The organism is Streptomyces sp. NPDC003691 (assembly GCF_053981115.1).
This window is the reverse complement of record NZ_JBSFNQ010000030.1, coordinates 1-57,671: the sequence shown is the minus strand read 5'-3', so window position 1 is coordinate 57,671 and position 57,671 is coordinate 1. Positions and strand designations below refer to the sequence as shown.

The following is a 57,671-nucleotide window of genomic DNA, read 5'->3' as shown; positions in this document are numbered from 1 at the left end:
ATCGTCGTACTCGCCCTCCGGATCGCCGTTGCGGCCCCGCACCCCAGCCCGGGCCAGCACCGCGCCCACCAGGCCGCGGTCCAGCTCCAGCGCCCGGTCCAGGGCCTCCCGGGCCTCCGCGTCCCGGTCCATCGCGGCCAGCACGCAGCCGCGGACGCCATGGGCTCCGGCATGGTCCGGTTCGCAGGCGACGGCGGCGTCGCAGTCGGCGAGCGCCTCCTCGTCCCGGTTGTGGTGGAAGAGGGCCTCGGCCCGGCAGACCAGGGGCGCGGCGAGGCCGGGGCGGAGCGTCACCCGGAGCCCGAGGTCGGCGAGTTCGGCGGCGGCGTCGCCGCGCTGCCGGTGGATCTCGGCGCGCCGGAGCAGCGCCCAGGAGTAGTCGGGGTCCAGTTCCAGGGCGCGGCCGAGGTCGGCGAGGGCCTCGTCGGTCCGGCCGAGGGACTGGAGGGCCATCGCCCGGCTGCCGAACGCCCAGGTGTAGCCGGGGTCCAGGGCGATCGCCCGGTCGTAGCGGAGGATCGCCTCCTCGAACCGTTCCTCGTGGCGGAGCTGCTCGGCGTGGGCGCCCACGACCCACGCGTTGTCCGGCTCGATATCGGCGGCCGCCAGGACGTCCGCGAGGGCGCCCTCGTCGTCGCCGTCGGACCGCCGGACCTCCGAGCGCATCACCAGCGCCCAGAGATAGCGGGGGTGCGCGTCGATGACCCGGTCGAATCCGGCGAGGGCCTCCTCGCTGCGGCCGAGGCGGTGGTGGGCGTGGGCGGCGCTGGCGATGGTGACGATATTGTCCGGCTCCCGCTCCAGCACCCGGTCGTAGGCGGCGAGGGCCTCCTCGTAGCGGCGGCTCTGGCGGTAGGTCTCGCCGAGGGCGTGATGGGCCCGCACGGTGTCCTCGCCGAGGGCGATCGCCAGCCGGCAGTCGGCCAGGGCCTCGTCGTACGCGCCCAGCTTCCGCCGGAGCCGGGCCCGGACCAGCAGGGCGTCGCGGCGGGTGGCGTCACCGGTCTCGGCGCGGCCGAGGATCAGGCCCAGCAGGGGTACGGCGAGCGCGGCGTCGTCCTCGACGGCGGTCAGGCACTGCGCGCCCAGTCTGCGGAGCGCGGCGTCGTCGGTGTCGGCGCCCGCGTCGGCGACGGACCGCGCCCAGTGGCGGGCGGCCGCCACGGACTGGTCGGCGGCGGCGACCCCGTCGCCCAGGGCGGCGGCCAGGGCGGTCCGCGGCCGGGCGCAGAGCCGGTGGTACGTCTCCTCGGTCCGGGCCGACCGCCAGGAGTCGACGGCCCAGAGGCCGGTCTCGTCGGTGTCGCCGTCGGACTCCTCGGCGGCCCAGGACGCGAAGGCGTCGGCGAGCCGGGTGTGGGCGGCGCGCCAGCGCCGCGGGGAGCGGTGGCGCTGGAGCCGGAGCATGGGATCGCGTACGACGTCGTGGTAGCGGGCCCGGCCGGAGCGGTCGCTGACGAAGGGGAGGCGGCTCAGCCAGTCGAAGAGCCCGTCGGGGACGGGGGCCGCGGTGTCGCCGTCGGGCCCGTCGGCGCCGTTCTCGATGGCGGCCAGCAGGATGTCCTCGTTCAGGCTGCGGGGCAGGGCGCCGCGCAGAGCCGCGGTGTGGCGCACGGGGTCGGTCTCCCATTTGAGGAAGCGCTCCACCGCGGTGGCGCTGGGGTCCGCCATACCGTCGGGGCGGGTCGCGTTCTCGGCGAGCATGGAGACCAGCACGGGCAGTCTGCCGGAGAGCCGGAGCACATCCCGTACGACGTCCTCGTCGGTGATGTGTTTGGCGGTGAGGAGCTGCCGGGCCTCGGCGTCGGTGAACGGGGCGAGGGGGAGTTCGGTGAGCAGGTCCGGATGGTCGGCCCAGACGGCGGGGTCCGGGCGGCGCTGACCGGAGACGGTGACGGTGAGCGCGGCGGGCGGGGTGCCGTAGCGGTGCTCGGCCAGCAACTGCCGCAGCCACGGGTCGAGAAACGGGCCGGTGCGTTCGTAGGTGTCGAAGAAGAGGGCGATCCGCCGACCGCGGCCGGCCAGCCGGTCCAGCTCGGCGACGAGCACCGGGCTGAGCACCTGAGCCGGGTTGAGGACGAGCTGGACGTCCTCCGGTTTGCCGAAGCGGCGGCTGAGGGCCGACCGGAGGCCGTCCGCCTGCTCGGCGAGGCGTACGGGGTCGAGGATGCCGGCGACGGGCAGCACCGTGCCGAGACCGACCACACCGAACTGGGCCGCGGCGAGCAGACCGGCCGGCGGGGGCGGGGGCTGCCCGGGGCCGCCGCCGTATCCGTACGTCCCGCCCGCGGGACCGGCGGCCGCGGCGGCCTCCGGGGCGGGCAGCGCGGACTCCGCCTCGTAGCGGCGCTGCTGGTAGGTGGCGAGCAGCTTCTCCAGCGGCTTCAGCGGAACGCCCTGCGCGGCGAACTGCTCGCAGATCCCGGAGAGCGCCTCGGGGACACCGGTGACGGACTCGTCGAGTACGGCGGTGAGCGCCTCCCGCTCCCGCGCGGCCGCCGCGAACCGCCGCAGCAGTGACGATTTGCCGACGCCCGCGACACCGTGGAGATGGAGCAGCGGCCGGCGCGCGGTGTCGCGGGGGCCGTCCGCGCCGCGGGGGTCGTGGGGTGCGGAGGGGGCACCTGGACCTCCGGGGCTGCTGGGACCAGCGGGGCCGTTGGGGGCGGTGGGGGCACCGGGTGTGGTGGGGCTGCCGGGGGTGCCTGGACCGTCGGTGCCGCGGAGGACGCCCGGACCGCCGGTGCTGCCGGGGGCACCGGATGCGGCGTCGAGCCGGTCCTCGTAGAGCCGGATCTCCCGCTCGCGCCCCACCAGTTCCACGCCCGCGCGCTCCCTCATACCCCGCTGCCTCCCCCTCGCCGGTCCTCCAGTCTCCCAGCCGCCCCCGGCCGCCGACAGGTCCGTGCCCCCATGCGCCCCACCCGCCCCGGGGGTGGCGAGGTGCCGGGGCGGGGCGGGGTGGTGGGAAGCGCCGGGTGAGGCCCCGGGCCCGCCAGGCCTGGCGGCGACGGCGTACCCCCGAACCCGGGTGCGCCGGGGTACGCCCCCGGCTGGGTGCCGGGTTCCCGGGACCGGATTCCGTGCCCGGGCGCCGGCCGTTGGCCCCGCCGTACGGCCAGCGCCTGCTCCAGGGGTGGGAGATGTGCCTGTGGCGGCCGGGGGCGGGCGCCCCGAGTGCCCGAGCGGGGCCGGGCGGGTACGCCGGGAGCGCCGCATGGGCCGCGGCCCCGCGGGACACCGACCCCGCTGCCGTGGGCGGGCCTCGGGGAGAGAAGCCCGCCGCACGGGCGGCCCGTTGCCCCGGGAGGCAAGGGGCCGGGCCCGCGCTCCGCGGGTCCGGGACGTGGGAGGCCGTCCCGGGGCCTGCGGCCCTGCCGGGCGGGACCCGGGCAGCTCCGAGGCCCGGGCGGGTACGCCGGGAGCGCCGCGTGAGCCGCGGCCCCGCGGGACACCGACCCTGCCGGGCGGGACCCGGGCAGCTCCGCCGGACGGTCACCGGCCGGGTGCTCCGGGGGCTACCGTCCGGGACGGCCCGTGGCCCCGGGGCAAGGGCCCGGCCCGCGCAACCCGGCGGGGCCGTGGCCCCCGCCGGGCCGGTGTCAGTCCGTCAGCGGCAGCAGCTTCGGCAGATGGCCGTCCGAGGCCTCCGCCGCGCGGACGCGTTCCTCCGGGACCTCCCCGTAGAGCGTGGTCCGCGGCTTCGCCGGGCGGCCCGCCAGCTCCGCTATGGACACCAGGTCCTTGATGGAGCGGTACGAGCCGTAACGCGAGCCCGCCATCCGGGAGATGGTCTCCTCCATCAGCGTCCCGCCCAGGTCGTTCGCCCCGGACCTGAGCATCTCCGCGGCACCCTCCGCCCCCAGCTTCACCCAGCTCGTCTGGATATTGGTGATATGGGGATGGAGCAGCAGCCGGGCCATCGCCGTCACCGCGCGGTTGTCCCGGACCGTGGGACCCGGGCGGGCGATGCCCGCCAGATACACCGGCGCGTTGGTGTGGATGAACGGCAGCGTCACGAACTCGGTGAAGCCGCCGGTCTCCTGCTGGATCCGGGCCAGCGTCCGCAGATGGCCCAGCCAGTGCCGCGGCTGGTCGACATGGCCGTACATCATCGTCGACGACGAACGCAGCCCCACCCGGTGCGCCGTGGAGATCACGTCGATCCACTCGGCCGCGGGCAGCTTGCCCTTGGTGAGGATCCAGCGCACCTCGTCGTCCAGGATCTCCGCCGCCGTGCCGGGGACGGAGTCCAGGCCCGCCTCCTTCGCCGCGGTCAGCCAGTCCTCGACGGACAGCCCGGTGCGGGACGCCCCGTTGACCACCTCCATGGGGGAGAAGGCGTGCACATGCATCCCGGGGACGCGCTCCTTCACCGCGCGGGCGATGTCGAAGTACGCCGTGCCGGGCAGGTCCGGATGGATACCGCCCTGCATGCAGACCTCCACCGCGCCCACGTCCCACGCCTGGGCCGCGCGGTCGGCGACCTGGTCGAGGGAGAGGGTGTAGGCGTCCGCGTCGGTCCGGCGCTGGGCGAAGGCGCAGAACCGGCAGCCGGTGTAGCAGACATTGGTGAAGTTGATGTTCCGGGTGACGACATAGGTGACCTCGTCGCCGACGACGGACCTGCGCAGCTCGTCCGCGATCCGGGTGAGCGCGTCCAGCGCGGGCCCGTCCGCGTGGAGCAGGGCGAGGGCCTCGGCGTCGGTGAGCCGGGTCGGGTCGTCGGCGGCGGTACGGAGCGCCGCCATCACGTCCGTGTCGATGCGCTCGGGCACCATGCCGGGCACGGCCGCCTCACGCAGCGCCTCCCAGTCCCCGTACACCACGTCGAAGTCGTCGCGGCGGTCGGCGGTGCGGCCCTCGGTGTCGATCGTGCGGTGCAGATCGGTACGGCCGCTGCCGAAGGCCGTGAACGCCTCGTCGGGCTCCTGCCAGGGCAGCCCCTCCGGGCGGACACCGGGCCGGGCGAGGCCGGTCTCCGGGTCGGCGAGCGCGGCGACGTGCGGCATCAGCCGGGGGTCCAGCCACGGTTCGCCGCGCAGCACGAACTCGGGGTAGACGCAGAGCCGCTCCTCCAGCCGGAAGCCGGCCGCCGCGGAGTGCTCGGCAAGAGTGTCGATCCGGGGCCACGGGCGCTCCGGATTGACATGGTCGATGGTCAGCGGGGAGACCCCGCCCCAGTCGTCGATACCGGCCGCGATCAGCCGGGCGAACTCGCCGTCCACCAGGTTCGGCGGGGCCTGGAGGCAGGCCGACGGGCCCATGATGTGCCGGGCGACGGCGACCGTCGCGACCAGCTCGTCCAGCTCGGCGTCGGGCATACCGCGCATCGCGGTGTCCGGCTTGGCCCGGAAGTTCTGGAGGATCAGCTCCTGGATACCGTGGTACGCCCGGGAGATCCGGCGCAGCGCGAACAGCGAATCGGCCCGCTCCTCGTAGGTCTCGCCGATGCCGATCAGCAGCCCGCTGGTGAACGGGACGGAGCTGCGCCCCGCGTCCTCCAGCACCCGCAGCCGCACGGCGGGCTCCTTGTCGGGCGAGCCGTGGTGCGGACCGCCGGGCTCGCTCCACAGCCGGACCGCCGTGGTCTCCAGCATCATGCCCATGGACGGCGCGACGGGCTTGAGCTTCTGGAAGTCGGTCCAGCTCAGCACCCCGGGGTTGAGATGGGGCAGCAGGCCCGTCTCCTCCAGGATCCGCACCGACATCGCCCGTACGTAGTCGACGGTGGAGCCGTAACCCTCGGCCTCCAGCCACTCCCGCGCCTCGGGCCAGCGGTCCTCCGGCTTGTCGCCGAGGGTGATCAGCGCCTCCTTGACGCCCAGCTCGGCGCCCCGGCGGGCCACCGCCAGCACCTCGTCCGGCGACATGAACATCCCGTGCCCGTCCCGGCGGAGCTTCCCGGGGACGGTCACGAAGGTGCAGTAGTGGCACTTGTCCCGGCAGAGCCGGGTCAGCGGGATGAACACGCTCTTCGAGTACGTGATGACCCCGGGGCGGCCGGCGGCCTCCAGCCCGGCGTCCCGCACCCGCGCCGCCGACGCGCAGAGGTCCGTCAGATCGTCACCGCGCGCCTGGAGCAGCACGGCCGCCTCGGCGGCATCGAGCGCGACGCCGTCCCTGGCGCGCCTGAGCGCACGCCGCATGGCGTTGGCGGTGGGGCGTCCGACCTGGTCATCTGTCATGGTTCGAGCATACGAGCGCGGGAACGGCTTTCCGGAGGCCGGTCGTGAAGAGGGCATGTAGTCGACAACATGCGTGCCCGGTGTTTAATCCCGACCCGGCCGGTGATTCCCCGAGGTCGGCCGGTAATCCCCCTTGGGGTGAGGGGAATCCGGGCCTTGCGGGGGAGTCCGGTCCGGCCGGGAGGGCGCGGGAGCGGGAGCGGGAGCGGAAGCGGGAGCGTGCCACGGGGAGTCGTGCGGCCGGGTGGAGCCCGCCGGGACCGGCTCAGCCCGCCGGAGTTCGGCCCGGTGCTCCCCGCCACCACGGCCCGCCCCGCAGGCCGAGCAGCCCCGGCAGGAACGTCAGCACCAGACAGCCCGCCCCGATCCACATTGCCGTCCGGATGCCCGCGTACTGGCCGACGGCGCCCGCCAGGGCGGACCCCAGCGCCATCGCCCCGAACAGCAGGAACCGGAACGTCGCGTTCATTCGGCCGAGGAGTCCGGGCGGCGTCAGGCTCTGCCGCAGCGTCACCGCCAGCACGTTGAACGCCCCCAGCCGTGCGGTGTCCATCAGCAGCCCCACGGCCGCCAGTGCCAGCCACCAGCCCCCGCCGACCAGCGGGACCAGCAGCGCCCCGGGGGAGAGGAGCAGCGCGGTGGCCGTGATCGTACGCCCGTATCCGTACCGCTCCCCCCAACGCCGGGCGAACCGGGCACCCAGGAAGATCCCGATCCCGGCCGTCGACCAGAACACCCCCAGCCACGCCGCCGAAAGCCCCGGCTCCCGGGTGAACAGCACCGGCATCAGGGTCATCGTGAAGGTTCCGCCCAGATTGGTCAGTACGCCGACGGACACCAGCGCCCGCAGTTCACGGGAGCCGAGGACATGCCGCAGCCCCTCCGCGATCTCCCCGGCCAGCCCGGGCCCCGTGCCGGACTTCCTGTCCCGCCCGGGTCCGCCGGAGGGCATGCGTACGGCGGAGAGCCGCAGCGCCGAACCGAGGAACATCACCCCCGTCGCCACTGCCGCCAGCGGTGCCGACAGCGCCTGCACCGCCAGCCCGCCCGCGCCCCGCCCCGCGACCTGTCCGGCCGCCTGGAGGCTGACCACCGCCGTATTGGCCCGCACCAGCTGCGCCGGGCCGACGAGCGTCGGCAGCGTGCTCTGGGTCCCCACGTCGAAGAAGACCATCGCGCAGCCGGTCAGCAGCGTCACCGCGTACAACTGCCAGAGCGTGAGCACGTCCAGTGCCCAGGCCGCGGGCAGCGAGAGGAAGAGGACGCCCCGGACCACCTCGGCGCAGATCATCACCCGCCGGTGGTCCAGCCGGTCCAGCCAGGCCCCGGCGGGCAGCCCGATCAGCAGGAACGACACCGTGCCGAGCGTCGCCAGCAGCCCGACCTGCCCGGGGCCCGCGTCCAGCGCGAGGACCGCGATCAGCGGCAGGGCGACGAGATTGACATTGGTGGCGAGCTGGCTGAGGACGACGGCGGAGAAGAACGTCCGGAAGACCCGGTCCCGCCAGAGGCTCCCGGCACCGTCCCCGCCCGGACCGGCGGAGACGGCGGGTTTGGCGGGTTCGGTGGAGACGGTGGACTCGGTGGAGACGGGTGCGGTCGCGGGCGCGGGGGGTATTCGGGGTGCGCCGTGTACGCGGCCGGGGTTGCCGGGGTCCGGGGAGGCGGCACCGGGCCTGTCGCGCGCTCCGGCGGCCGTGGCGGCCCGGGCGGGGGCTGTGGTGTCGGCGGGGGCTGTGGAGTCGGCGGGGTCGGCGGGGTCGGGAGTACGGGCGGCTCTGGCGGACTCGGAAGACATGGACCCCACCGTGCCCAGGCCGCATCCCGCTTCACCAACCATTTAGCCGCGCCCGGCACCGGTTCCGGCGCTGTTTCCGGCACCGCTTCCGTCTCGTCCTCCGGGGCCGTGCCACCGGGTCCGTCTGCCGGGGCCGCCCGCCGGTGGCCCCGGCCCGGAGACCCGTCCCTCAGGAAGGGTCCTCCGTCAGGAAGGGTCCTCCGGCCCGGCCCCGCCCGGTGGCAGTGCCCGGCCGTGGGCGTCCGCCGCTCCCGGGATCCCCGCGGCCGCCCCTCTGCCGTACGCCGTCCCGAACCCGGCGTCCCCCAGGGCCGCCCGTGCCGCCGACGACACCCGGTCCACGTCCCGGCGTTCCGCCGCGGGCAGTGGGGCGCCCGCCGACTCCCGGGCCGCGGCCGCGGCTCCCAGCAGCTCCGCGGCCCGTCCCGGCTCCCCGGCCAGCGCGTATGCCCCGGCCAGACCCTCCAGCGCGAGCGCGACCGCCCGCGGGTCGCCCAGTGCCCGGGCCACCTCCAGCCCCTCCGTGTGGCGGGCGCGGGCGGTTTCCGCGTCCCCGCGCTCCTCCGCCGTGAAGCCCAGTTCGGCCAGGACCAGCGCCCGGCCGGGCCCGTACCCGGTCCGTCCGAACCACTCCAGCAGCTCCCGCAGATGCGCCTCCGCGCCGTCGTGGTCGCCGGTCCGGCGGGCGCCCAGCGCCAGGCCCAGCCGCGCATCGGCCTCCCCGGAGCGGAAGTTCTGCTCGCGGGCCAGCCGCAGGGCCCGTTCATGGTGGGCGCGGGCCCGGACCGGGTCGCCGGTGAGGAGCGCGAGCCTGCCGAGACCGGTGTGGCGCTTGGCGGCCTCGACGGGCAGACCGAGGTGTTCGGCGAGTGCGAGGCCGTCGCGGTGGAGGTCACCGGCCCGCCCGTACTCGCCCGCGATCTCATGGAGCGTGGCGAGCGGGAACACGGTCTGGAGCCTGCCCCACGCGTCACCCAGCTCCGCGAAGAGGCGTGCGCTGTGCTCGCCGTCCCGCCCGGCCGCGGCCAGGTCGCCCCGGGCGAGCGCATGCCGGGCGCGTACGCTCAGCGCCGCGGCCGTCCACCACGCGCCCCGCTCCGCCAGGGCCGCGGCGGCTTCGAGGGCACGCTCCAGCAGGAGTTCGCCTGTGCCCGTGTCCCCGGCACCCATCTGGGCGGCGCCCAGGAACCACAGGGCCCTGGCCCGGTCCTCGGCATCCCCGGCATCCCCGGCATCCCCGGCGGCCGCGGAGCCCGCCGCGGACCGGGCCCCGGCCTCGTACTCCGCCCCGGTCCCGTACTTCGTCCCCCTCCCCGTCCCGGCCTCGTACGGGGCCAGCGCGGTCCGGATCCGGTCCGCGCCCCCGGTGACATCGCCTTCCATGAGCGCGATACCGGTACGCCAGACCACCACCCGCGCCCGCAGCCGCGCACCGTCCCCGCCCTGGTCGCCGGTCCCGTGCGCCAGGGCCCGGTCGATCAGGGACCCGGCCGCCACCGGCCGGCCCCGCAGCACCCAGTACCAGGCCAGCGCGTCCACGGTTCGCAGGGCCCGCTCCGGGTCCCCGCCCTCCGGTGCCAGGGCCGTTTCCAGGGCGAGCCGGATCTCCGCCTCCGCGCCGTCGAGCAGGTCCAGCGCGCGGGCCTGCCCGGGGCCGTGGAGCAGCGGGGCGGCCCGGAGCGCGAGTTCGCTGTGGTGGACGAGATGCCGGTGCCGTACGGCCGCGGCCTCCCCGCCTCCGGCCGCCGCCAACTGCTCGCGGGCATACGCCTTGACCGACTCCAGCAGCCGGTGGAGGGGCCCGTCGGCGCGGTCCACCAGGACCACGAGGGACCGCTCGACGAGCCGCCCCAGCAGTTCGGGTACGTCCTCCCGGCGCACCGGGCCACCCGCGCACACCTCCTCGGCCGCCCGCACCGAAAGGCCCTCCGCCTGGACCGCGAGCCTTCGCAGCACCAGGCGTTCCGGGCCGGTCAGCAGGCCCCAGCTCCAGTCGATGACGGCGCGGAGCGTGCGCTGCCGGGCGGGCAGCCCGCGCAGCCCGCCGCCGGAGAGCGCGGCGAACCGGTCGTCCAGCCGGGCCAGCAGCCCCCGTACACCGAGGGAACGGACCCGGGCGGCGGCGAGTTCGAGGGCGAGCGGGATGCCGTCCAGCCGGGCGCAGAGTTCGGCGACGGCGTCGAGGTCCGCGGGGGCGACGGAGGTCCGGGCCAGGAAGAGCCGGACCGCGTCGCCGGCCTCCAGCGGGGCCACCGGCCGGGGCAGTTCGCCCGGCACCGCCAGGGCCTCCTGGCTGGTGGCGAGGATGCCGAGCCCCGGTACGGCGGGCAGCAGGGCGGCGACCGTGTCGGCGACGGCGTCGAGGAGGTGTTCGCAGTTGTCGAGGACGAGGAGGAGCCGGCGGCCGCGGAGGGCCCGGGCAAGGTCCCCGGCGGATCCCTCCCGTATCCCGAGGGCCCGGCTCAGTGCCCCGGCGACCGCCCCGGGTTCGGCGGGCACGCCCGCCAGTTCCACCAGCCACACCCCGTCGGGGAACCGCTCCCGGACCGCGTGCCCGGTCTCCAGGGCGAGCCGGGTCTTGCCGACGCCGCCCGGGCCGGTGAGGGTCACCAGCCGGGAGCGGTCCAGCAGTTCCGCGATCCCGTCGACGGCACCCTCCCGTCCGACGAGCGCGGCGACCGGACTCGGCAGGTTCCCCACGGCCTCGTCCGGACCGGCCTCGTCCGGACCGGCCTCGTCCGGACCGGGCTCCCGTGACCGGGGGAGCGCCGCCCCTGCCGCTCCGGCCGCCCCCGCTGCTGCCTCGGCTCCGGCCGCCCCCGCCGCCCCCGCCGGAGCCGCCGGCCGCCGGTCCGGGCCGGAGCCCGAAGAAGCCCGGGGCACCGGCGGCGCCGGTTGTACGGGACCGGTGCCCGAGGCCGGCCGTACGGGACCGGAGACGCCCGCCGTACCCGCCCCCAGGGCCGGATCGTGGCGCAGTACCGCCGCGTGGAGCGCGGCCAGCTCCGGTCCCGGCAGCAGGCCCAGCCGGTCGTCCAGGGTGCGGCGGAAGTCCTCGTACGCCGCGAGCGCGTCGCTCTGGCGGCCCGCCGCGTACAGCGCCTTCAGGTGCAGGGCGCGCAGGCGTTCGCGCAGGGGGTGCCGGGCGACCAGCGCCTCCAGCTCGCCGACCAGTGCCGCGGGGTCGCCGAGTCCGGCCCGTACCGCCAGCTCCCCTTCCACCGCCCCGAGCCGCTCCTCCTCCAGGCGCCGGGCCGCGGCCAGGGCGAAGGGCTCGTCCGCGTACCCCGCGAAGGCGGGGCCGCGCCACAGCCCGAGGGCCTCCGTCAGCAGGGAACCGCGGGCGGCGGCGTCGGCGGTATCGCGGGCGCGCCGCACCAGGCCCAGAAAGACCTCGGAGTCGACGTCCCCCTCACTGACGCGCAGCCGGTAGCCCGCCGCGTCCCGGACCACCAGCCCGCGGCCCCCGGGCCCGACGGCGCGTTCCAGCGCGGACCGCAGCCGGGAGACCTGGCCCTGGAGCGTATTGCGCGGATGTTCGGGTTCCGCGTCCGGCCAGAGGCCGTCCACCAGCCTCTCCTCGGACACCGGCCGGCCGGGCGCGACGAGCAGATGGGCCAGCAGCCCGCGCACCCTGGCCCCGGTCAGCCCGACGGGCTCCCCGGCACCGTCCCGGACGGTCAGCGGCCCCAGCACCCCGAATCGCATGGAGCCAGCGTAGAACCGCCGGGCGGCCGGGTCCCCGGGGGTGGCCCCGCCGCCGGGTCCGGCCGTGCGTCCCGCCGCCGGGCCCGTCCGCGCGCCCTGCCCGCGTCCTACTGCCCGACCCGGCCGTCCACGCATTCGCGCAGCAGGTCGGCGTGGCCGGAGTGGCGGGCGTACTCGTCGATCCGGTGCACCATCAGCTCGCGCACGGCGATCCGCTCCCGGCCGACCCGCTCGCCCAGGTCCGGGAACCCGGCCAGCACGGCGTCGGTCGCGGCCTGCTCGCGCTCCAGATCGGCGAAGGCGGCCTCGACCACGGCCGGGTCGGCGACGGCGCCTTCGAAGTCGGTGTCCCGGCCGCCGTACAGCCGGGGAAGCGGTTCGCCCTCGGTGACCCAGTTGTGCCAGTCCCGCTCCACTTCGACGAGATGCCGTACGAGCCCGAGCAGGGACATCGTCGACGGCGGGACCGAACGGCGGGCCAACTGCTCCGCGTCCAGGCCCTCGCACTTCATGAGGAGCGTGAGGCGGAAGTTCTTCAGGAAGTCCAGCAGCGTGTCCCGTTCGCCCTCGACAGCGGCTCCGGTGGTGTCACGGGGGTCGTTGTCCGGGTCGGTCCACATATCGGGGTAGACGGTTGCCTCGGTCCACCGCTCGGGTCGTTCACTCATGGGGGTCATGGTCGGCCGTCCCGGTCCCCACCGCCAATGGTTTTGCGGCGGTTGCGGTGGTTGCGGTGGTTGCGGCGACCGGTCCTGTTCCGTGGCGGAGACCCCGGGGGACGGCCGCCCGGCCGGGCCATCACCGGGTAATTCGTTGTCCGGTGCAACGTGTCCGTCACCCCACCTCACCTACCTCCTGCAACCACAGGAGGAACTCCCATGTCGTCGTCGAGACCCCAGCGCCGCACCGTGCTCTCCCTGATCGTGTCGCCACCGCCGGTGCCGGAGCCGCCGCGTACACCCTGCGCGACAAGCTCCGCCCGGAGCGGCCCGCCGCCGCGCCGGTCCGGCCGCCGACGGTCGATCCCATGGTGATCGGCGGGGCGCACGTCCGGAACACCGCGGAGGAGAACCGGCTCCCCGGCTCCCGGGGCTGGCTCGCCGACAAGGGTGTGGAGAAGGCGTCCAGCGACAAGTACGGCCACATCATGGGATACGCCTCCACCACCTCCGCGGGGCACGGCGAGGTGGTGGACTTCCATATTTCGGTGCGCAGCGCCCGGACGTACCGGGTCTCGGTGTTCCGGATCGGCCACTACGGCGGCAAGGGCGCCCGGCTGATGACCACGAGCGCCGTCCTCACCGGCCACCGGCAGGCCCCGCCCGCCTCGGACCGGAAGACCGGTGCCGTCACCTGCGCCTGGGCGCCCTCCTGGAGCGTACGGATACCCAAGGGCTGGCGTTCCGGGCTCTACCAGGCCGTGTTCACCACGGACGACGGCTACCGCAGCTCCACGCCCTTCGTGGTGCGTGAACCGCGGCGCCCTCGGCCCTGCTCTGCGTGATCCCGTTCACCACGTACCAGGCGTACAACATGTGGCCGAAGGACGGGAAGACCGGCAAGAACCTCTACCGCGGCTACCAGCGCGATGGCACCGTCGGCGGCTTCGACCTGCGCGGGTCCGTGGTCTCCTTCGACCGCCCGTACCAGGGGGCGGGCGTCCCTTCCTGGTTCAACATGGACACCGCCTTCGTCCGCTGGGCGGAGGAGCGCGGCTACGACATCACCTACGCCAGCAGCCTCGACCTGGACGACGGCACCGTCGACCCGGCCCGCTACCCCGCGGTCTTCTTCCCCGGCCATGACGAGTACTGGTCGAAGCCGATGTACGACGCCGCGAGCCGGGCCGTCGCCGCTGGCCGCAACCTCGCCTTCCTCGGCGCCAACAACGTCTACTTCCACGTCCGGATGGAGAAGTCCGCGCAGGGCCGGCCCGGCCGGCTGATGGCCTGCTACAAGTCGCACGCCGACCCGGCCCCCGGCGCGGCGGGCGCCACCCACCGCTGGCGGTACATCCGGCGCGACGGCTCCCTCGCCGAGCAGCGGCTGCTGGGCATTCAGTTCAACGGCATCGTGCAGAAGCCCACACCCCTTGTGGTGCGGCAGCCCGATCACTGGATGTGGCGCGGCACCGGGGTGAAGGACGGCGAGAAGATACCCGACCTGGTCGGGGTCGAGGCCGACGCCCACGACCCCAGGGCGCCGAAGGCCCGCGGCCGGGTCACCCTGCTCGCGGACTCCGTCTACTACGACAGCCGGCTGACCGGGCCGCAGGTCCAGCACACGGCGCTGACCGAACACCGGGGCGGGGGCATGGTGTTCCTGGCCGGTACCTTCCACTGGCCGCTGACCCTGGTCGACGACGACCCCTACACCCTCAGGGAGCTGAAGCTGGACGCCGTCACCAAGGCGAAGATCCGGCGGGCGACGTCCAACCTCGTCGTCCGGATGACGGCCCGCTCACCGCGCTGAACCGGGGCGGGACGGCCGCCGGGGCCGGGCGGGCACCCGTCGCTCACCACCCGGCGCGCGGCGGTCCGGTCCCGCCGCTCATCCCGCCGCTCATTTCGCCGGCCCGGAGGCACGGCGGGGCCGCCGGGCCCGCCCGGGGCACGGCCCGGCCCCGGTCCGGCTGCCGCCCCCTTCCGCCACCTCCCGCAGCAACTGCGATGCCACCGTCGTACCGTCGCCGCGGACCCGGCCCGCGACGGTGGTCGCCCGGGCCCGGGTCGCATGGTCCAGCGCGGTGCCCAGCGCCGCCGCCAGCGACGCCCGGGTCGGGGTGGGGCCGTCGTGCGCCGCCCCGATGCCCAGGGCCGCGACCCGGCCCGCCCAGTACGGCTGGTCCGTGGCCTGCGCCACCACGACCTGCGGAGTGCCGGACCGGGCCGCCGCCGTCGTCGTACCGGCGCCGCCGTGGTGGACCACGGCCGCCGACCGGGCGAACAGCGCCTGCTGGTTGACCTCGCCGACCACGAAACAGTCGTCACCGTCACCCACCCCGCCGACCCCGCCCAGTTCGGCCCAGCCCCGGGCCAGCACCACGCGCCGGCCGTGCTCCCGGGCCGCGTCCACGGCGATCCGGGCGACGTTCCCCGGCGCCCGCCCGCTGCCGAAGCCCACGTACACCGGCGGCGGTCCGGCGTCCAGGAAGTCCATCAGCCCGGCCGGGAGCGGGCTGGTGTCGGGCAGGATCCACGCCCCGGTCCGTACGGTGCCGAGGGCCGCGGAATCCGGCCAGGGGTCCAGGACCGGATCCGTCGCCAGCCACGGCCGGTCGCCGATCACCAGCCCGCGGACGTCCGCCACCGGCGGCAGCCCGGCCGCCGTCCGGTGGAGGTTGAGCCCGGGGCCGAAGAGTTCGGCGGCGTTCCGGGCGTCCAGCTCCCACAGCGCCCGGTTGTCCGTCACCCCCGGCGGGAAAGGACGCCCCGGATACGCCAGCGGCGCCCGGTCCGGCGACGGCAGGGTGACCTGCTGGAAGGTGACGGATACGGCGGGGATCCCCAGCAGCTCCGCCACCGACAGCGCCCCGGCCGCGGCCGGCAGCATCCCCGTCGCCACCATCACGTCACAGCCCGCCGCGGCCGCGGTCACCGCCTCGAACTGGGCCCCGATCACCTCGGCCGCCCGCTCCGGCAGCGACGACGGCGCGGACGCCCGGCGCGACAGCTCCCGCGCCGACGGCCCGACGGGCGTCATCGGCACCCCGACCCCGGCCAGCCGCCGGGCGAAGTCCTCGTCCGGCGGGGCACAGACCCGTACCTCCGCTCCCGTCTCCCGCAATCGCAGCGCGAGCCCCGCCAGCGGCTCCACATCCCCGCGCGACCCGTACGTCGACATCACCACACGCATCGTCGGACTCCCCGATTCCTCGAATACCCCGGCTGATACTCCGGCTGAGGACGGCGATTCTGGGGCAGGTACGGGCCCTTGCCGCAAGGCCCCCGGTGCGCTATACGTTGAGCACGGCGAGAGCGCGGGTACCGACCGCATACCGACCGCGTACCGGCTGTGCACCGCCGCATACCGCCGTGTACCGACTCCCGGCCGTCTCTGCGGACGCCCCTTGCGGGCCGCCCCGCCCGGCCTTCCGCAACCGGCGTTCCCGTCACCGCCGTTGGCTAGCATCGCCGTATGGATGCCTCCGCCGTCACCGTCCGTATCGCGTCCGCCGCCATCGCGCCCCTGGTCAAGAAGCTGTTCGTGCCGGGAACCGCGGGCGCCGGGCTCGTCGACCGGCCGGTGCGGATATCCAGGCTGGTCTCCTTCCGCGGCGAGGAGCAGGGCACCCTCGGGGAGTCGAACCTCCGGGCGCTCGCCGCCGAACTGGTCACCCGGGCCGCCGGGGAGCGCGGCCCCCGCGAGGCCATGCCCGTCCACATACGCCACCAGCTCACCGAGGCACTCGTCACCGCCCTGCACAGCCTGGGCGACCTCGATATGGAGGACGTCCAGGCGGTCCGGCTCGGCCCCGAGGCGCTCGCCGCCCGGCTCACCAGGCCCGCCGCGATGGCGGCGGAGACCGAGGCGTACTTCGACCCGCTGCTGGAGACCGCCTGCCTGCACATCCTGAACTTCTTCACCACCCGCTCCACCTTCGTCCCGCGGACCCTCGTCGAGCAGACCCGCGCCATCGACCGGCTGATCGCCGCCACCGATCTGCTGCTCGACCGGATCCCCTCCCGGCTCGCCGAGGACACCCGCTTCGAGCAGCGGTACGCCGAACACGTACGGAACAAGTACGGCGAGCTGACCATCTACGGCCTCGACCTCAACCACGCCCGCGAATGGCCGCTCGACGCCGCCTACGTCTCCCTGGAGGCCACCACCGCGGGCCCGGGCGACATCCCCGTCCCGCTCCCCGCCGAACGCGCCCTCTCCGGTCGCGACCGGGTGCTGCTGCGCGGCCCCGCCGGGTCCGGGAAGACCACCCTGGTGCAGTGGCTGGCCGTCGCCACCGCCCGGCAGAACTTCGACGAACTCGGCGGCCGGCTGAGCCATCTCGTGGGCCGGGTGCCGTTCGTACTGCCGCTGCGCCGGGTGATGCGCGACGGCGAACCGCCGACCCCCGACGCCTTCCTCCACGCCGTACGGAGCACGGTCGCCGGAGCCCAGCCCGCGGGCTGGGCGGACCGCGTCCTGCGCGCGGGCCGGGCGCTGCTCCTGGTCGACGGCATGGACGAGATCCCGCGGTACGAACGGGAGGCCACCCGCCGCTGGATGCGGGAGCTGATGGCCGAGTTCCCGGACAACCTCTGGCTGGTCACCACCCGCCCCTCCTCCGTCGGCGAGAACTGGCTCACCGGCGAGCAGTTCACCGAGCTGAACCTCTCCGCCATGCAGCGCACCGAGGTCGAGCGGTTCGTCCGCCGCTGGCACACCGCCGCCCGCGCCGACGACGGCCCCGGTGACCGCCCCGGCGGCGGACTCGGCGACGCGCTGATCGACGCCATCCACACCAACGACGATCTCGGCCGCCTCGCGGTCAACCCGCTGATGTGCGGACTGCTCTGCGCCCTGCACCGGGAGCGCCGCGGCTTCCTCCCGCAGGGCCGCAAGGAGCTGTACGAGGCCGCGCTGCGGATGCTGCTGGAGCGGCGGGACGTGGAACGCGGCGTGGTGACCGAGAACGAACTGCGGTTCTCCACCGACACCAGCATCACCCTGCTCCAGAAGCTGGCGCACTGGATGATCCGGAACAACCGGCTGGAGATGTCCCACCAGGACGCCCTCGCCCAACTGGAGCGCACCCTCGCCCATATGGGACATATCCAGGAACCGCCGGAGCGGGTACTGCGCCATCTCATCGAGCGCTCCGGGCTGCTGCGGGAGCCCGCCGCGGGCCGTCTCGACTTCGTCCACCGCACCTTCCAGGACTATCTGGCCGCCAAGGCCCTGGTCGACGAGGGCGACTTCCCGCTGCTCCTGGACAACGCCCTCAACGACCAGTGGGAGGACGTGGTCCGGATGGCGGTGGCGCTGGGCCGCCCCGCCGAACGCAAACGGATCATCAAGGGGCTGCTGGGCTATGTCGGCGGGGAGCGCGGCCTGGGCTCCCGTACGGTACGGAGCCTGCTGCTCGCCGCGTCCTGCCTCGACCAGGCCGTCGAGATCGAACCGGACGTCAGCCAGCGGGTGAAGGGGCTGGTGTCGGAGCTGCTGCCGCCGCCCTCCGCGACCTTCGCGCGGATGCTCGCGGAGGCGGGCGGGCCGCTGGTCCCGAGGATGCTCCCGGGCCCCGACGGGCTCACCCACGAACAGGCGCTGAACGTGGTGACCACCGCCACCCATATCGGCACCGATGCCGCCCTCTCGGTGCTGGTCCGCTACCGCGGCCACGGCTCCCGGCGGGTGCGCCGCCAGCTCGTGTGGTTGTGGGACCGGTTCGACACCGATCGGTACGCCGCCGAGATCATCGCCCATCTCGACCCGGACGGGCTCTACTTCACCGCACACAACACCGACCATCTGCGTGCGCTGCGGGCGATGGGCGGCCGCTCCCGGATCCAGATCGCCGGCCCCTACCACCCCGACGATCTGACGGACCACCTCGACCCGGCACAGCTCACCCACCTCTGGCTGCGGGAGGGCTATCTCCATCTGGAGCGGCGGTGGCTCAACGCCTTCCCCCGGCTGCGGACCCTGGTGATCCCCGAGGGCGACTATCTGCTGCCGACGGCCCTGCCGCCGCACCTCACCGTGATGTACGGCCGGTCGACGGACGTCACCTGGAGCGCGCCGCGCCCGGCGGGCCCGGCCGCCGGGCCCGAACTGTAGAGCGGCGGCGCGGGGGCGGCCGCCTTGGCGGGAGCTGCCGGGGCGCCCCCTCAGCGCATCAGCTCGCCCGCGTTCACCAGCAGCGACTGGCCCGTGACGGCGCGGGCCCGGTCGGAGGCGAGGAAGGCCACGGCGTCGGCGACATCCGCGTCGGTCGCGGGCTCCGGCAGCGCCATCCGCTCGGTGAGCCGGGCCAGGACCTCGGACTCCGGTACGCCCTCCGTGCGGGCGGCGCCCCGGACGTACGCCTCCACCGGCGGGCCCCACATCCAGCCCGGCAGTACGGTGTTGACCCGGATCCGGTCCGGCCCCAGCTCCCGCGCCATCCCGTACATCGCCGAGGTCAGCGCGCCCTTCGACGCCGCGTACGCGGTCTGCCGCACCCGGGTGGGGGCGGCCACGGCCGACTGGGTGCCGATCAGGACCACCGAGCCGCCGCGGACGCGCAGCGCGGGCAGACAGGCCCGGACCATCCGCAGGGTGCCCAGGAGATTGACGTCGACGACCGTTCTCCAGACGTCGAAGTCGGCGTCGGCGAGGCCGCCGAAATGCCGGTCCAGGGCAGCGACCTGGACCACCGCGTCGAGACGGCCGAACCGTTCCACGGCGAGCGCGGCGAGGGCCGCGCACTCGCTCTCGTCGGTGATGTCGGTACGCCGCCAGGCGGTCCGCTCCCCGGCCGGGTCGAGTGCGGCGGCCGTGGCGGCGAGCCGCTCCGCCGTCCGCGCGCCGAGGACCACCCGCCCGCCGTCGCGCAGCACGGCCGCCGCGACCCGCTGCCCGAGACCGGGTCCGGTGCCCGACACCACGACGGTCCTGTCCCGGAGCGGCATCCGGCCCCCTCCCGCTACTGGCCAAGTATCTGACGGACCGTCAGAGTAGGGGGGTCCGGCGCGGGAGGGAAGAGCGTCCGGCGCCCCGAACCGGAGGAGGGAGAGCCGATGCGTCCGGCGGACGGCACCAGTGACGGCACCAGTGACGGCGCTGACGGGGGAGGCGGGGGAGACGGGGCAGGTGGCGGTACGGGGGCGGCCGCCCCGGAAGAGCGGCCCGAGGGGGCGCCGGGCGGGGAGCCGCCCGGCGGCGCGGACACCCGGATCGCGGCCTACGCGGATCTCGCCTCGGCCGGGCCCTACGGCGTCCGCCCCGGTCACGCCCTGATCACCATGGTCGAACCGCACCCGGGCCACGAGTACTCCTACAACCGGTGGTACGAGGACGACCACTACATCGCCGGGGCCATGGCCATGCCGTGGATCTACGCCGGACGGCGCTGGGTCGCCACCCGGGATCTGCAACTGCTCCGGTACCCGGCCCGGTCCGCGGTCGCCGATCCGGTGACGGCGGGCTGCTATCTCTCGACGTACTGGATCACCGAGGGCCGCTACGCCGAACATATGCAGTGGACGGTCGGCATCAACCGGCGGCTCAACCGGGACGGCCGGGTGCACCACGGACGCACCCATGTCTTCACCGCCTTCCACGACCGGCTGGCGACCGTCTACCGCGACGGGGCCGCGGGACCCCGGGACCACCATGCGCTGGACCACCCCTACCGGGGGCTCGTCCTGGAGGTCGTCGACGCGGCCGCGCCGGAGCGGCGGGGCGCCCTGCTGGAATGGCTGCGGAACCGGCACCTCCCGGGGCGGCTCCGCGGTTCCGGGGCCGCGATGGTGGTGGTCTTCGGGCCCACGCCGCTGCCCGGCGACCGGATGACGTACGTGAAGCAGGTGGAGGCGGTCGACACCCGGCTGACGCTGCTCTGGTTCCTGGAGGAGGACCCCCGCGAGCACTGGGAGGAGCGGTACACCGGTCTCGGCGACGCGGTGGCCGCCACCGGCCTCGGGCGGGTGGAGCTGGTGGCGCCGTTCGTTCCCACGGTCCCGGGGACGGACCGCTATGCCGACCGGCTCAGATGACCGCCTCGGAACCGGCTCGGATGACCGGCACCCGGGAAGGAGCCCGGGAACGGCGCTCGGGAACAGTGCCCGGGAACGGTGCTCGGATACGGGCCCGGAAAGGGCCGAGCCCCCTCGGCCGGGACGGCGGACCAGTCGAGAGGGCTCTTCGTGCGGCGTGCGGCCGGCAGGCCGCCGGGGGATGTCCGTCCGGGGCGGGGTCAGCCCGCCCGGAAGGCGCTCCGGCCGGCCTCGGTGACGAACGCGTTCCACGCACCGGGCAGGAAGGTGATGCGTGGGCCCGCGGGGACCTTCGAGTCCCGGACGGCGACCTCGGCGACGGCGGGGGACTTCACCTCGACGCAGGCACCGTTGCCCCCGGAGTAGGAGGACTTGGTCCAGGTGTCGAGGGTGCCCTGAATGATGGCCATGATTGGCTCCGCTTCGGCAGTTCCGGCAGTAAGGGGACCAGCACCACAACGTGCGGTGGAAGCGAGTGCTCCCGTGCCCTCCGTTGACGTTGTGTTGGTGCTTTATTGGTGAACCGTTGACGTCTTCGACGCTACTCGCCGGACCCCGGGGGCGGGGCAGTCATTCACTCGGTCGGATGGCATATTCCATCCGACCCTTCCGTCGGCTATCGGCGGGGTGTATCTTTCCGCCCGCCCTGTCCGCAAGGGCTGTTGGCACCCCGCCGGACCGGCCTCACGGCCGGCGCGCGTACTCCTTCGCGATGCCTTCGATAAAGGCCCGCGACTGCTCCACGTTGAGCGCCTGCGCCCGCAGATGCTCGTACATGACCGTGTACTTGAGGACGTCCGCGCTCTTCTCCAGATACAGATCGCTGGTGACCCCCTCGATGTACACGACGCTGGAGTCCGCCGCGTCCGGGAACTCCAGGATCGCGTACTGCCCGTTGATCCCGGGATGCGCTCCCATGTCGAACGGCAGCACCTGCACGGTCACATGCGGCAGCTGGCCGATCTCGACCAGATACTCCAGCTGCTCCTGCATCACATGCCGGTTTCCGATGACCCGGCGCAGCGCCGCCTCGTCGATCACCGCCCACAGCCGCAGCGGCTGCGCGTCGTCCTTCACCCGGCCCTGGCGGCGCATCCGGACATTGACCCGCTTGTCGATCTCGGCCTGGCTGTTCTCGGGCGCGGCGCCCGCGACCACGGCCTCGGCGTACGGCCGGATCTGCAGCAGTCCGGGCACCACCTGCGGTTCGTACACCCGCAGATTGGCCGCGTCGGTCTCCAGACCGATGTACACGCTGTACGGGATGTCCCCGAACGCATGCCACCAGCCCTGCTGGCGGGAGTCCTTGGCCATCTGCATGAGCGACTCGACGACCCGGAGGTCCTCGACGGCGTACACGCCGCACAGATCCCGGACGTCCCGCTGGCTGATGGAACGGCGGCCGTTCTCCAGTCTGCTGATCTTCGACTGGGAGACCAGGAGACGGTCGGCCACCTCCTCCGCCGTCATGCCCTGGAGTTCGCGGAGCCGGCGCAGCTCCTGGCCCAGACGGCGCCGCCTGACGGTGGGGTTGACGTTGGCTGCCACGGAACAGCACCTCCGGCTGAAGAAGCTGAGCGTACTTACTGCTCAGCAGATTGCCACCAACGGACGCGGGCGCGCTGCGGAATGGCCACAAGCGCGGCGGCCTGGTAAGGGGGCGGCCGGGCGGACGGTTCCGGGCAGCGGAATGCGCGGGGCCGCCAATGGCGGCCCCGCGCATTCCGCGTGCGGCTCCCGGACCGGTTCGGGCGTGCGCAGCCCAGGGGGCGGCGCGGGGCCGGGTGGTACGCGGGCACGGGCGGTGCGGCCCGTGTCAGTGTGCGGCGACCCGTGCCATCCCGGAGCGGCGCTGCGGCATCGCGACACTTGCGCTCTGCCTGCCGTTGCCGCTCGCGGTGCCCGGGGCGCGGCGCGGCTGTGCGGCCGCGCCGTTCTGCACATCCATCACGGCATGCGCCACAAGACCGCCCATCGGGTCGTGTCTGATCAGATCCCGCAGCCGGGACCGCGACGAGCGGCCTTCGTTGCCGGGATACAAGTGCTTGCCGAGACCGACCGCATGGGCCAGCGCGGCGAGTGCGGCGGTCCGCGGATCCGGTGGCACACCGGTACGGATCGCACTGTCCAGCCGGGCCCTGATATCGCGGCTGATCGCCGTGTCCGTCGCCTGGTAGCGAGTCGTCGGCAGTACGCCGCACATCTGGCCGGCGACGGCATGGACCATGCCGCAGCGCTCCAGATGCGCGAGGTAGATCTGACGCAGACCCAGCCTGGGCCCGCCGATCCAGTGGACCGCCCGGACCGGACTGCCGCGGCGGCGCAGCAACTCCAGTGCGGAGTCCAGTGTCGGATCTCCTGTCGGCCGTGGCATCACCACGGCGATACGATCCCCGTCCGGGGCTATCCGTCCCGCCAGAGCCAGCTCCACGAGCTGTGCTCCGGCAAGGCCGAGGTCGAGCGACTGCGGCTGCGCTGTGGTACCCGTGGTCGGGTCCAGAGCGAGCAGCAGCAGCTCTTCCGGAAGTGTTCTGCGGCTCCTGCCCATCCATGCCTCCCCGCGTGGATGAATGACAGGGTGACCCCTCTCACATTGGTCTGTCGAGAGTGCCTGAGTGCTTTGTACGGGAACCAGTAGGTATGTCGTTCTCGTCTAGGCGCAGGGAGCGTGTTCTCACACAGGACACTGAGAGATGGTTCGGACAACACGGGCCCCGGGCTGGGCGGAGCGATGCGACCGCCTGTATTTCTGAAGGATCTCCTGCGGGACCCCCCACCGGATCGTCCGACGGACCTACGGGCGGCTGCGGTTCCCCAGCGGCACGAACAGAGCGACGTTCATGGTTCATCGAGGAGGCACGGTGGCGGGCGAGTCCCCCGACAGGTCGGAGCAGCGGAAGTCGTCGGGGGAGACGGCTCCGGGCGAGCGTGACCCCCGGCTTGCGACGGCGGTCCGCGCCGACCAGCCGACGGCGGTCTTCACGCTGCCGCCCGACCCGGAGGCGGAGACGGAGTCCGGGTCGGCGCCGGAGTCCGGTCCGGAGACGGACGCGGACGCGGACACGGACCGGGGCCCGGTCGGCACCGACGCCGATGCCGACACGGATGCCGCCGGGTCCGGCGCCGACGCGGATGCGGACACCGGCACGGACGCGGATGCGGACAACGACACCGACGCGGACACCGGCACTGACGCCGACACCGACGCGGAGATCCGGGAGGCCGGGCTGCGCGCGCTGGCCGCCGGAGCGGACGCGCCGACCGCTGAGGTGACCGCGGTGGTCCCCGCGCCGTTGCTGAGCGGCCCGGAGAAGCCCCAGGAGGCCCCTGGGGCGGCGGAGGAGACCGGGGACGCCCCGGAAGCCGCCGAGGACGCCCCGGGCGCCTCCACGGGCGGCCGGGACGCGGCGGGCGGTGACGCGGAGGCCGCCGACGGCGACACGGACGGCGAGGCGCGCGGCGACTCGGACGACGACTCGAACGACGACGAAGCCGACAACGAAGCCGACGCGGATGCCGGCGGTGGCCGCGGCGCAGTGACCACCACCGTGACGTTCGCCAAGCCGGCCAAGCCCGCCGGGGACGCTGCCGCCGACACGGACGACGACGGTGGCGCGGACGCCGAGGACGGTACCGACACCGAGGACACCGAGGACGCGGCGGACACGAAGGACGCCGGGGCCGACAAGGCCGACGAGGACGGGCCCGTCGTCGACACCCCGACCGCCGTCTTCGGCACCCTGCGGAAGCCGGCCGCCGGTGCGCCCGCCGTCGACAGCCCCACCACCGCCCTGAAGCTTCCCCCCGCGCCCCGCCCGGAGAGCGACCCGGTCGCGAAGGGCTCCGGCGAGGGCTCCGGTGAGGGGGCCGGTGAGGATTCCGACGTGGCCGCCGGCCGGGGCGCCGCGACAAAGCCGGTCGCGAAGCCCGCCGAGTCCGCCGGAGACACCGCCCGGGACACGGCGGAGGAGTCCGCCGACGACGCGTCCGGCGACGCCGGGCGCAGGGCCAGCACCTTCGTCCCGCTGAAGAGCACCGAGCCGAAGCCCGCGCCCGCGGCTCCGGCGGTCCCCGCGCCCGCCGCCCCGCCCGCGCCGGAGCCCGCCGCGCTCGCCGAGGCCGAGCGGACCCGGCAGCAGCCGATGCCGCCGCTGCCCCCGATGGATCTGCTCGCCGAGCTGACGAACACCCCGCCGACCCCGATGCGGAAGGTGGCCCGGCGGTTCAAGATCTGGACACCGCTGCTGCTGGTGCTTCTGATCATCGGCGCGGTGGCCCAGATACTGCGGCCGCTCCCGCCGCCGGACCTGGAGCTGTCCACCCAGCCCACCTTCACCTTCAAGGGCGCAAAGCTCACCCTGCCGTTCCCGGCCGACGGACAGGGCGCCGTCGCCGTCGAGGGCGTCGGCACGATCGGCACCTACGGCCCGCAGGAGGTCGCCCCGACGGCGAGTGTCGCCAAGGCGATGACCGCGTACGTCATCCTCCGCGACCGGCCCCTGAAGAAGGGCCAGCAGGGCCGGAAGATCACCGTCGACAAGCAGGCCGCCGAGGAGACCGGGCGGCGGAACACCGAATCCGTGGCGGAGCTGTCCGAGGGGCAGGTCTACACGATGAAGCAGATGCTCCAGCTGACGATGATCCCCTCCGGGAACAACGCGGCCCGGCTGCTCGCCCGCTGGCACGCCGGTTCCGAGGCGGCCTTCGTTGCGAAGATGAACGAGGCAGCCAAGAGCCTGGGCATGAACAACACCGTCTACACCGACCCCAGCGGCTTCAAGAAGACCACGGTGTCCACCCCGGAGGACCAGCTCAAGCTGGCCGAAGCGGTGATGAACGACGAGGTCATGCGGGAGATCACCAACACCACGATGATGGATGTCCCGGGTGCCGGGACCATTCGCAACGGCAATGACCGGGCGCTGCTGCACGACGGTGTCGACGGCATCAAGACCGGCTCCTCCACCCCGGCCGGCGGCAATCTGCTCTGGTCGTTCGTGAAGCCCATCGACGGCACGCTCTACCGGGTCAACGGCATCGCGATGAACGTCCGGGACGGGGACTCGCCGTACCAGAAGACGCAGAAGGCGATCGACTACAGCCTCTCCATGATCAACGCGGCCCGGAAGGGTCTCCAGGGCGCGACGGTCGTCAAGAAGGGCGAGGCCGTCGGCTACCTCGACAACGGTCTCGGCGGCCGGGTGCCCGTGATGGCGACCCGTGATCTGAAGGCGGTCGGCTGGGGCGGTCTCGAACTGCGGCTGAACCTCACCATGAAGAAGGGCGAGCTGCCGCGGTCCGGAAACGCGGGCGATGTGATCGGAGAGCTGTCCATCGGCTCGGGCCCGGACCGGGAGACCGTGCCGGTCGCCCTCCGGGAGAACCTGACCGAGCCCGGGCTGACCGACAAGCTGACCCGCGTCGGCTGACGGCCGGCCCCGCCCCCGCCGGAGGACCGCTCCGGCGGCGGGGCGGCGGCCACGGGGGCGTCCCGGATTTCCGGGGCGCCCCCGTGCGAGCGTCCCGGGGCCGCGCGGCCCGTCCGCGTCCGCCCCGGCCGCTCCGCCCGTACCCGAGTCCGCTCCGAACGCTCCGCGCACCGGGCAACCCGGCCGCACCGGGCAACCCGGCCCCTCCGGTCCGGCGTCCTGCAAGGGGGACGCCCTTCTCGGGTACCGTCGGTAGGCCGACCACAGCGGTCCCACGGACCACGACCGCCACCACCAGACGCGATACAACAGACGGGGAGAGCCGCAGTGAGCACCGCAGAGCCGGTCAGGACGGACGGCGGCGGACCCGGGACGGGGTCGCGAATACGGCGGCCGTCCGCGGACGGGACCGACTCCTCCGGCTCGCCCCTCACCTCCCGGCCCGCCGGGTCTCCCCGCTCTCCGGGCTCTCCGGGGTCCCCGGGCCCCTCCGGCTTCTCCGCACCGTCTCCCCGGCGCCCCGGTGTGCTCGCCGACGTCTGGGACCGGCTGACCCGCCGCCCGGTCGTCGTCACCACCGCCGTCGCCGCGATCGGCCATCTGGTCTGGTTCTTCTTCTTCGCGAACACCGGCGGCGATCTCGCCGCCCAGGACGCGTGGGCCGAGTTCGTCGGCCGCCACCCCGACTCCGCGTACAACCTCGCCTGGTACGGCGGGATGCACCCGGTCTCGTACAGCGTGGTGTCCCCCTATCTGATGTCCCTGATCGGCGTCCGGCCCACGATGATGGTCGCCGGTACGGTCTCCGCGGCGCTCACCGCGCTGGTGCTGGTCCGGGTCCGGGCGGTCCGCAATCCGCTGCCGTGCGCGCTCGCCGGGGTCTTCGCCTTCCTGTGCAACGCGCTCTCCGGCCGGGTCACCTTCGGCCTCGGGATGATGTTCGCCATAGGGGCGGTCGCCGCGGTCTTCTGCTGGCCGCGCCGCTGGCGGACCAAGCGCTGGGCGAAGGCCGCCGTCGCGGCCCCGCTGGCCGGTCTCGCCACCGCCTCCAGTCCGGTCGCCGGACTCTTCCTGGGCGTCGTCGCGGCGGCGCTGTTCCTGAACAAACGGCGGCCGGGAGCGTATGCCCTGGGCCTGGCGCCGGTCGCCGTGGTCGCCGTCTCGTCCTGGCTGTTCCCCTTCTCGGGCACCCAGCCGATGTCCCTGGGCACCGTATCGCTGCCGTTCGTCTTCGCGGTGCTGGTGTTCCTGCTGGTCCCCAAGGAGTGGCGGACGGTACGCACCGCGTCCGCGGTCTACGCCCTCGGCACCGTACTCACCTGGGTGATCGACTCGCAGATCGGCTCGAACATCACCCGGCTCGCGATGCTCTTCGCGGGGGTCGTGCTGCTGGCCGCCCTGCCGTACGCGGTACCGCGCTCGCGCCGCTGGTACGCGCTGGTCGTGGCGTTCGCCGGACTGAACTTCTGGATCGGCTTCAAGGCCGTCGACGATGTCGTGCGCACCGCGCCCACCGCCTCCTGGACCTTCGAGCTGGCCCCGCTGGTCGACAAGCTGAAGGACCTCGACGCCGAACGGGGCCGGGTCGAGGTGGTCCCCGCCCGCAGCCACCGCGAGGCGTCCGCGCTCGCGCCGTACGTCAATCTGGCCCGCGGCTGGAACCGCCAGGCCGACATGGAGCGGAACCCGATCTTCTACGACAGCGAGAAGACGCTGACGGCCGCCGACTACCGGGCCTGGCTGGACCGCTGGGCCGTGCGCTACGTGGTGCTGCCCGAAGGCACTCCGGATGTGGGCGCCAAGCAGGAGGCGGAGCTGGTCGAGGGCGGGCTGCCGTATCTGAACCGGGTCTGGGGCGACGCCAACTGGCAGATATTCGCCGTCAAGGACCCGGTGCCGCTGGCCGACGCCCCGGCGAAGGTCGAACACGCGGGCGCGGCCCAGTGGCTGATCACGGTCGAGCAGCCGGGCCGGGTGCTGATCCGGATCCCGTACTCCCCGTGGCTGAGCATCGTCGACGACAAGGGCAAGCGGATGAAGGGCCCGGAGGAGACGCCGGAGTCCAAGCAGCGCGAGGACGGCGAGCCGAAGACCTTCACCAATGTCAACGGCTGTCTCATCAAGGCCGAGGAGGACACCGAGGGCGACGAGTGGACGGAGCTGCTGGCCCCGCACGCCGGCACCTACCGGCTCGCGGGACCCTACGACGTACCCCGCGGTACGCCCTGCCCCGACGAACTGAAGTAGCGCACCCGGCGACGGTCACCGGCCACCGGTCGTCCGTCACCGCTCAGCGGGATCGGTGCACGGAGCAACATTCGTGATCTCCGAAGACCCCTGCCCAAGGGTGCTCCGGTACTGCATAGTTTCCGCCATGGTGCGCAGGACGAAGGGCCGTCATCGTGCGGGCGACGGCATATGGCTGACCGATGAGAGCCCGCTCTCCCCGCTGTCGCGGGTAGGGCGGACACTGCTGGGTACGGGGGTGGCGCTCACCCTCAGCGCGGGCGTGGCGAGTACGGCGATCCTCGGCCAGCAGGACGACGGAACCGGCGCCCGCGCCGACGACCGTACGGTGGGCTCGCCGGATCTCGACCTCGCCGAAGCCACCGTGCCGGACGCCCCGGCCGCCTCCCCGTCCCCGTCGGCCGCCCCGCGCACGGCGACCCCGGCCGCCGCACCGGACCGTACGGCCGCCCCTCCCGCCGCCCGCCCCACGGCCGCGACCGGGCACCGCGCCCCCGCCCCCCGCTCCGCGGCCCCGGCCGCCCGCCCCACCAAGAAGGCCTCCCCGTCGGCCCCCCGCACCGGGCCCCGCCCGTCCGACCGCCCCACCACCCGCCCCGGCACCAAGCCCACCTGGGGCGACGGCACCTGGGGCGGGGACCGCGACCGGGACCGCGACCGCGACCGGGACGACGACTACGACGAGGACGACGACTGAACCACCCCCGCCCCGGGCAGGCCCGGGGCGGGGCCGGGCGCCGTCAGTGGTCGTCGCCGGTCAGCTGAGGGAGGACCGTCCGGGCCATCGCGTCCATGCCCGCGTCGCCCGGGTGCAGCCGGTCGCCGGAGTCGTACGCGGGGAGCAGGCGGTCCGGGTCGGCGGGGTCGCGCAGGGCCAGGTCCAGGTCGGCTATCGCGTCATACGCGCCGCTGGTGCGGATCCACTGGTTGACCTCCTTGCGGATCGCGTCCTTGGCCTCGGTGTAGTAGCCGTAGTCGGCACCCTTGAAAGGGGTCAGGGTGGCACCGACGATCTTCACCCCGCGGGCCTTCGCCTGCCGGATCAGGGCCTTGTGGCCGTTGATGAGGTCCCGGGCGGTGACCAGGGGGGCGAGGCCGCAGCCGTAGTCGGGCGAGCCGCTCGCGCCGATGTCGTTGATGCCGATCAGTACGACGGCGGCACGGACGCCCGGCCGGTCCAGTACGTCGTGGCGGAAGCGTTCGGTGCCCTTCGCGCCGAAGCAGGGCGAGCCGGTCAGCAGGGTGTTGCCGCTGATCCCGGCGTTGACCACCGCCAGCCGTGACCGGGCCGCCGTCAGCCGCTCCGCCAGCTGGTCCGGATAGCGGTTGTCGGCGCCCGGGGTGGATCCGTATCCGTCGGTGATCGAATCCCCGAACACGACGACCGTGCCCGCCGGCCGCGGGCCCGTGACCTCCACCCCGGAGATCGCGTAGTAGGCGTAGCTGGTCTCGCCCGCGAAGGCGAGGCCGGAGGTGTCCCGCGTCCGGTCGCCCGCCGCCCGGTAGGTCTTCGTCAGCCCATCGGAGTGGTAGGAGACCGGGCCGGTGCCGCCGGGCGCGAAGTGCAGGGTGACCGTGAGCTTCTCCAGCGGCCGTACGGGCAGGGCGAGCGCGTCCGAGACCGCGTCCTGCCCCGTCGGGACGGTGAGCTCCCGCTCGCCGCCGAATCTCAGGGTCCGTACGGTGCCGGGCCGGACCGCTGCCCCCTCCCCGGACCGGGCGACGGTGGCGGCGGTGACCACCAGCGGCCTGGTGCCGTAGCGGTTGGACACCCGCAGCCGGATCCGGTCGCCGCCCGCGGAGACCCGGACGGTCTGCCGGACGGTCTCGTCGGCGAAGCCGTCCGCGGACCAGTTGGGCAGCCAGCCCGCGGGGACGCCCGGGTACTGGTGCGACACCCCCCAGGAAGCGGACCAGCCGCCGCCGCTGCCGTGGGGGGCCGGTGCGGCGGCGGACGCCGGAGCGGAGGTCAGGGCGAGGGCCGTGGTGGTGACCACCGCGACGGAGGGGACGGAGATATGCCGGAGCGACAGGATCATGGTGCCGTACCGCTTTCTTCCGGGCTCAACAAGCCTGGTATGTGGGGGAGTTACCGCGGAACCTCCGGATCGTACGACTGTTCCCCACTGTGTATGTTCGGCTTTTTATAACCGGGTGAGGCGGGGGCGCATGCTGGGACAGGAACAACGGCAGCGGCAGCGGATCATGGCGGGGCTGCTGGTACTCACACTGGCGCTGGGCCTGATGGCCATGTCGAAGCGCCAGATCCTGCAGTATCTGGACTCCGGGCTGCTCAACACCTGGGACGACTGCGCGGCCACGGGGCCGCTGGAGCGGGAGATCGACGCCCTGCCGTTCTTCACCGTGCCCCCGGCCGGCACCGTACCGGCCAAGGGGCAGGAGGCTCCCGGCGGCGGCGCGGGCTGTCTGGACGACAGTGGGGACGAATTCGTCTCGGCCCACCGGACCTACCGGTTCACCGGCGACAAGCAGACCGTCGCCGACCGGTTCCGGGCCGCCGCCGAAGCGGACGGCTGGCGGCGGGGCCCGGTCGTGAGCGGGGACCAGGATGAGTACGAGGAACTGGACCCGGTAGACCCCTCCGACCTCTGCTTCGACAAGCGGCTGGAGAACGGGCAGGTGGTGGTCTATGTGAGCTTCCTGCCCGCGAAGAAGCACGTCGAGGTGGACGCGTACTCCTCGCTCGACGGCACGGCGTCCGTCTGCTGACGGGCCGTTGGCGGGCGGGCCCGGACAGCCGGGCCGGGCCCGCCCCGCGCCCCCGCTACGCCCGCGCCGCCAGGGCGTTGGCGACGCTCTCCAGGCCCAGCGAGTTCGCGCCCTTCACCAGGACCACGTCACCCGGGCGCAGCTCCCCGTGGACCCGGTCCGTCAGGGCCGGTCCGCGCGCCCCCTCGGCATGGTCCGCGTCCAGGCCCGCCGCCCGGATCGCGGTCACCATCCGGGCCGCCAGTTCGCCGCCGACCCCGATCGTGCGGTGGACACCGGTCGCGACGACCTTGCGGGCGACGGCATCGTGCCAGTCGGCCGCGTCCGGCCCGAGTTCGGCCATCTCCCCGAGGACGGCGACCCGGCGGCGGGCCGGGCCCGCGATGTCCGCGAGCGCGTCGAGGGCGGCGAGCACCGCCTCCGGGGAGGCGTTGAACGCGTCGTTGACGACGGTCACCTCGTCACCGCGCTCCAGAACCTGCATCCGCCCGCCGGACGCGATCCGGGCCCGCGGCAGCCCCGCCGCGACCACCGCGAAGGGCACGTCCGCCGCGAGCGCCGCCCCGGCCGCCGCCAGGGCGTTGGTGATGTGGTGGCGGCCGTGGATGCCGTGCAGCACGACCGGCGCACGCTCGGCGCCGTACGCGAGGGTGAACGCGGGCCGGCCCGCCTCGGTCCGGACGTCCTCCGCCCGTACCGCGCACCCCGCCGAGACGCCGAACGTCAGCACCCGGGCCGCCGTCTCCCCGGCCATCGCCGCCACCAGCGGATCGTCCCCGTTGAGGACGGCGACACCGTCCGCGGGCAGCGCCCGTACGATCTCCGCCTTGGCGTCCGCGATGGCCGCCCGGCTGCCGAACTCGCCCAGATGCGCCGAGCCGACGCCGAGGACGGCCGCCACCCGCGGGCGGACGATGCCGCACAGGTCGGCGATATGGCCCCGGCCGCGCGCGCCCATCTCCAGCACGAGGAAGCGGGTGTCCGGGGCGGCCCGGGAGACCGTCACCGGGAAGCCGATCTCGTTGTTGAAGCTGCGCGCGTTGGCGACCGTCGGGCCGTGGGCGGCCAGCACCGTCTCCAGGACGTCCTTGGTGGAGGTCTTCCCGGCCGAGCCGGTGATGCCGATCACCGTACCGGTGAACCGGGCGGCGACCAGCCCGGCGATCCGGGCCATCGCACCGGGCACATCGGCGACGAGGACGGCGGGCGCGTCGACCGGGCGGTCGGCCAGCACCGCGACCGCGCCGGGGAGGTGGCCCGCCCCGGCGACCGCCGCTGCCGCGTAGTCGTGCCCGTCGGCGGACCGGCCGCGCAGACAGGCGAACAGCCCGCCGGGCGCGATGTCCCGGGTGTCGAACGACAGCGGGCCGGTCACCCGGGCCGCCGGGTCCTCGATGTGGTGGAGCGTGCCGCCGGTCGCCTCCGCGATCTCGGCCAGGGTCAGGGGGATCACTGTTCTCCTTGCGCATACGGCGGCCCGGGTCCGCCGACCTGGGCCGCGGAGCCGTCCCGGGCGCCGGGACGGGGCCTCCCGCGCCGCCCGGACGCGGAAGGTGGAACAACTCCCGCGCCACCGGGTGCGGGGGGTACGGGTACCTCCCGCGCCGCCGGGCGCAGGCGGATCCCGTACCGCCAGTCTGCTACGCGCCTGCCCGGGAGCCGGGGACCCGGGCCGTACGCCCCGGGGCGCGGGTGCACCGGGCGGGGGGAGGCCGGGGACGCGCCGGGCGGGGGCGGGTGCCGGGGCCGTACGCCCCCGGTCAACACGGACCCCGGACGGCCCCGGGCGGCAGGGTGACCGGGCGGCCGGGGGCTCCCGGGTTCAGGAGGTCGGCGGCGGAGCCAGGGAACGCAGGGCCTTCTCCGTACGGTCGTCCAGCGGGTAGAAGAGTTCGACGCCCAGCTCGGAGAGGGTGACGTCCGCGGGCGCCCCGATCGTCGTCATCGTCGAGAAGAGGGCCAGTTCGCCGTGGGGTGTCCGGATCCGCAGCGGCACCTCCACCGGGCCCAGCAGGCCCGAGCCGCGGCCGGGCGGGCGGTCCGGCGGCCCCGGGGGTGTCCCGTCGGGCAGCGGATAGCCCGCGACCTCGTCGTACAGCGCCGCCAGCGCGGGGTCGCCGGTGGCCGCCGACTGCCGCAGCAGGGCGTTCAGCGAAAGCTCCCGTACCTCCCGCAGATTGGCCAGCCGGGGCGCCAGGCCCGCCGGGTGCAGGGTCAGCCGGAAGACGTTCGACGCGGGGTGCAGAAGCCCGGGCGGGACGCCGTCCGTCAGCACCGCCAGGGAACGGTTGGCCGTGACCACGTTCCACAGCCGGTCGACCACGACCGCGGGATACGGCTCATGCGCCGTCAGCATCCGCTCCAGCGCCGCGCGTACGGCCGCCATATCGGCGTCGTCGAGGCTCCGTTCCGGATAGGCGGGCGCGTATCCGGCGGTGACCAGCAGGGCGTTCCGCTCCCGCAGCGGCACGTCCAGGGCGTCGCAGAGCCGCAGCAGCAGGTCCCGGCCGGGCTCGGCGCGCCCGGTCTCCACACACGACAGATGCCGGGCCGAGGAGCCCGCGCGCAGGGCGAGTTCGAGCTGGCTGAGCCGGCGGCGGCGCCGCCACTCCCGCAGCAGGGCACCGGCCGCCCGCGGTCGGTCCGCTGCTTCGGCCGGGGGCGTCATGGTCCGCAGGCTAGACCGTGCCCGGTCATGGCGGCCATGACCCGGGGGTCATTGAGGCGCCGTCCCGACGCTGTCAGGGTCGGGGGCCCAGGACGAGCCGAGGAGGCCTCATGACCCCTGCGACTGCGACGACTGCGACGACTGCGACGACTGCGACGAGCACGACGACAACCGGCACCGCCGCCGTCGGCCCGGACGCCCCGGAGAGCACCGGCCTGCTGCGGACGGCGGTCCGCGCCGACGCCTGGAGCACCGGCGCCTTCGGGGTCCTGCTGCTCGCCGCCGGCCGTCCGCTGGAGGATCCGCTCGGGCTGCCGCTCGTCTGGTCGGTGGTCTTCGGGCTGGTGTTCCTCGCCGGGGCCGCCGTCCTCGGGCTGATCGCGGCCCGGCGGCGGATCACTTTGGCGCTCTCCCGGACGGTGGTCGTGGCGAACACCGTGTCGACCCTGTTCATGGTGCTGCTGGTACCGCTGACCGCGGGGCCGCTCACGGGGGCGGGGACGGTGTTCGTCGCGGCGGGCGCGGTGATCGTGGGCGCGTTCGCCGCGGTGCAGTACGCGGGACACCGCCGGGCCTACGGCGGCGGTACTGCGGGGAACTGAAAACGCCCGGCCCCGGGGGTCTCCGGGGCCGGGCGTTCTCCGTGCGGTGACGGTGCCGGGCGGCGTGGGGCGGTGGCGGGGCGGGCCCGAGGATCCGCCCCCGTCAGACGCCCGCGGCTACCACGGCAGGCCGCCGTGCCGGATCAGCACCGCGACCGTGCCCGCGCATCCCGCGACCACCCACAGCAGCCACAGGATGGGCAGCCGCAGCTTCACGAAGGCCGCGTCCCAGACGGACGCGTCCCCCGAGCGGACCGACGAGCCGACCATCAGCGCCCGGCCCAGCGCGAACGCCAGCCCGCCGAGCGGAGTCGCCCACCAGGGGCCCGCGAACAGGAGCACCGCGATCGCCGCGTACGGCAGATGGGACGGGACGAAGGTCCGCAGACCGGTCCCCATCTCGAAGCCGAACTGGAGCGCGCCGCTGCCGTCCGTACGGACCACGATGTCGCTGGGCACCAGCCGGGCGTTCTGCGGCATCCGGAACGGCAGCAGGCCGGTCTCGATGGCCACGAACACCGCCACCGACACCGCCAGCGCGGCGGTGCGCACCGTATCGGACGCCAGTGACTGCACCAGCGCCGCCGGGAGCAGCAGAAGCAGTCCGGTGGCGAAACCTCCGAAGAAGAGCCCCCGGACGAAGTACTGCACATTCCTCGTTCCCCGCCAGACCGGCGAGGTCAGCAGACCCGCTGAGTTGTGGCTTCAAACGGAGCCCGAGAGCGAGTACCCGGCCAGTACGGCCACCGCACAGGCGGCGATCGCGGCCGGTACCCCGCTCAGCGCGGCCGGGCCCCAGGCCGCCCCGGCGACGGCGGCGGCCGTCAGGAGCAGCCCGATCGCCCCGGCGACGAGCGCCGAGGCCCCGGGTGTGCGGGGGCGCCGGGGGAGGGAGACGGCGGAACGGTTCATGAGCGCCATAGGCGTCCTCGGGTGTCCTTACGGAGGGGTGAGTGGCCTCCCGGCCGCCGGGCCGGGCCGGACGGACGGCGTGGAGCCGGGGTCCGGGCGGCCGGGGTGGAGCCGCGGTCCCGGGCCGGACGGCCGGAGTGGGGCCGGACGGACGTGGTGGGTCGGGACGGCCGGGGTGGGGCCGGACCCGGAGCCGGACGGCGGCCCGGGGCCGGACCTCTGGGGCCCGGTGGCGGCCGTCGCGCGGACGAGCCGACGGCGGCCACCGGGAGCCGGTGGGAGCCGGCCGGGACCGGTCCCGGCCGGCCCGCGGGTCAGCCGCTCTTGCAGCTCGTGGTGAAGCGGGCCGAGTGACCGGGCTTGATGTCCTCGAAGTAGCCGTCCCAGCAGTGCACGGTCGAGCCGTTGGCCATCCGCCAGTACCAGCCGGCGTATCCGCCGCAGGCGGCCTCCCAGCCGTACTTGCGGGTGTACCACTGGTGGGTCTCGGTGTCGGTGCGGTGGTAGCCGTCCGAGGCGCAGTACACCGAGCTGATGTACTGGCGGCCCCAACAGGGCGTGTCACCCGGCACATCGACGTTCATGCAGTGCGCGGGGTGCCGCGAGGTGCGGCTGAAGGCGTACGCGGAGCTGCCGCCGACCCAGCCGAGCCCGGTGACGGCCAGCGTCGCGGCGCCCGCGATCGCCGTCCGCATGAAGGTCCGCCGCTGGAAGCCGTTGGTCTTCGCGGCGGGCCGCGGCGCCTCGGGCGTGGCGGAGGTGGAGCGGATGTCGCCCGAGGTGGGCGTCACGGTCACTTCGGGGATGGACTGGAGGAAGGCACTGCTCATGATGCGACTCCCGTCGTGAGGGAAGAGGTGGTGGACGGCGGGGTGGTGCCGCCGGTGTACTCCTCGGTGAGCGCCGTGAGGGACTCCACGGAGCCGACGGGCTCCGCCGAGAGCATCGTTCCGTCGGCGTCGAGGACCAGCAGGGCGGGCTGGTAGGCCAGCAGCAGCGGCGAGGAGAGTCCGGGGCCGGGCAGGATCTCGCCCGCGCCGGTGTCGTTCCAGGTGCCCGAGCCGTCGATGTCGACCAGCACCGTGCGGTGCCCGGCCCGGCTCAGCGCGCTCCGCAGCCCGGCCCAGGCCGGGGCGACCTCCTCACAGGTGGGGCAGGTGGAGGAGACCACCAGGGCCAGGGTGCGGTGCCCGGTGTCGGGCGCGGCCAGGTCGGGCCACTGGCGGCCCGGATCACTCGTCGCGGCCGCCCCGGAACCGGCATTGGCCTCCAGGGCCCGCACCTTGGTGACGAGCCCGGCGAAACCGAAGGTCAGAAAGACGATGGCCGTCCAGGCGAGGACCAGCAGGGCCCACAGCAGAGGCTGCACCCGTCACGCTCCCCAGCGCACGTCGAGCGACTGGAGCAACTCCTCCTGGTCGGCCGGGGAGATCCCGATCCCGGCCGAGGCGTCGTCGTCGATCAGACAGACCGCCCTGGCCCCGGAGTGCAGGTACTTGCGGCCACGGGTCACCCCCGCGATGCCCATGGTCTTCACCCAGACCTGGCCGTTCTCCACGGCCTTGCCGCTGCTCTCCGGCACCAGCTGGGTGGCCTCGTCGGCGGGGTAGATGGTGACCGAGCCGCCGGAGGTGAACTTGACCCCGTACATGCTCCAGGTCCGCAGGTCGCGGGTGCGCGGCTTGACGACGAGCCCGGCCCGGGTGTCGGTGAGGGACAGCCGGTCCAGGACCTGGGTGACCGCGCCCGCGTCGACCTTCGCGCCCGAGAACTCCATGATCAGGCAGTGGTGGGGGCCGGACCAGATGCCCTGCCAGCCGCTGCTGTCGGCGTTGGCCAGCAGCTGGAGCGGTCGGTTGTTGTACGTGACTTCCTGCACCACCCGCGACTTGTGCACCTCTATCAGCCCGGCCGGGTAGCCGCGGTCGGTGATACTGATACCGACGCCGAGGGACGGACCGGTGAGGCGGAAGTGCCAGAACCAGTCCTCCTGCACGGAGCGGGCGCGGCAGGCGAAGGACACCCAGCGCCCGTTGGGCGCCAGGGCCTTCGCGGTCTGCAACGTGGCCTGCATGAGACCTCCAGTGTTCGGAAGAGGGGCCGGGAGCTGCCGGCCCGTGGGACGTTCGGCCTGTTCCGGGCACACCGCGCCCGGGGCCACGGGGGTCCCCGGGGGCCGTGGGAAGTGCGCCCGGAAGGAACCGTAGAAGGCCCTTCTGTCCCGCTTCTGTCCGTTCTCTCACGGTCTGCTGCGCACCCGCTGTGTGCTTGCTGCACCCCGGCTGCCCTCCGGCTGTGCGGCTGCTGAGGACGGTCTGTGACGGTGCTTCGGAGGCGCTGCGCGGGTGCTGTGAGCCCGCTGCGCCGCGGCCGCTCCGGTGCTTCACTGCCGCTGGTCGGCCGTTCGCGGCCCGCTCACCACCGCCGTACGGCCCGCTCACTGCTCGCTGACAACCCGCTTACACCCCCCTGACGTGCGGGTTTTAGCGTTTGCGTTCGTTGACAGAGCAGAGCCCGGCTTGGAAGATCTTGTCCGGAGGTGTCCGCCGGCCGGTGCCGGTCCCGGTCTTCAAAACCGGTGGACGTTGTCCCTTACGCGTCAGCGGGTTCGACTCCCGTCCACCTCCGCTCCATTCGTCAGCGGCACGCCGGCGCCTCTGCCCGGGACAGCGTCAGGAGTGAGATGAGGAAGAGCGGCGCCCCCGGGCGGATACCGTCGGTGCGGGAGATCCTGGACGATCCGCAACTGCGCGCCGCAGCCGAGGCGATCGGCCCGGCGGAGGCCCGGGAAGCCGCCCGTGAGGTGCAGCGTTCCTTACGGGCCGGGCGGGTGGGCGCCGCCGTTCCGCCCGCCGCCGGTGCCCCGGCCGGTGTGCCGGACGCCGCCTCCGCGGACGGCGGTACGCCCGCGGGCCCTCCGCCTGCCGGTCTCCCGCCCGCCGGATCCGCGCCCGCCGGTCTCCCGCCCGCCGGATCCGCGCCCGCCGCCGGTGAACCCGCGGGTCCCGTGCCCGCCGCCGGTACGCCCGCCGGGCCCGCACTGTCCGCCGGGCGTCCGGAGCCCCTCCGTACGGTCGCCGACGCCATCGCCGAAGTGGTCGCCGCGCTGCCGCCCGCCCCCACCCGGCACCGCCGGGTGGTCAATGCCACGGGTGTGCTGGTGCACACGAACCTGGGCCGGGCACCCCTCTCCCGGGCCGCCGTCGAAGCGGTCGCCCATCTCGCCGGAACCTCCGATCTGGAGCTGGACCTCGTGGCGAACCGCCGCGGACCGCGCGGCCGGGGCGCGCTCGACGCGCTCCGCGCCGCGGTACCGGCGGCGGGCGGCGTCCATGTGGTCAACAACAACGCCGCCGCCCTGGTACTGGTGGCCACCGCACTCGCCGGGGGCGGCCGGGAGATCGTGGTCAGCCGGGGCGAACTCGTGGAGATCGGGGACGGGTTCCGGCTGCCGGAGCTGCTGGAGAGTACGGGAGCGCGCCTGCGGGAAGTTGGTACGACCAATAGAACGACGGCCGACGACTACGCCCGCGCCATCGGCGACAACACCGCGTTCCTGCTCCAGGTCCACCCCTCCAACTTCGCGATGACCGGATACGTCAGCACCCCGTCCGTCGCCGAACTCGCCGTGCTGGGAAGCCCCCTGGTCGTCGACATCGGCTCCGGACTGCTCGCCCCGCACCCCCTGCTGCCCGCCGAGCCCGACGCCGCCACCGCCCTTCTCCAGGGCGCCGCCCTGGTCACCGCGAGCGGCGACAAACTCCTCGGCGGACCCCAGGCCGGACTGCTCCTCGGCGACGCGCCGCTGGTGGAACGGCTCCGCCGCCACCCCCTGTCGCGTGCCCTGCGTACCGGGAAGCTCACCCTGGCCGCCCTGGAGGCCACTCTGCGCGGACCGGTCTCCCCACTGGAGCACGCCCTGACCCGGCCGCTGTCCGAACTCACGGCCCGAGCGGAGTCGCTGACCCGGCGGCTGCGCGCGGCGGGTGTCGACGCGACCGCCGAGCCCTCCGAGTCGGTGGTGGGCGGCGGCGGCGCCCCCGGCGTCGTCTTCCCCTCGGCGGCCGTCTCGCTCCCCGCGGACCTGGCACCCCTGCTCCGTACCGCCGTTCCCGTCCCCGTGCTGGCCCGGGTCCACCGGTCCCGTCTCCTGCTCGACCTGCGCCCGGTCCCGGACGAGGACGACGAGGTGGTGGCCCGGGCGGTGCTGGGGGCCTGGGAGCGGTGGTCCGGCGGGGAGCGCGGTCCGGGAGCCGCCCGATGATGGTCGTGGCGACCGCGGGCCATGTCGACCACGGGAAGTCGACGCTGCTGCGCGCGCTGACCGGTATGGAGCCCGACCGTACGGAGGAGGAGCGGCGGCGGGGCCTCAGTATCGACCTCGGCTTCGTCTGGACGAGCCTTCCCCGGGGCGCGTCGGGCGCCGGTGCCTCCGGGCCTTCGGGGCCGGACGCCCGCCCCGCAGCCTTCGAAGTCCCCGCAGCCCCCGCAGCCCCCGCAGTCCCCGCGGCCCCCGACGACCGGGTCGCGTTCGTCGACGTACCCGGCCATGAGCGCTTTCTCGCCACCATGCTCGCGGGCGCCGGACCCGTCCCCGCCGTGCTGTTCGCCGTCGCGGCCGACGGCGGCTGGATGCCCCAGTCCCAGGAGCACGCCACCGCCCTCGACGCCCTCGGCGTACGCGACGGACTGCTGGTCGTCACCCGCAGCGACCTCGCCGACCCCGGCCCGGCGCTCGACCGGGCCCGTACCGCCCTCGCCGGCACCGGGCTCGCCGGGCTGCCCGCCGTCGCCGTCAGCGCCCGCACCGGACAGGGCCTGGCCGGACTCCGTGCCGCGCTGGCCGCGTTACGCGACCGGCTGCCCCCGGCCCGTACCGGCGCTCCCGTACGGCTCTGGGCCGACCGGGCCTTCACCCGGACCGGGCACGGGCTCGTTGTCACCGGCACCCTGCGCGAAGGCTCCCTCGCCGAGGGGGACGTGCTGCACGGCCCGCCCGGGCAGCCGCCGCTCACCGTCCGCAGCCTCCAGGAGCTGGGCAGCCCCACCGCCCGCGCCACCGGCCCCGCCCGGGTCGCGGTCGGCCTCCGCGGCGAGGCCCCGCGCGCGGGACTGCGCGGTACGGCGCTCTGCGCCCCCGGTGCGTACTCCTTCACCGGGACCGCCGACGTCCGGCTGGCCGGAGCCGTACTGCGCCGTATCCCGCCGGGGCTGACCGTGCACATCGGCTCCGCCGCCGTCCCCGCCGAGGTCCGCCGCTTCGGCCGGGGCACCGCCCGGTTCACCCTCGCCCGCCCGCTGCCGCTCTGTATCGGCGACCGGCTGGTGCTCACCGAACACCGCCGGGTGGTCGGCAGCGCGGTCGTCCTCGACCCCCTGCCGCCGTACGTCGGACCGCGCCGCGCGGGCGGACGGCGGGCCGACGCCCTCGCCGCGCACCCCGGCACGCCCGACGCCGGGCACGAGACCGAAGCCCGCGGCCTGGTCCGCGCCGAGACCCTGCGCCGGATCGGGGTCGACTGCTCCGCCGCCGCCCCCGTCACGGGCGACTGGCTGGTCTCGTCCGCCGAGCGCCGCAGGATCGCCGCGGCCGTGACCGCGGCCACCGCCGACGGCGAACCCGCCGAGGCGGCCGTGCTGAGCAGACGGCTCGGACTGCCCGACCGGGCCCTGCTGGCTGCGCTGCTGCCACCGGACCGGGCCCTGCGCGCGGGCCGGATCGTCCGCGCCGACCGCGCCGACCCCCTTCCGGCCGCCGCCCGCGCCCTGGTGGCGAGGCTGGAAGCCGCGCTCGGCCGGGGCGAGTTGCTCGCCCCGACACCCGCCGAACTCGCCGCGCTGGGCGTCGGCCGACGCGATCTGGCACTGGCCGTCCGGACCGGACGGCTCGTCCGGCTCTCGGACACGGTCCATATGGCGGCGGGGGCACCGGAGCACGCCGCCGAAGCCCTCACCCCCTTTTCCGAACATCCGTTCACCGTCTCGGAGGCGCGGATCCGGTGGAACGTACCCCGGCGGATTGCCCTCCCTCTTATCGAGCACCTCGACCGCACCGGAATCACCCGGCGCGGTCCCGACGACCGGCGCACCCTGCACCCCACCCGATCCCGCACAAGGGAGAACAGCACGTGAACGGCTTGCGGATGACCCAGTACGGGCGAGGAGGCGGCTGTGCCTGCAAGATCCCGCCCGGCGAACTGGAGACCTTACTCAGCGGTCTGACCGATACGGCCCCCGGTGCCGGCCCCGGCACCGCGTCCCCCGGCGGCAGCCCCGGCACCGGACCCGGTACCCCCGGCCTGCTCGTCGGACCGGAGCACGGCGACGACGCGGCCGCCGTCCGGGTCGACGGCCCCCTGGCGGTCATCTCCACCGCCGACTTCTTCACCCCGGTCGCCGACGACCCCTACACCTGGGGCCGGATCGCCGCCACCAACGCCCTCTCCGACGTGTACGCGATGGGCGGCACACCCGTCATGGCGGTCAATCTGCTCGCCTGGCCGCGCGAGACCCTGCCCATGGAACTCGCCCGCGAGGTGCTGCGCGGCGGGCTGGACGCCGCCAGGGCCGCGGGCTGCGCCGTCGCGGGCGGCCACAGCGTCGACGCCGCCGAACCCCTCTACGGCATGGCGGTCACCGGCACCGGCGACCCCGACCGGCTGATCACCGTCGACCGGGCCCGCCCCGGCACACCCCTGACCCTGACCAAACCGCTGGGCGTCGGGGTCCTCAACACCCTCCACAAGGTGACCGGCGAGGTGTTCCCCGAGGCCGTCGAGGTGATGACCACCCTCAACCGGGACGCGTCGGCCGCCGCCGTCGCCGCCGGGATCCGGGCCGGAACCGATGTCACCGGCTTCGGACTCCTCGGCCACGCCCACCGGGTGGCCCGGGCCTCCGGTGTCACCCTCGCCATCGACACGGCCCGGGTGCCGGTGCTCGCGGCCGCCCGTACCGCGGCCGCGCGGGGCAGTATCAGCGGCGGCAGCCGCCGCAATCTGGACTGGGTGGCACCCCACGCCGACCTCGCCGCCGCCGACGAGACCACGGCCCTGCTGCTGGCCGACGCCCAGACTTCGGGCGGTCTGCTTCTGGCCGGAGAGCTGCCAGGTCATCCGGTCATCGGAGAGGTCCTTCCCTTCGGGGGCAGCACCGTGCTGCTCCGCTGAACCTCAGGACCATCCGACACCGACCAACGACGAATCGGGGTTCCACCATGCAGAGAGCCGGTGACATCGACCCGGGGCTCCTCGCCGAGAGCCGCGGTTGGCCGGCCACCACCGACGCGTTCACGGCCCGGCCGGGGGGCCGGGCCGTGAACGGCGGGCGAGGAGCGGGTGCGGAGGGCGGCCCGCGGCCCGCGAGCAGCGGCCCGTACGACCCGAAGCCCCCGAACGAATCCAGGCCCGCGTACGAATCCAGGCCCGCGTACGACCCCCGGCCCCTGACCGACGCACGGCCCTTGACCGACGCACGGCCCGCGTACGAACTCAAGCCCGCGTACGGCCCGAAAGGGCCCTACGGCCCCCCGGCCCCCCACGGCCCCTCCGTTCCCCACGGCCCTTCCATTCCCCCCGTTCCCTCCGCACCGCCCGTGTCCCACGACCCTTCGGTCTCCCATCAGCCGCCGGTCCCGCACGGGCCGACGGCCCCCTACCCGTCCCCCGTCCCCGAACCGCCCGCCGTACCCGCCGTACCCGTCCCGCCCGCCGGGTCCGCTTCCCACGGCCGGGCGGGCACCGGCCACCGGCCCGCCCCCACCCACGGCGGGCACGAACGCCACACCGCCTACGCCCTGCCCACCGTCCCCGGACCGGCTGATCCCGGCCATGATCCGGACGACGACGACCCGGGGGAGGGCGGGCCGGTCCACAGCGTCGGCATCCTCGGGCCGGTCGTGCTCCTCGGCCCCGAGGGGCCGACCGCACCCTCCGGATCCGTCGTACGGGCCCTGCTGGGCAGCCTGGCGCTGGCCCATCCGCACCCCGTGAACGCCGACACCTTCGCCACCCGCCTCTGGCCCGACCGTACGGCTGCCCAGGCCCGGCAGTGTCTGCACACCGGCGCCCACCGGCTGCGCTCGTGGCTGCTCAATGCCACCGACGGGGGGCTCGGAGTGGTCACCCAGCCCTCCGGATACGCCCTGACCGGTGGTGAGATGCCGACCGACCTGGCCCGTTTCCGCCATGCCACCGAACGGGCCCGGCAACTCTCCGACCCACAGCGCCGGCTGCGCCACCTCCAGCACGCCCATTCGCTCTGGCGCGGCCGGCTGCTGGAGGGCATCCCCTCCGAGTGCGTGGACCACCAGGCACAGCAGTCGCTGATGCTGGAGCACACGGGCCACCTTCAGGACCTGGCCCGGGCGGCGCTGGAGGCCCGCAGGCCGCGCGAGGCCATCGTGGCCGCGCGGCGCGCCTGCGAGGAGGACCACTTCAACGAGTCGTCCCACGCACTGCTGATGGACGCGCTGACGGCCGCGGGCATGCGGGTCGCGGCGCTCGATGTGTACGAGCACATGCGCAACCGGCTCAACCGGTCCCTGGGCATCGCGCCCGGCGAGATTCTCAAGCAGGCCAGGGGCCGGGTGATCGGCCGCTGACCGCGGCCGCCCTCCCGATCCGGAGGGGGCCGGTGCCCCGAGGGAGCCGTCGACCGCCGACCGGCGGCCCCCGTACCCCAGCGTCCCCGTACCTCCGCGCACCCGGGCCCCCGTGTCCGTACCCCGTCCTCGTACCCCCGCTCTCCATCCCTCCCTCTCCCCTCTCCTTCCCCCTTACCCTCGCCGGACCGATATCCCTTGACAGAAAGTCCAGTTCTGGAAAATCTGTCGAGCATGACGACCGTCCGCCCCGCCCCCGCCTATCTCGACGAACGCTCGGGCCGCACCTACCCCCTCACCGACCCGCACCGCTGGCGCGGCGACGACGGAGCACCGCTGTCCGTCACCCCGCTGCCCGGCCCCGCCCCCGCCGCCGTGGACACCGCCCGCCGCTCCCTCTGGCGGTACCGCGCGGCCTTCCCGCTGCCGCTGGCGCCCATCACCCTCGGCGAGGGCTGCACCCCGCTGCTCGACGGCGAATGGGAGGGCGTGCCCGTCTCGTACAAGGCCGAATGGGCCAACCCCACCGGCAGCTTCAAGGACCGCGGCGCCAGCCTGCTGATCTCCTACCTCGCCCACCACGGCATCACCGAGATCATCGAGGACAGCTCCGGCAACGGCGGCTCGTCGATCGCCGCCTACTGCGCCGCCGCGGGCATCCGCGCCCGGATCCTCGTCCCCGAACACACCTCACCCGCCAAAATCCTCCAGACCCGGGCGTACGGCGCCGATATCGAACGCATCCCCGGCGACCGCGACGCCACCGCGGCCGAAGCCCTGCGGCGCGCCGAAGCCGGAGCCGTCTACGCGGGACACAACTGGCACCCCTTCTTCCTCCAGGGCACCAAGACCCTCGCCTACGAGATCTGGGAGGACCTCGGCTTCCGCGCCCCCGACAACGTGATCACCGTCGCGGGCGCCGGCAGCACGGTCCTCGGCTGTGCCACCGGCTTCGGCGAACTGCTGGCGGCAGGCCGTATCGACCGGCTGCCGCGCCTGCTGGTCGCCCAGCCCGCCAACTGCGCCCCGCTGTACGCGGCGTTCCGCGCCGGGGCGGAGCACGAGGTACCCGTGGCGACCGCCCCCACGATCGCCGAGGGCACCGCGATCCGGCACCCCGTACGCCTCCCCGAGGTGCTGCGCGCGATCCGGGCCTCGGGCGGTGATCTGCTCGTCGTCCCCGAGCAGGCCATCGAGGAGGCCGTCCGGGGGCTGGCCCGGAAGGGCCTGTACGCGGAGCCCACCAGCGCCACCGCCGCGGCTGCGGTCACCGGCTTCGCCCGCCGGGGGCTGATCGAACCCGGGCAGCGGACCGTGGTGATCCTCACCGGCTCGGCGCTGAAGACGGCCCCGGTGATGGAGCGGATCCTCGGCGGGGACGCCCGGTGACCGGGCCGCTGCCCCGGCCCCGGACCGCGGCGGAGGGCGCCGGGGGCGCCGGGCCCGGCCCGGTCACCGCGCCGCCCGTATCCGGCCCGGTGACCGCCTCCGCCCCCGTCCCGCCCGCGCCCCGCGCCGAGGACGAACACCTGCTCCGCGAGGCCGAGAAGATTGCCGCCGCCGTCGGGAGGATGCTCCCCGGCCTCTGCGAGGTCGTCCTGCACGATCTGCGCGACCCCGCCCACGCCGTACGCGCCGTGGAGAACCCCCTCTCCGGACGCCTCCCGGGCGACCCCGCCACCGAACTCGGCCTCGCCCGGCTCCAGGACCCCGACTTCCCGGACATCGTCCAGAACTACCCCAACCGGTTCCCCGACGGCCGCGCCGCCAAGAGCACGTCCATCGGCATCCGCAACAGCGAGGGCGCGTACATCGCGGCGCTCTGCCTCAACCTCGACGTATCCGCCCTCGACCGCGTCACCGGCCTCCTCCACCGCCTCACGGCCACCACCGGCGAGCCGCCGGTCCCCGAGACCCTGGTACCCCGGACCCTCGACACGCTCCGCGCGGCGGTCGAGTCCCGGGCCGCGGCCCACGGCCTCACCCCGCGCGAACTCCCGCCCGCCGCCCGCCGGAACCTGGTCCGCGCCCTGCGCGCCGACGGCCTGCTCGACCTCAGGAGCGCGGCGCAGAGCCTCGCGACCGTCCTCGGGGTCTCCCGCGCCACCGTCTACAACGACCTGAAGGACAGCGACCCGGGGGAGAACGGCCCGAAGGAGGACGGCGGCTGACCCTCCGGCCCGTCCGCGCCACGGCCCATCCGCCCCACGGGTCACCCGTTCCCGGATCCGGCTGCGCGGCCGGAGGCGGACCCGGCATGGTGGAGCGGACGGGCCGGACCGGTACGGCGGCCCCGCGGCACCGGCGGAGGGGGAGCGGCGCAGGACCATGGGTGAGCTGATCGCCTCCCGCTACGAACTGGTCGACCAGATCGGATACGGGAGCACCGGTGTCGTCTGGCGGGTCTGGGACTACCGGGACCGCCGCTATCTCGCTGCCAAGGTGACCCGGCACGGTGCCGCCTTCGACCTGCTCTCCTTCGTTCGCGAGTACTCCGGACGAATCACTCATCCCCATGTGCTGCTGCCGCACCGCTGGGTGGCCGACGGCGACAAGATCATGTTCCTGATGGATCTCGTCGACGGCGGCACATTGGCCCACCTCGTCGCCGACCACGGCCCGCTGCCGCCTCCCTGGGTCTGCGTCCTGCTGGACCAACTGCTCGCGGGGTTGGAGGTCGTGCATGAGACGGGTGCCGTACACCGCGGCATCGACCCCGCCGCCGTACTCCTGAAGGCAACGGACAGGGACGAGCCGCATCTGAGGCTGGCCGGATTCGGCCTTGCCCGGAGCCGGGGCGAGCGGCGGCTGCTGGAGGCCCGCTACACCGCGTTCTCCGCGGCCTTCACGGCACCGGAACAGACCCGGGGCGAGGAGCCGGACCATCCGGCCGATCTGTTCTCCGTCGGCGCCATGGCGCTTTACCTGCTGCAAGGCAACGAGCCCGGCCAGGTGTTCACCCTGCCCAACCTCCGGTCCGCGGGGAACCCGCCGGACGGGGTCCCGGAACTCCTGTGGCCCGTGATCGGAAGCCTGATCCACCAGGAGCCCCTGCGGCGTCCCACCGCGACGGCAGCCCGTCATGGCCTGATCGATGCCCTCACCTGTCTTGACCCCTCGTTCCTGGACGACCCTCCGGGCGTCCCGTCCCGGCTCGGGCCGCTGCCTGCGGGGTTCGGGCCGTCCGGCCCCCGCCCGGAGCACCGCGCCCGCCGGAGTACGGCCCGGGGCCGGACACCCCCCGCCGCCGGGCGGGCCGGGCGGACGGCAGAGGCTACGCGGCCGCCGAAGCCGCCGGAACCCGTACCGCTCCCGCCCGATCTCACCGCTGCCGACGCCGAGAACGCCGCGGAGACCCTCGAACACACCCTGGCCCGGCTCTTCGTACGGCTGGGCTCGCCGCCCGAGCCCACCGAACTCGACTGCACACCCGCTGGTACCGGGGACGGAGGCGCACAGCAGTGAACGTGGAGGACAACAATCCCGCCCCGGGCCACCCCCTGCCGGGCCACCCCCTGCCGGGACCGGCCGCGGACCCGGACCCGGTCGTCTCCGCGGGGCTCGACATCGCCATGAAGTGGGGCGCTGCGCTCGGCGGCCCCGAACAGCTCAAGATCGCCTTCGAGGCGCTGGAGCCCCAGCTCAAGCGGGAGCACCAGATCCGGCTCAAGCAGATCGAAGTCCGCCGCGAGGCCGCCCGGCAGGAGGCGGCGGACGCCCGGGCCGCGGCGGAACTCGCCGCCGACGCCGAACGGGAACAGCGCCGCCACTCCTTCCGGATGGCGAGCCTCTACGCGGGGGTGACCGTCAGCGTCGCGATGCTGGGCGCCGGGGTCTACGTCGCCCGGGACGTGTGGTGGCTGGCCGTGCTGCTCTGCGGCCCCAGCCTGATCGCCCTGGCGAAGATCTTCGTCCTGCGGCGCTCCGACGCGGGCGATGTCCGGGCGGTGGGCCGGGCCGCCCGGGACGCCACCGCCGCCGCGGCCCAGGCCCAGCCGCCACCGCCCCCGCCGGTGCCCTGAGCCCCCCGGCGGAGACGAGGTGCGCGTCAGCCGTTCCGGGACGGGCGGTACGCCAGTTGCACCTGGCGGGCGCGATTGCGGCGGCCGGTCAGGGTGCCGCGGCCCGGGGGCTGCCGGGACGGTATGACCGAGCCGAAGAGGGCCCCCTCGGACCGGTCGCCCGAGAGCGTGATCGCGGGTGCGCCCTGTTCCCGCAGATACTGGAGCAGCGGCTCGTACAGTGCCCGGCTCGCACCCGCCGAACTCCGGCACAGCACCAGCCGCAGGCCCACGTCCCGGGCGAACGGCAGATGCTCCAGCAGCGGGAGGAGCGGATTCCCGGACGCCGTCGCGACGAGGTCGTAGTCGTCGACGAGGAGGAACAGGTCCGGCCCGGTGTACCAGCTGCGGCTCCGCAGTTGCTCCGGGGTGATGTCGGGGGTCGGCAGCCTGCGCCGGGCCAGGTCGGTCAGCGCCGCGACATGCGGCTGGAGCCCCAGCCCGGGGACGTACTGCGTGACGTGCTCCGGGGGCAGCTCGCCGAGCAGCGACCGCCGGTAGTCCACCACGATGAGCTGGGCCTGGTCGGGGGTGTAGCGGGCGGCGATCCGGTGGGCCAGCAGCCGCAGCAGGGACGTCTTGCCGGATTCGGACTCGCCGAAGACGACGAGCCAGGGATCGGACTCGAAATCCAGGCCGAAGGGCTGGAGCGTCGTCTCGTCCAGGCCCAGCAGGATCTCGTCCCCGGCCCCGCCCGCGGCGGCGGGCAGCGCGCTCTCGGGCAACAGGACGGGCAGGGCGCGGACGGGCGGGGCCGGCGGGCCCGCCCAGTTCGAGCGGACGGCGGCGACAAGATGTGCCGTGGCCTCCGTGAGCCCGCTGTCGGCGGCGGGGCGGCCGTCCAGCCGCGGTACGGCGGCCAGGAAGTGGAACCTGTCGGAGGTGAGCCCGCGGCCGGGGACCCCGATCGGTACGTCCTCCGCGGCCTTCCGGGAGATCTCCGACTCCGAAGGGTCGGAGAGCCGCAGCTCGACACGGGTCCCGAGATGGTCCCGGAGCGAGGTGCGGACCTCGGCGTAACGGGTGGCCGTGAGCAGCAGATGGATTCCGTAGCCCAGGCCGCGGGTGCCGAGGTCGACGACGGCCGTCTCCAGCTCCTCGTACTCGCTCTTGAACCCGGACCAGCCGTCGACGACCAGGAAGACGTCCCCGAAGCGGTGCTCGGGCCACCGGCCGCCCGCCCGGCCGGAGCGGTAGGCGGCCATCGACTCGATGCCCTCGGCCCGGAAGAGCTCCTCCCGCACCGAGAGGACGGCGGACACCTCGGCGACCGTACGCCGCACATGCTCCGGTTCCAGCCGTCCGGCGACCCCGCCGGTATGCGGCAGCCCGCTGAGCTGCTTGAGCCCGCCGCCGCCGAAGTCGAGGCAGTAGAACTGGACCTCGGCCGGAGTGTGGGTCAGGGCGAGGGAGAGCAGGGCCGTCCGCAGCAGGGTCGACTTGCCCGACTGCGGGGCGCCGACGATCAGACCGTTGCCGCCGGGGCCGGAGAGGTCCAGGAGCAGCGGTTCGCGGCGCTGCTGGTCGGGCCGGTCGACCAGCCCGGCGGGGACCTTCCGGCGGCCGAGCGCGGCATAGCGCGGGGGGTGCAGTCCGCGCTCCGGCGTGCACTCCAGCTGCGGCAGCAGCTCGTCGAGGGCGACCGGATCGCCGAGCGGCGGCAGCCATACGGGGTGGGCGGGCGGCCCCTGTCCGGCGGTCCGCCCGACCAGGACGTCCAGCAGGCTGGCGGAGAAGCCACCGAAATCGTCGGGCGCGCCGGACGTCCCGCCGGGGGTCCCGCCGGAGGTCCCGTCCGGGCCGGACGGGAAGGCCGGATCACCGTTCTGCGGGTGCGGGTGCGGGTGCGGGTGCGGGTGCGGGTGCGGGGTGCCGGGCCCGGCCGGGTCCGGACCGCCGCCGGGTCCGGCAGCGGCGCCCGCCGGGACGCCCACCGGGACGTCCGCCGGAACCTCCGCGGGGCCGCTCCACGGCACCTCCGCCGGGTCACCGGCCGCCGCACCCACCGGTACGACCGACCGGTCAACGGCATCAGCGGCACCTTCGTCGCGGGGAGTTCCCGGCCCGGCACCGGGCTGCCCGTCGCCGGACGGCGCGAGCCGCGGATCGGCCGGGGGCCGGTCGCCGGACATGCCAAGGTCCTCGGATTCCCCGCTCTCCCCGCTCTCCCCGGAGTCGCGGGGTGCCACCACGGCCACCACGGCCACCCCGTCCGGCAGCTCCGGCGGCTCCGACAGCGGCGGCAGCTCCGGCCAGGCCCCGGATCCGGCCCCGGGATACGGCACGTACCGTGCCGCCCCGGCCGACGCCGCCCCCACCGGCTCCTTCAGCGCCGGCTCCTGCACTCCCGGAAGCCCCGGAAGTCCTGGATGCCCCGCAACTCCCGTGAGTCCCGGCTGCGGCGACACCTGGGGCGCGGAGACATACGCCGCCCGGAACCGGGTCAGCCGGTCGGTGCCGTCCCGCAGATATCCGGAACCGGGCAGCGACGGCAGATGGTAGGCGTCCGGGACGCCGATCACCCGGCGGGACTCGGCCGAGGAGAAGGTGCGCAGCCCGATCCGGTACGAGAGGTACGTGTCCAGCCCGCGCAGCTTTCCGTCCTCCAGGCGCTGCGTGGCCAGCAGCAGATGCACCCCGAGGGCCCGGCCGATCCGGCCGATCATCACCAGGAGTTCCAGGAACGCGGGCCGTACGGCGAGCAGTTCGGAGAACTCGTCGATCACCACCAGCAGCGAGGGCACGGGGGCCAGCGGCGCACCGGCCGCCCGGTCCGCCTCGTAGGCGGCGACACTGCCGTAGTTGCCCGCTTTCCGCAGCAGTTCCTGGCGGCGGCTCAGCTCGCCGCCGAGGGCGTCGCTCATCCGGTCCACCAGCGCCGGATCGTCGGCGAGGCCGGTGATCAGAGCCGAGAGATGCGGCAGCCGCTCGGTACCGGCGAACGTCGAACGGCCCTTGAAGTCGGCGAGCACGAAGTTCAGGGAGCGCGGTGAGTGGGTGACGGCGAGCCCGAGGACCAGGGTCCGCAGCAGCTCCGACTTCCCGGAGCCGGTGGCACCGACACAGAGGCCGTGCGGGCCCGTCCCGCCCTGCGCGGACTCCTTCAGGTCGAGCAGCACCGGGCGGCCGTCCTCGCCGACCCCGATCGGCACCCGGAGCCGCTCCTCCGGCGGGCGCGGCGCCCAGGCGGCGGCCGCGTCGAACCGTCCGGCGTCCTCGATGCCGTACAGCTCGGTGAAGGGGACGTCGGTACGCGGCGGACCCGCCGTGTCCGGCCGTACCCCGAGCCAGCGGTCCCGCATCCGCCGTACCGTCTCGGTGAGCGAACGGCGGGCGTCCGCCGGGTCGGTGACCTCCTCCAGCTGGGGCACCGCCACCCGGAACCGCCGCCGGTGCGACAGCGCCCAGCCGACCCCCAGACCGCCGGAGAGAGTGGCGTCGATCTGCGATTCGGCCGGATCGTCGAGGGGCAGTTCGACCCGGGTGCCGAGCAGGCCCAGCAGGCTGGGGCCGAAATCGGTCCAGCGGCGGGCCGAGGCGATGAGATGGACGCCGTAGTTGAGACCGGCGTTGGTGATCCGGTGCACCTCCTGGGCGAAGTCCGGCAGCTCCCAGTCGAAGTCGAGCCAGCCGTCGACGACCAGGAAAACGTCGCTGCCGCTGTCGTGCGGGAGGCGGCCCGCGGCCCGCAGCTCGCGGAACTCCTCGACGGAATCGATGTCCAGATCGCGGAAGAGGGCCCGGCGGGCGGCCACCGCGTCCTTCAGCGCGGTGAGGACCCGGCCGACGGCCTCGTGCTCATGGGCCGCGGCCAACTGCTTCACATGGGGGACCGACCGCAGCACCCCGAGCCGGTTCACGGCCCCTTCCAGCAGGTAGAACTCGGCCTCGTGCGGGGTGTGCGTCAGCGTCAGCGACATCGTCAGCGAACGCAGCAGAGTCGTCTTGCCGCTGCCGAGACGGCCGATGACGGCGACGTTCCCGCTCCGGCTCGACAGGTCGAGGCAGGTCGGATCGGCACCGGTGGCCGCGGGCGCCCGGCCGATCGGGACGATCAGCCGGGACGCGCCCTCCCAGGCGTCGCAGATGAACCCGCGGTCGGGCGTGTCGACGGGCGGCGGCAGCAGGGAGCCCAGCACCAGCTGGTCGCGCTGCGCGCCCCGCGGGGGCAGCCCCGTGGCCGGGTCGGTGCGGGCCGCGTAGGCGATCGGTACATGGCCTTCGTACTGGCCGGACTTGGTGGGCGTCTGCTCCGGGCCGGTCTGGTTGACGACCGCGTCGTGCACATAGGTGTACAGCTCGTCCGGGGTGATCACACCGTCGCGGTCGAGGTCGGCGAGGCCGGAGGAGAGGCCCTCGTTGAGGGCGGCCGTGAAGCGGGACACCGGGCGGGCGTTGTCCAGGGTGAGCTGCTCGCCCTCGTAGGCGTACTCCAGCGCCGTCGACGCGGTGATCACGAAGGTGCCGCGGCCGACGAGTGCGGCCTCGACGTCGACGGGTGCCGGGGACATCGGGGTGGCCCGGTGGAACAGTCCGCTGTAGCAGCAGTCCAGCAGGACGATCTTGGTGCGGGCCTCGCACTCGTCCAGCAGCTGATGGATGAGGTCGGCCCGGACGGCGGTGGTGTGCGGCCGGTTCAGGTCCGTACCGATGGTCGCGAAGAACAGCCGGTCGGTGTCGTTCCGGATGCCGTGGCAGGCGAGGTAGAGCAGCACGAGATCATCCGGCGACCGCCGGCTGAGCAGCGCTTCGATCTCGCGCTCGATCTCCTCCTTCGGCCGGTTGGTGAGCGTCCGGACGAAGTCGAAGCGGCCCACCGCCTCGTCCTTGAGCAGGCCCGCCAGTTCGTCGGCGCCCCGGGCGGGCGACCGCAGCTGGTTCAGCCCGGGGTCGACATAGCCGTCAGTTGCGACCAGCAGTGCGATCCGGCGCCCCGCCATTCCCGCCGCCCCCGCCTTCCGGCTCACCGCCGTCTCCGCTACCGCTACCGCTGCCGTCGGCGTCGGCGTCCGCGCCGGCGGCGATCCGGGCCGCCACGACCTCGACCAGCCGCTCCTGGTCCTTCGCGGACAGCGCCCGGAAGGAACCCTTGTTGCCCTCGAACTCCCACTCCACGGCACGGGCCTTGGACCGCTGGACATAGGCCACCAGCACATTGCCGAGCGCCTTCAGCCCGGCGGCGGAGAGGACCCCGCTGACCACGAGCGTACCGATCTCGTACCCGGCGGAGGCCATCGAGCCCTCCGGGGCCTCCGTCTCCTTGCGGGCCACGCCGTACCGGCCGAACGCCCGCAAGTCCTTGTACAGCGCCTTGACCTGACGCTCCACCTGCTCGGCGGACGCTCCGTCCCCGGCGTCCACGCGCAGTACCAGCTCGTACACCCTGCCTCCAGGCCGTGTCCGTCCGACTGAACCACAGACGGCTGATCGTATAGCGCCCGCGGTCACCACATCCGGCCGTGAGCGCTACTCCACCCCTACTTCCACTCCACTCTCACTCCACGCCTACTCCACTTCGATGCCGTACTCCTGGATGAGCTGCTCCAGACCGCCCGGGTAGCCGTTGCCCCCGGCGACGAACTCCCAGTCGCCGTTGGCACGGCGACGGAAGGAGCCCAGGACCAGGGCGGTCTCGCCGGAGCGGCCGTCGGAGACGGCCAGCCGGTCCAGGGGAGTGCCCTCGGCATCCAGCAGCCGGATGGCCGCATCGGTGAAACCGGAGAGGTCCGCCGCGGGGTTCGCCTCGGGATCGACGGCGGCCACGACGACCAGCCGGTCGGCCCGGGCCGGCAGGGCGTCGAAGTCGACCCGGATCGCCGCCTTGTCCGGGGCGACGGGTATCAGCGCGCGGACCGAACCGTCCGGTGTCCGGGGGTTGTTGTAGAAGACGAAGTGGTCGTCGTCGAGGACCCGGTTCCCGCGGCAGACCAGCGCGCACACGTCCAGCGCGACCCGGCCCGACCAGGCCATTCCCAGCACATTGTGGTCGCCGCCGGGCTCCTCGTCCGGGGCGGACCGCGGGGCGGGCACCGCCCGGCCGCCGCCGAGCTGCCCGCGCAGCCCGTGCCGCTGGAGCAGGTCCACCAGCTCCGGGCCCGACACCAGCTCCAGCGGCTTGCCGTTGGCGAAGGCATGCGAACCGGGGCCGAAACGGGACGTCGTGACCAGGACGCCCTTGTTGGCACCGGCGTCCTGGACCGTGCCGTACAGATCGCGCACCGCCGTCGGCGGCACGGTGTTCCGGTAGCGCTTCACCTGGACGACGATCTTCCCGCCGCGGATCGGCGCCGGGTCCAGGGCATCGACGTCCACCCCGCCGTCGTTGGAGCGCCGGGTCGTCACGGCCTGCATGCCCATGGCCCGGAACAGCTCCGCGACCAGCTCCTCGAAGGCGATCGGGTCCATCTCGTACAGATCCGGATCGTCGTCACCGCCATGGGTGACGACTCCCTGGCCGATATCTTCGGGCACCCGCCCCGGCCGTACCGGCGCATACTGGTCGGGGCGCACCGACAACTGCCCCCGCAACCCGTCCACCAGGCAGTTCACCGCATTCACCTGCTCCAGACGGAGCGCGGTGAATACCGCGCGCGGCGCCGTCACCGAGCCGAGGAAGATGGCGGCACGACGGCCGGTCGCCGGATCGTGGTCATCGACGAAGCCGTTCAGCGCGACCGACTCCAGCGCCCCGAACTCGTCGGCCGCGAAGAGGTCGTGCAGCACCAGCAGCAGACACTGCGCCAGGACATCGCGGTAGAGCGCCCGGCGCTGGGTGACCGGCCGCGGCGACTCCTTCTCCTGATCCGCGTTGATCATGTACCGCACCGACTTCGCCTCCGGTACGACGGCGTACCGCGGCAGCTCCCAGTTGATCACCAGCTGGCGTGCGGCCGCGTCGTACGCCGCGGACACCTGCCGCGGCAGCTCCTCCGGCCAGCCCTCCGAGGCGTACAGCGCCGCGGAGAAGTACTCCACCGTCGCCTCCGGATCACGGCCCCGCAGCCCCGCCGTCATCTCGGCGATCCCCGCGTTGTGCCGCCGGATCTCCCCCAGCTGCCCATCGGCCCACTGCTGGTACTGCGCCCGGTACGCGGCCAGTTGCTGCTGCCGCTGCGCCTCGGCGGCCTGCGCCGTATGCCAGTCCCGCTCGAACCTGGCCCGCGCCTCCGCCTGAGCCTGCGCCCGCCGCGCCGCGGTCCAGCCGCCGCCCGCCTGGTAGTGGCTCTGGTCCGGCATCGGTACGGGCTGCGCCAGCCGCCCCGGCACGAAAGGCTCCACATACTCCGGACGCGTCAGCGCCCCCGCCCGGAACACCGGCGCCCGGCATCCCGCCACCAGCAGTCCCTGCAACGCCTCCACCCGCGCGTCCAGCTCCTGCGTCCGCCGCCGCGCCTCCGCCTCCCGCAGCTCCCGGTACGCCGCCCGCTGCTCCCGCTGCCTGCGCGCCACCTCCCGCTCCTGCGCGCGCTGATCCCTCTCCCGGTCCCGCTGGTACCGGGCCTGCGCCTCCGACTGCCGCTGCTGCTGCCGCTGCGCCTCGGCCCAGATTCCGGCCATTCCACTGGAGCGACGACTCATGCTCTACGGGTCCTCCCCACCGGCACCCGGGCATGCGCGCACCGGGCTCCGACCCCATAACCAGTAGTGATGAACCGACTCTAGTCGGCAACCGGGGAAGCGCCCATGCCCTTGGGACAGTTGCCTTCAGGTCACCCCGCTCACTCCTCGTCGGGGACCTTCGCGAACCAGTGGGTGTCGAAGTACCGAGCGGTGGAGTACGGGTGCCGGGGCTCCACGAGGATCCGGCAGACCAGCTCGGCAGCGGAACACTCGAACCGCTCCTCCTCGCCGTAGTTCCGTACGACGACGCCCCAGCCGTCGGGATCGCCGACCCGGGCCTGCCAGCAGAACATGTCCTCCTGCTCGGTGCCCGCCCACATGAGCAGAGCGTCCTCCTCCACGGACCACGGCTCCACGTTCAGATACAGATAGTCGTCGAAGACACCGTCCCCGAAGACCTCCACCATCCGCTTGTAGTCACGCGGCAGCCGGGTGCCCAGACGCCCCTCCACCGCCGCCCAGTCGGTGTCCGGCCGCCGCGGCCCCTCGTCCCAGCCGACGATCGCGGCCAGCCGGTCCACCCAGTCCTCCCCGGGTCCGGGCCCCCCGCCGGCCAACGGCCGCACCCGCCGCGCCACGGCCCCCAGCACCGCCCGCCCCTCCCCTCTCACACTGCCCACCCCGACCCACCGCCCGGCATACGCCCAGGCCCGCACCGTCACCCCCGGCCCGCCCAGCAGCGCGATCAGCTCCGCCCCGCCGTACTCGTCCACCTGCGGATCGGCAAACCCGTCGAGGACCAGCGTGCGCGGTGTTCCGTACCAGCCGGACACCATGTCGACGAGCATCTGCGGGTCGGTACCCGGGGGCGGAGCGAGCGGCCCGCTCTCGGTGCCGAGCCGCTTCAGCAGTAAGGCGACGGTCGTTTCGGTCAGCTCCATGACATCCAGTGAAGCCCACCCCACCGACAACGGGCCTTCCGGCCGTGTCCCGGGCCGGTCTCACGGCTCTCGACTCCCGGAGGCGACACCGGGACCGCTGCGACGGGGCCTCGTAACGCGCTGGCCCATAGCGCGGATTGGCGTTGATCGTATGATCCGAGCGTGGGAATCGCTGACATCACCCAAGCCCATTTTCCTCATGCCACGGCCGGGTACGACGAGACGCGTCTGCTGGTCTCTCCGGCATTCGGCAGCGCCGAATCGCGCCGCCACTGGAAGGACACCCTGGACCGGCAGGTGCCGTTCACCGAACCCGAGTACGCGGAGAAGGTGACGGATGAGCAGCTGAACCGCCTGAAGGAGCTCCATCCGGACGGACGCGCTCGGTTCTGGGGCGCCACAGCGCATCACGACGCCAGGATGGCGGAGGTGTCCACGGGCGACGTGGTCCTCTTCACCGGGAAGAACCATGTGCGAGCCGTCGGCGAGATCGGAGCCATATTCCGGAACGGTTCCTTCGCCGATGTGATGTGGCCCCCGAAGCACGGTGGTGAGGGCTGGCACACGGTCTACAGCCTCCGCCAGTTCGAGCGGACCGAGATTCCGTACGCTGCGTTGAGCGCTCTTCTCGGGTACAAGTCCAACTTCCAGTACCCGGGACAGCTGGTGGTTCGCGGTGAGCGGGCCCGCACGGCGATCGACGGTCTCCTCATCACCACCAGGACCGCCCTGGAGCATGCCGGTGCCGTGGCACCGTCGGCCGCTTTCAGCGAGCTGGATGTCGAACGGCAGAACACCCGCTCGGGAATGTTCGAACGAGAAGCGCAGCAGGTCTTCTTCAACCGGGACGAGTCGGCACTGGTCATCGAGTTCTGCGGATCACTCGCCGGTACCACGACGAAACGATTCTCCAGTGCTGCCGGCATCTGTGACATCTTCCTGGCAGGCCCCGGAGGAAACGAACTCATCGAGGCCAAATCACGCGTTGACCGCCGGTATGTTCGCGAGGCGATGGCTCAGCTGCTCGACTACGCGCGCTACGCTCCCGGCACACTCGACCGCCTCACCGCGCTCTTTCCCGAACAGCTCGAGCCCAAGGAGCGCGACCTCCTGCACCACTACGGTATCGACGTCATTCACCGGGTAGCCCCCGGTGTCTTCGAGCGGGTTCCCGCTCCCGACGAAGCCCGTGAGCGGATGCGGATCATGTGGGGGTCGCACGACCCCGGCCACTGACGGACCCGCCGCAACGGTGCTCGGAAGCTGTCCGGAGAGACGGAACGGGGCCCGCCGGACGTCTGTCCGACGGGCCCCGCACCTGAGTTCTGCCTAGCGCACGCTGCCGAAGCTCTTCCAGCCCGTGCCGATCCGCACCCCGGACCCGATACCGCCGGTGCCGTTTCCGGCGTAGCGGTAGAGGTCGCCGGTCGAGGTACGGCCCAGGATGTCGTCCTTGCCGTCCCCGGTGAGGTCGCCGATGCCGACGAAGTCGGCCATGCCGCCCCAGCCGGAGCCGATCTTCGTGC

Annotated in this window: 38 protein-coding genes, 1 tRNA gene and 2 pseudogenes (1 of these 41 running past the window's edge); 18 read left to right on the top strand and 23 right to left on the bottom strand. The window is 74.1% G+C overall.

All coding sequences use genetic code 11. The features are described from left to right. The 5 genes from ACWDR0_RS16695 to ACWDR0_RS16675 all read right to left on the bottom strand — a co-directional run. Positions 1 to 2,841: the 5' portion of a tetratricopeptide repeat protein gene (locus ACWDR0_RS16695; RefSeq protein ID WP_456352414.1), read on the bottom strand. The gene continues 546 nt to the left of window position 1, outside the view; only the first 2,841 of its 3,387 coding nucleotides appear in the window; the start codon lies at positions 2,839 to 2,841; its stop codon lies beyond the left edge, outside the window. Between the two features lie 761 nt (positions 2,842 to 3,602). After that, entirely contained in the window at positions 3,603 to 6,188 is a 2,586-nt protein-coding gene (locus ACWDR0_RS16690; protein WP_456352413.1) for a bifunctional FO biosynthesis protein CofGH, read from the bottom strand. Positions 6,189 to 6,453: 265 nt separating this feature from the next. After that, positions 6,454 to 7,986, bottom strand: coding sequence for an MFS transporter (locus tag ACWDR0_RS16685; protein WP_456352412.1), 1,533 nt, complete (start codon positions 7,984 to 7,986; stop codon positions 6,454 to 6,456). Positions 7,987 to 8,172: 186 nt separating this feature from the next. Further along, positions 8,173 to 11,694, bottom strand: coding sequence for an AfsR/SARP family transcriptional regulator (locus ACWDR0_RS16680; RefSeq protein ID WP_456352411.1), 3,522 nt, complete (start codon positions 11,692 to 11,694; stop codon positions 8,173 to 8,175). Positions 11,695 to 11,801: 107 nt separating this feature from the next. After that, on the bottom strand, positions 11,802 to 12,362 hold the full coding sequence (locus ACWDR0_RS16675; RefSeq protein WP_456352410.1) for a DinB family protein: 561 nt from the start codon (positions 12,360 to 12,362) through the stop codon (positions 11,802 to 11,804). Between the two features lie 359 nt (positions 12,363 to 12,721). Here ACWDR0_RS16675 and ACWDR0_RS16670 point away from each other — a divergent pair. Further along, positions 12,722 to 14,166, top strand: a pseudogene (locus ACWDR0_RS16670) (N,N-dimethylformamidase beta subunit family domain-containing protein). Positions 14,167 to 14,256: 90 nt separating this feature from the next. Here ACWDR0_RS16670 and ACWDR0_RS16665 read toward each other — a convergent pair. After that, complete coding sequence (locus tag ACWDR0_RS16665; protein WP_456352409.1) at positions 14,257 to 15,549, bottom strand: glycosyltransferase; 1,293 nt, start codon at positions 15,547 to 15,549, stop codon at positions 14,257 to 14,259. A 282-nt stretch (positions 15,550 to 15,831) separates the two neighbouring features. Here ACWDR0_RS16665 and ACWDR0_RS16660 point away from each other — a divergent pair, with 282 nt between their 5' ends. Continuing rightward, complete coding sequence (locus ACWDR0_RS16660; RefSeq protein ID WP_456352408.1) at positions 15,832 to 18,474, top strand: NACHT domain-containing protein; 2,643 nt, start codon at positions 15,832 to 15,834, stop codon at positions 18,472 to 18,474. A gap of 50 nt (positions 18,475 to 18,524) precedes the next feature. On the opposite strand, the gene ACWDR0_RS16655 is transcribed toward ACWDR0_RS16660, so the two are convergent. Then, entirely contained in the window at positions 18,525 to 19,307 is a 783-nt protein-coding gene (locus ACWDR0_RS16655; protein ID WP_456352407.1) for an SDR family oxidoreductase, read from the bottom strand. Positions 19,308 to 19,415: 108 nt separating this feature from the next. On the opposite strand from ACWDR0_RS16655, the gene ACWDR0_RS16650 reads away from it, so the two are divergent. Beyond that, positions 19,416 to 20,393: a hypothetical protein gene (locus ACWDR0_RS16650; RefSeq protein WP_456352406.1), complete on the top strand. Its 978-nt coding sequence runs from the start codon at positions 19,416 to 19,418 to the stop codon at positions 20,391 to 20,393. 200 nt (positions 20,394 to 20,593) lie between these two features. Here the strand turns inward: ACWDR0_RS16650 and ACWDR0_RS16645 are convergent, their stop codons facing one another. The 3 genes from ACWDR0_RS16645 to ACWDR0_RS16635 all read right to left on the bottom strand — a co-directional run bounded on the left by ACWDR0_RS16645 (position 20,594) and on the right by ACWDR0_RS16635 (position 22,941). Next, on the bottom strand, positions 20,594 to 20,803 hold the full coding sequence (locus ACWDR0_RS16645; protein WP_456352405.1) for a DUF397 domain-containing protein: 210 nt from the start codon (positions 20,801 to 20,803) through the stop codon (positions 20,594 to 20,596). 274 nt (positions 20,804 to 21,077) lie between these two features. Further along, positions 21,078 to 21,941, bottom strand: coding sequence for a helix-turn-helix domain-containing protein (locus ACWDR0_RS16640; RefSeq protein WP_456352404.1), 864 nt, complete (start codon positions 21,939 to 21,941; stop codon positions 21,078 to 21,080). Between the two features lie 268 nt (positions 21,942 to 22,209). Continuing rightward, the gene (locus ACWDR0_RS16635) at positions 22,210 to 22,941 is read right to left on the bottom strand and encodes a GOLPH3/VPS74 family protein (protein ID WP_456352403.1); all 732 of its coding nucleotides are present in this window, start codon (positions 22,939 to 22,941) and stop codon (positions 22,210 to 22,212) included. A 292-nt stretch (positions 22,942 to 23,233) separates the two neighbouring features. On the opposite strand from ACWDR0_RS16635, the gene ACWDR0_RS16630 reads away from it, so the two are divergent. The 3 genes from ACWDR0_RS16630 (at position 23,234) to ACWDR0_RS16620 (ending at position 28,766) form a co-directional block, all read left to right on the top strand. Beyond that, entirely contained in the window at positions 23,234 to 25,822 is a 2,589-nt protein-coding gene (locus ACWDR0_RS16630) for a D-alanyl-D-alanine carboxypeptidase family protein (RefSeq protein WP_456352402.1), read from the top strand. 525 nt (positions 25,823 to 26,347) lie between these two features. Continuing rightward, on the top strand, positions 26,348 to 28,069 hold the full coding sequence (locus tag ACWDR0_RS16625) for an MFS transporter (RefSeq protein ID WP_456352401.1): 1,722 nt from the start codon (positions 26,348 to 26,350) through the stop codon (positions 28,067 to 28,069). A gap of 127 nt (positions 28,070 to 28,196) precedes the next feature. Beyond that, positions 28,197 to 28,766 (top strand): hypothetical protein, encoded by a 570-nt coding sequence (locus ACWDR0_RS16620; RefSeq protein ID WP_456352400.1) that lies wholly within the window; start codon positions 28,197 to 28,199, stop codon positions 28,764 to 28,766. A 43-nt stretch (positions 28,767 to 28,809) separates the two neighbouring features. On the opposite strand, the gene ACWDR0_RS16615 is transcribed toward ACWDR0_RS16620, so the two are convergent. Then, positions 28,810 to 30,108: an SGNH/GDSL hydrolase family protein gene (locus tag ACWDR0_RS16615; protein WP_456352399.1), complete on the bottom strand. Its 1,299-nt coding sequence runs from the start codon at positions 30,106 to 30,108 to the stop codon at positions 28,810 to 28,812. Between the two features lie 130 nt (positions 30,109 to 30,238). Here ACWDR0_RS16615 and ACWDR0_RS16610 point away from each other — a divergent pair, with 130 nt between their 5' ends. Then, positions 30,239 to 30,799: a hypothetical protein gene (locus ACWDR0_RS16610; RefSeq protein ID WP_456352398.1), complete on the top strand. Its 561-nt coding sequence runs from the start codon at positions 30,239 to 30,241 to the stop codon at positions 30,797 to 30,799. A gap of 55 nt (positions 30,800 to 30,854) precedes the next feature. Here the strand turns inward: ACWDR0_RS16610 and ACWDR0_RS16605 are convergent, their stop codons facing one another. Beyond that, entirely contained in the window at positions 30,855 to 32,252 is a 1,398-nt protein-coding gene (locus ACWDR0_RS16605; protein WP_456352397.1) for a UDP-N-acetylmuramoyl-tripeptide--D-alanyl-D-alanine ligase, read from the bottom strand. 369 nt (positions 32,253 to 32,621) lie between these two features. Next, complete coding sequence (locus ACWDR0_RS16600; RefSeq protein WP_456352396.1) at positions 32,622 to 33,467, bottom strand: MmyB family transcriptional regulator; 846 nt, start codon at positions 33,465 to 33,467, stop codon at positions 32,622 to 32,624. Between the two features lie 110 nt (positions 33,468 to 33,577). On the opposite strand from ACWDR0_RS16600, the gene ACWDR0_RS16595 reads away from it, so the two are divergent. After that, positions 33,578 to 34,069 (top strand): hypothetical protein, encoded by a 492-nt coding sequence (locus tag ACWDR0_RS16595; protein ID WP_456352395.1) that lies wholly within the window; start codon positions 33,578 to 33,580, stop codon positions 34,067 to 34,069. A 117-nt stretch (positions 34,070 to 34,186) separates the two neighbouring features. Here ACWDR0_RS16595 and ACWDR0_RS16590 read toward each other — a convergent pair whose 3' ends face one another. From ACWDR0_RS16590 to ACWDR0_RS16570, 5 genes are all read right to left on the bottom strand, one after another. Further along, positions 34,187 to 34,720, bottom strand: a complete 534-nt coding sequence (locus ACWDR0_RS16590) for a hypothetical protein (RefSeq protein ID WP_456352394.1) — start codon at positions 34,718 to 34,720, stop codon at positions 34,187 to 34,189. Between the two features lie 54 nt (positions 34,721 to 34,774). Further along, positions 34,775 to 34,981, bottom strand: coding sequence for a hypothetical protein (locus ACWDR0_RS16585; protein WP_456352393.1), 207 nt, complete (start codon positions 34,979 to 34,981; stop codon positions 34,775 to 34,777). 314 nt (positions 34,982 to 35,295) lie between these two features. Further along, positions 35,296 to 35,811: a hypothetical protein gene (locus ACWDR0_RS16580; RefSeq protein WP_456352392.1), complete on the bottom strand. Its 516-nt coding sequence runs from the start codon at positions 35,809 to 35,811 to the stop codon at positions 35,296 to 35,298. Next, positions 35,808 to 36,350 carry a hypothetical protein gene (locus tag ACWDR0_RS16575; RefSeq protein ID WP_456352391.1) on the bottom strand — a complete coding sequence of 181 codons (543 nt, stop codon included), beginning with the start codon at positions 36,348 to 36,350 and terminating at the stop codon, positions 35,808 to 35,810. Before ACWDR0_RS16575 ends, ACWDR0_RS16580 begins: the two co-directional genes overlap by 4 nt. Before the next feature lie 3 nt (positions 36,351 to 36,353). Further along, positions 36,354 to 37,055: a hypothetical protein gene (locus tag ACWDR0_RS16570; RefSeq protein ID WP_456352390.1), complete on the bottom strand. Its 702-nt coding sequence runs from the start codon at positions 37,053 to 37,055 to the stop codon at positions 36,354 to 36,356. Positions 37,056 to 37,516: 461 nt separating this feature from the next. Here ACWDR0_RS16570 and ACWDR0_RS16565 point away from each other — a divergent pair. The 9 genes from ACWDR0_RS16565 to ACWDR0_RS16525 all read left to right on the top strand — a co-directional run bounded on the left by ACWDR0_RS16565 (position 37,517) and on the right by ACWDR0_RS16525 (position 47,605). Then, positions 37,517 to 37,614: transfer RNA gene (locus ACWDR0_RS16565), tRNA-Sec, on the top strand. A 50-nt stretch (positions 37,615 to 37,664) separates the two neighbouring features. After that, the gene (gene selA / locus ACWDR0_RS16560; RefSeq protein ID WP_456352389.1) at positions 37,665 to 39,245 is read left to right on the top strand and encodes an L-seryl-tRNA(Sec) selenium transferase; all 1,581 of its coding nucleotides are present in this window, start codon (positions 37,665 to 37,667) and stop codon (positions 39,243 to 39,245) included. Continuing rightward, a complete protein-coding gene (locus ACWDR0_RS16555) occupies positions 39,242 to 41,113 on the top strand; it encodes a SelB domain-containing protein (RefSeq protein WP_456352388.1) in 1,872 nt (623 codons plus the stop codon). The genes selA and ACWDR0_RS16555 overlap by 4 nt, the downstream gene beginning before the upstream one ends. Before the next feature lie 11 nt (positions 41,114 to 41,124). Further along, positions 41,125 to 42,150, top strand: coding sequence for a selenide, water dikinase SelD (selD, locus tag ACWDR0_RS16550; RefSeq protein WP_456352437.1), 1,026 nt, complete (start codon positions 41,125 to 41,127; stop codon positions 42,148 to 42,150). Positions 42,151 to 42,575: 425 nt separating this feature from the next. Further along, positions 42,576 to 43,583, top strand: coding sequence for an AfsR/SARP family transcriptional regulator (locus ACWDR0_RS16545; RefSeq protein ID WP_456352387.1), 1,008 nt, complete (start codon positions 42,576 to 42,578; stop codon positions 43,581 to 43,583). 234 nt (positions 43,584 to 43,817) lie between these two features. After that, a complete protein-coding gene (locus tag ACWDR0_RS16540; protein WP_456352386.1) occupies positions 43,818 to 44,972 on the top strand; it encodes a threonine synthase in 1,155 nt (384 codons plus the stop codon). A gap of 89 nt (positions 44,973 to 45,061) precedes the next feature. Further along, a complete protein-coding gene (locus ACWDR0_RS16535) occupies positions 45,062 to 45,754 on the top strand; it encodes a helix-turn-helix transcriptional regulator (protein WP_456352436.1) in 693 nt (230 codons plus the stop codon). Between the two features lie 157 nt (positions 45,755 to 45,911). Continuing rightward, a complete protein-coding gene (locus ACWDR0_RS16530) occupies positions 45,912 to 47,048 on the top strand; it encodes a serine/threonine-protein kinase (RefSeq protein WP_456352385.1) in 1,137 nt (378 codons plus the stop codon). Further along, entirely contained in the window at positions 47,045 to 47,605 is a 561-nt protein-coding gene (locus tag ACWDR0_RS16525) for a hypothetical protein (protein WP_456352384.1), read from the top strand. The genes ACWDR0_RS16530 and ACWDR0_RS16525 overlap by 4 nt, the downstream gene beginning before the upstream one ends. A gap of 26 nt (positions 47,606 to 47,631) precedes the next feature. On the opposite strand, the gene eccCb is transcribed toward ACWDR0_RS16525, so the two are convergent. From eccCb to ACWDR0_RS16505, 4 genes are all read right to left on the bottom strand, one after another. Continuing rightward, positions 47,632 to 52,611 carry a type VII secretion protein EccCb gene (gene eccCb, locus ACWDR0_RS16520; protein ID WP_456352383.1) on the bottom strand — a complete coding sequence of 1,660 codons (4,980 nt, stop codon included), beginning with the start codon at positions 52,609 to 52,611 and terminating at the stop codon, positions 47,632 to 47,634. Then, positions 52,547 to 53,026 (bottom strand): hypothetical protein, encoded by a 480-nt coding sequence (locus ACWDR0_RS16515; RefSeq protein ID WP_456352382.1) that lies wholly within the window; start codon positions 53,024 to 53,026, stop codon positions 52,547 to 52,549. Before ACWDR0_RS16515 ends, eccCb begins: the two co-directional genes overlap by 65 nt. Before the next feature lie 123 nt (positions 53,027 to 53,149). After that, a complete protein-coding gene (locus ACWDR0_RS16510) occupies positions 53,150 to 55,222 on the bottom strand; it encodes a restriction endonuclease (RefSeq protein WP_456352381.1) in 2,073 nt (690 codons plus the stop codon). Between the two features lie 140 nt (positions 55,223 to 55,362). Then, entirely contained in the window at positions 55,363 to 56,145 is a 783-nt protein-coding gene (locus ACWDR0_RS16505; RefSeq protein ID WP_456352380.1) for a hypothetical protein, read from the bottom strand. Positions 56,146 to 56,307: 162 nt separating this feature from the next. On the opposite strand from ACWDR0_RS16505, the gene ACWDR0_RS16500 reads away from it, so the two are divergent. Further along, on the top strand, positions 56,308 to 57,381 hold the full coding sequence (locus tag ACWDR0_RS16500) for a hypothetical protein (protein ID WP_456352379.1): 1,074 nt from the start codon (positions 56,308 to 56,310) through the stop codon (positions 57,379 to 57,381). Between the two features lie 93 nt (positions 57,382 to 57,474). Here the strand turns inward: ACWDR0_RS16500 and ACWDR0_RS16495 are convergent. Continuing rightward, positions 57,475 to 57,671 (bottom strand): annotated as a pseudogene (locus ACWDR0_RS16495) (hypothetical protein); the annotation flags it as partial.

Excerpts from the sequence above, each read along its gene's own strand:
- ACWDR0_RS16690 (WP_456352413.1), bottom strand. The coding sequence starts at position 6,188 with ATGACAGATGACCAGGTCGGACGCCCCACCGCCAACGCCATGCGGCGT.
- ACWDR0_RS16685 (WP_456352412.1), bottom strand. The coding sequence starts at position 7,986 with ATGTCTTCCGAGTCCGCCAGAGCCGCCCGTACTCCCGACCCCGCCGAC.
- ACWDR0_RS16680 (WP_456352411.1), bottom strand. The coding sequence starts at position 11,694 with ATGCGATTCGGGGTGCTGGGGCCGCTGACCGTCCGGGACGGTGCCGGG.
- ACWDR0_RS16675 (WP_456352410.1), bottom strand. The coding sequence starts at position 12,362 with ATGAGTGAACGACCCGAGCGGTGGACCGAGGCAACCGTCTACCCCGAT.
- ACWDR0_RS16665 (WP_456352409.1), bottom strand. The coding sequence starts at position 15,549 with ATGCGTGTGGTGATGTCGACGTACGGGTCGCGCGGGGATGTGGAGCCG.
- ACWDR0_RS16660 (WP_456352408.1), top strand. The coding sequence starts at position 15,832 with ATGGATGCCTCCGCCGTCACCGTCCGTATCGCGTCCGCCGCCATCGCG.
- ACWDR0_RS16655 (WP_456352407.1), bottom strand. The coding sequence starts at position 19,307 with ATGCCGCTCCGGGACAGGACCGTCGTGGTGTCGGGCACCGGACCCGGT.
- ACWDR0_RS16650 (WP_456352406.1), top strand. The coding sequence starts at position 19,416 with ATGCGTCCGGCGGACGGCACCAGTGACGGCACCAGTGACGGCGCTGAC.
- ACWDR0_RS16645 (WP_456352405.1), bottom strand. The coding sequence starts at position 20,803 with ATGGCCATCATTCAGGGCACCCTCGACACCTGGACCAAGTCCTCCTAC.
- ACWDR0_RS16635 (WP_456352403.1), bottom strand. The coding sequence starts at position 22,941 with ATGGGCAGGAGCCGCAGAACACTTCCGGAAGAGCTGCTGCTGCTCGCT.
- ACWDR0_RS16630 (WP_456352402.1), top strand. The coding sequence starts at position 23,234 with ATGGTTCATCGAGGAGGCACGGTGGCGGGCGAGTCCCCCGACAGGTCG.
- ACWDR0_RS16620 (WP_456352400.1), top strand. The coding sequence starts at position 28,197 with ATGGTGCGCAGGACGAAGGGCCGTCATCGTGCGGGCGACGGCATATGG.
- ACWDR0_RS16615 (WP_456352399.1), bottom strand. The coding sequence starts at position 30,108 with ATGATCCTGTCGCTCCGGCATATCTCCGTCCCCTCCGTCGCGGTGGTC.
- ACWDR0_RS16610 (WP_456352398.1), top strand. The coding sequence starts at position 30,239 with ATGCTGGGACAGGAACAACGGCAGCGGCAGCGGATCATGGCGGGGCTG.
- ACWDR0_RS16600 (WP_456352396.1), bottom strand. The coding sequence starts at position 33,467 with ATGACGCCCCCGGCCGAAGCAGCGGACCGACCGCGGGCGGCCGGTGCC.
- ACWDR0_RS16595 (WP_456352395.1), top strand. The coding sequence starts at position 33,578 with ATGACCCCTGCGACTGCGACGACTGCGACGACTGCGACGACTGCGACG.
- ACWDR0_RS16585 (WP_456352393.1), bottom strand. The coding sequence starts at position 34,981 with ATGAACCGTTCCGCCGTCTCCCTCCCCCGGCGCCCCCGCACACCCGGG.
- ACWDR0_RS16580 (WP_456352392.1), bottom strand. The coding sequence starts at position 35,811 with ATGAGCAGTGCCTTCCTCCAGTCCATCCCCGAAGTGACCGTGACGCCC.
- ACWDR0_RS16570 (WP_456352390.1), bottom strand. The coding sequence starts at position 37,055 with ATGCAGGCCACGTTGCAGACCGCGAAGGCCCTGGCGCCCAACGGGCGC.
- selA (WP_456352389.1), top strand. The coding sequence starts at position 37,665 with ATGAGGAAGAGCGGCGCCCCCGGGCGGATACCGTCGGTGCGGGAGATC.
- ACWDR0_RS16555 (WP_456352388.1), top strand. The coding sequence starts at position 39,242 with ATGATGGTCGTGGCGACCGCGGGCCATGTCGACCACGGGAAGTCGACG.
- selD (WP_456352437.1), top strand. The coding sequence starts at position 41,125 with ATGACCCAGTACGGGCGAGGAGGCGGCTGTGCCTGCAAGATCCCGCCC.
- ACWDR0_RS16540 (WP_456352386.1), top strand. The coding sequence starts at position 43,818 with ATGACGACCGTCCGCCCCGCCCCCGCCTATCTCGACGAACGCTCGGGC.
- ACWDR0_RS16530 (WP_456352385.1), top strand. The coding sequence starts at position 45,912 with ATGGGTGAGCTGATCGCCTCCCGCTACGAACTGGTCGACCAGATCGGA.
- ACWDR0_RS16510 (WP_456352381.1), bottom strand. The coding sequence starts at position 55,222 with ATGAGTCGTCGCTCCAGTGGAATGGCCGGAATCTGGGCCGAGGCGCAG.
- ACWDR0_RS16505 (WP_456352380.1), bottom strand. The coding sequence starts at position 56,145 with ATGGAGCTGACCGAAACGACCGTCGCCTTACTGCTGAAGCGGCTCGGC.